The sequence below is a fragment of the uncultured Campylobacter sp. genome (genome assembly GCF_937996225.1).
In the GTDB taxonomy this organism is placed as follows: Bacteria; Campylobacterota; Campylobacteria; order Campylobacterales; family Campylobacteraceae; genus Campylobacter_B.
Window position 1 is genome coordinate 56,594 of record NZ_CALKTC010000083.1, and the last position, 56,064, is coordinate 112,657.

Here is a 56,064-nt window from a genome sequence, read left to right on the forward strand (position 1 = left end):
TTTCGTAGCGTTTGGATACTTCGCGCCAAATTTGAAGGTCTTTGTCATTATCTAGTAGAAGCGTCTGGCTCGAAGCATCGATCTCAAGCTTTGTGGAGTAATATCCGAAAAACAGCGCCAGCGCCGTAAACAGCGCGAGCGTGATTTTCGGAAACGCGACGATTAAACGAAAAATTTTTTTCAAATACCGCTCTTTTAGGCGCGCTGCTATTCGCCGCTATTGATGACGGTGGAATTTAGCCGCTTTATAAGCTCGTCAAAGCCCAAGCTTTGCGTTACGTCGCCAAGCTGCGAGCGGTAGGTCTGAATTAAGCTAACGCCCACGATATCGACGTCGTAGATGCGCCAATCGGCGCCGTTAGGATAAAATTTAAAATCTATGTCGTAGTTTTTCTGCTCGCCGATGACCTGCGTTTTTAGCACGCGGCGCTTATCGCTCGGGCTTTGTTTGCTTAGCACCTTCATATCCTGATCGGTATAAAGCGAAAGTTTTTCGATAAACGAGCGCTTTAGATGCGCTTCAAAGGCTTTATTAAATTCTGCGATCTGCGCCGGGCTAAGGCTTGCGTAATGCTTCGCAAGGGAGAGCTTCGCCATCATCTTATAATCAAAATAGCCGTCGAAAAGCGCAAAAATTTTCGCTGGCTTTGCGTCTTTCGGGGTGCTGCTTCGCATAATATTTACGGCCTCGGCGACCTTTTGGCTCATCACCGGCTCGATATCCGCATCGCTAATAGCGTGCGCCGAAATCAAAAGCGCTCCGCAAAGCGCTAGAACTTTTAAAATTTTCATTTTTATTCCTTTATTAATTTCTTGCGATTTTGCTCGTAAGCATCGCGCAAAAACGGATATAGATCCACCGCATCTTTGGTCATTTTTTCATAAAATTTCGGATCGCGCGAGTAGTCGTTAAATATTCTAAATCCGTTGACGGAGTTTCGAACGGTGCCATCTTTAATATAATTTATCGGGTTTGAAAAATAATCTCCGACAAGTCCCGCTGTATCGCGTAGATTGCTTTGTCCTAAGATCGGCCAGACGATATGCGGACCTGCCGGCACGCCCCAATACCCGAGCGTATGCCCGAAATCCTCGTCGTGGCGCGGAATTCCGTAGTATTTGCCTGCCATATCATTAAGCCCGCCGAAGCCGACGGTCGAATTGATCAAAAATCGCTTCGTCTCGTCCCAAGAATTTTCAAATTTACCCTGCAATAGGTTGTTTACGAGCCTCATCGGATATAAAATATTATAGAAAAAATTTGAAAACGCGCCCTGAATCGGATCGGGCATTACATAGTCGTAACCGCTGGCTACGGGGGTTAGTATATATGAGTAAAATACGTCGTTGAAGCTCGTCATAACGCGGTTATAGCCGCTAAGCGGATCGAAAACTTCGCGCTTGGCAAACTCCTCGTCAAAACCATCCGTATCGCTAGGTGCTACGTCTTGCTTTTGCGAGCAACCGCAAAGTGCCAATGCCGCGGCTAAGAATAGAATTTTTATAAATTTCAAATGAGACCCTTCTTTATAAATCAAAGTGGCGATTTTACAAGTTTAAAGAAATTTTGTCAATAAGGGTAAAATTTCGTATAGAATTTCCCTCTTTATAGCGCAAAATAAAGCCTGCGGCTCTTTAAGAAATATATCAGAGGATATATTATAAAATCACGCGAAAGTAAATAAGAAAGGATAAAAATGGACGCAAAATTTGCTTTGGAATTCCTGCTTGGCAAGGAAACATCGCTTCTAGCCAAGCACATTAAGCTACTTAAGGCCGTAGATGAGACTAAAAGTATTACAAAGGCCGCAGAGATCGTAGGAGTGTCGTATAAAAACGGCTGGGACGCGTTAAATTTAATCAACAACGCGAGCAAAAAGCCGCTCATCGTCCGCACTCAAGGCACAAAGAAAAATAGCGGCTCCGAGCTTACCCCTTACGCTCACAAGCTGATTCGCGCTTATGATGCTATCAGCCACGCGGGTGAGACATTTTTGAGTGAAATTTTAAAGCTTGACGAGATCACTGAAGAGAGTCTTTTAAGCTTAGAGAAGATCGGTATGAAGCTTTCTGCGCGCAATCAGCTAAGTGTTGAGATTACGGATGTTCAAACAGGCGCTGTAAATTCTCAAATCACGGCTAAACTCGCAGGTGGCGAAATTTTATGCGCGACGGTAACCGTAGAGAGCGAAAAAAATTTAGGGCTAAAGGCGGGCAAGGATGTGCTGTTTTTATTTAAGGCTCCAAGCGTCATCATTGCCAAAGGAAGCTCGGAGAAGCTAAAACTTAGCACGACGAATCAAATCAAAGGCACAATTAATGAGGTCAAAATCGGCGCGGTAAACGCAGAGATCTGTCTAGGCACAAGCTCGCATCAAAACATCACCGCGATCATCACGCGAGAATCTGCCACCGCGATGGCTCTAGGAGTAGGAGATGAAGTAACGGCGATCATCGAGCCTAGCGAGATCATTATTGGCGCGTAATATGGTGAAATTGGGTGCGCAAAATTTTAAAATTTAAGGCGTAAATTTAAAATTTTAGATACAATTCAATTCTCGGTGAGAGCCGAAACGAAAGGCATAAAATGAAGTTGAAAGCAGTGCTTTTAGGAATTTTAACCGCAGGCGCGCTAAGCGCAGGAGAGGTCAGCGTCGCAGCCGCTGCGAACACGACGTATGCGTTTGACGAGATCAAGGCGGAATTTGCCAAGCTGCATCCGCAAACTACGCTAAATGTGAGCTTGGGTGCGAGCGGTGCGCTTAGCACGCAGATCAAAAACGGCGCGCCGTTTGATATTTTTATGGCGGCGGATATGAAATTTGCAGACGATCTGCATAAAGAGGGCTTTGCGACGGCGCCTGCCAAAACTTACGCCAAAGGCAAAGTGGCGATGTTTAGCGTGCGCGGCGTAGATCTTAGCAAGGGGCTTGAAATTTTAAAAGACCCTAGCGTTAAAACGATTTCCATAGCAAATCCAAAGACCGCTCCTTACGGCACCGCAAGCGTACAGGCTTTCCAAAAAGCAGGAGTTTACGACGAGATCAAGGGCAAAATCGTAGAGGCAAAATCGATCGGCGAGGCTCTTTCGCAAGCGCTTAAAGCTTCCGACGTCGGCTTTATCGCAGCTAGCGCGATGTATGCGCCTAAGATGGCGAAGGACGGCTGCAACGATAAGCCTTGCAAGCAGGGCGAAAATTTCGTCTTGGTCGGTACCGACCTCTACGAGCCGATAGCTCAAGGCATGGTCGTGCTAAACCGCGCCAAAGATAATGCCGAAGCCAAGGCGTTTTATGATTTTATCCTAAGCGATAAGGGCAAAGAAATCTTTGCTAAATACGGATACGAGTTTTAATGATTAGAGCGAGAATCAACGAAATTTTACAAAAAGATGGCATCCATTCTGTAGGATTTATCGCAGGCGGCATCAAGCTGCGTGGCGTATTTCTGCAGCTAAGTAGCGAGCTTAAGGTGGGCAGCGAAGTTTACGTGGGCTTTAAAAGCACCGACGTGCTTTTATCTCGCGAAGCTCTAAGTGGTGTATCTAGCGAAAATGAAATTCACGGCAAGATTACGAGCCTAAGCTTGGGCGAAATTCTATGCACGCTTAGATTTGAAGGCAAGATAAGCTTTGATGTGCTCATTAGCGCGCATTCTGCGCAGGAGCTTGCTTTACGCGAGGGCGACGAGGTTTTCGCATACATTAGCGCCACTGCGATATATATAGAAAAATATGATAACGATTGATTGTAAGAAAAAAATCAGTGATGATTTCTCGATTGATGCTCGCTTAGAGATTAACAAAGGCTCGTTTGTATGCCTATATGGGCGCAGCGGCAGCGGTAAGACTACACTGCTGCGCATTTTGGCTGGATTTTTGCGCGCAGATAGCGGTAGCATAAAAGACGGCGATCGCGTGCTACAAGAAGGCAATGAATTCTTAAGTGCGGGCAAGCGCAGAATCGGCTTTTTGTTTCAAGACTACGCACTTTTTGAGAATATGAGCGTGACGGGCAATCTACTTTTTGCCAGAAACGATCCGCAAAAAGCTGCGATGCTGCTTGAAATTTTAGAGCTTAGCGAGTTTGCGAAATCCGGCGTAGAGGGTCTTAGCGGCGGACAGAAGCAGCGCGTAGCACTTGCTCGCGCACTGATGCAAGAGCCTGAAATTTTGCTACTTGACGAGCCGCTTTCGGCGCTTGATTTTACGATGCGCGAAAAAATTCAAGAGTATCTGCTAAAGATCCACGAGCAGTTTCATCAGACCGTGATTTTGGTAAGCCACGACGTAAGCGAGATTTATAGACTTTGCAAGCGAGTTTATGAGATGAAGGACGGCAGGATCGTTCGCACCGGTACGCCAGAGGAAATTTTTCTTAAAACTAGCGGCTCGCAGAAGTTTTCTTTCGTGGGCAAGATTGTCGATTTGCAAGCACGCGACGGGGTCAAAGTGGCTGTCGTAGCGATCGGCAGCCAGCTGTGCGAAGTGGTGCTAAGCAATGCAGAAGCCGATGGCTTGCAAGTAGGCGACGAGGTCAAAGCGGGTGCCAAAGCCTTTAATATCACTCTGCGTAAAATTTAAACTTGTAGGCAAGCTTTTTGGGCGTGCCTGGGTGAGAAATTTCAACTAGATTAGGGATTTAAATACAGGCTTTTATGGAATTTAGACGAGGAATTTTGCAAAATTTTAGCTGGATTTGCCCGTAAAATACGGTGAGATTTTAAAATTTTATTCGCATCGCGTTTAGATTTTCATGAAACACAAAATTTAAACGCAGGCTAGAGTAAAACCGCAATGCAAGACTAGATAGCGTGGGGAAATTAAGCTTAAATTTTAGATTTTGCGCAAGCAGCCGCCGTTAAATTCCTTCTTTGAATTTATTAATTGGCGTGGTGGGTTTATTTTTAAATTTGGCGGCTTTTAGCTTACTTTTTTGGCAGGAGTTGCGCGAATTCTATCATGCGATTTTGGTAAAAAATTTAATGTGAAGCTTCGCGCAAATTTAAAATTTTCAGATTTAGAATTTTACCTGGATTTTGTGGCTTTGAAATTTTAAAAGCTCTAACGGCTCGAAGCTTGCGTGTTAAACTCGCTTAATAAGAGCTGCGGCAAAATTTCATTAACCGGGTCTTTTGGGTTTATGCTAAATTTTAAAATTTTGTTTTGTCAGGCTCAATATAATTCCACTAAGTTGTTCAGAGAATGCCGTTTGGCTATATCTTGCGTGAAATTTGCGCTCAGATAAATCCTGCCCGCTCAAGTTTTAAAGCTAAGCTAAGCTTTTTGAAATTTAGCTCAGCAAAATTCGTGACCTTAAAAATTTGCCGGCTTGGGTAGAGCTTAAAAGCTCAGCAGGATTTGCACGCTTGAAGAAATTTATTAGCCAAGCAATTTATAAAATTCCGCCCAGTTTGGCTTGCACGGAATTTTCAAAATTTCTATTTTGCTAAAGCTCTAGCTCTGCGCAGAATTTTTCAAAATTTCATTTTGCAAAGCCTTATGACTATGAGGTTTGCGCAAATTCTATCTAGCTTTGCCTCTAAATTTTAAAGTAGGGCTAGGCTTTTAAGATTTTATAGTTTGGGCCCAGTGGCTCGGCTCGGAGGATAAATGTTTGAAATTCTAAAGGGGCTCGATTACACGCCGTTTCTCGTTTCCTTAAAGCTTGCGAGCTTAACGACGCTCGCGTTGTTTATCGTCTGCGTGCCGCTCGCGTTTTTTATGGCGAGAAAAAATTTCCGCGGCAAAAGCGTGATCGAATCGATCATCTCGCTTCCGCTGGTGCTGCCGCCATCGGTGCTAGGGTTTTACCTGCTCGTTTTTCTCTCGCCGTATTCGGTGCTGGGCGAGTTTTTTGATAAACACTTCGGGCTTAGACTCGTATTTAATTTCAGCGGGCTCGTGATTGCGAGCTGTATCTACTCGCTGCCGTTTATGTTTTCGCCGCTGGTTTCGGGCTTTCGCTCGCTTCCGCGCTCGCTTTTTTGGGCGTGCGATTCGCTCGGCAAGGGCTATTTTTCCAAGCTTTTTCGCGTCGCGTTGCCCGCGATACGCCACTCCCTGCTTAGCGCCTTGGTGATCTGCTTTGCGCATACGATGGGCGAGTTCGGCGTCGTGCTGATGATCGGCGGCAGCGTGAGCGAGCAGACCAAGGTTGCCTCCATTGCGATTTATGAAGCGACTGAGACGCTCGATTTTGCGCAGGCTCACGCATATTCGGCGCTGATGCTACTCTTTAGCTTTGCGGTACTTTTGATTATGCATTTTTTGGGCGCAAAGGGCGCGAAAATACAAGCTTAAATCGGCTTTAAAACGAAATTTGCTAAAATCCCGCAAAATTTGGAATTTGGCATGAAAAACAAAAAAGACTTCGTTACCGAAAGATTTAACGTCGCCTTGATTCTAGGCGCTGCGCTGCTTACGCTTGTAGTAGTTTGCGAGATTAGCTTTTTGCGCACTAGGATCGCTACGCAGCTTGATTTGCGGACGCGCACGGCGATTACTTTACTTAAAAATACCGACGAGTCGCTTTTTAGCGAGCTTGAAATTCTAAAAGAAACTATCCTTTCTTTAGACGCAAGGCACGAAGCTATGCAAAGCAAGCTTTATGCGGATTTGATCCGTAATGTCGTAAAATCTTCTCATAGATTTGACGCTATTTTTTATCTGCGCGCCCGCGGCGCGGAGCAGGAGAGCTTGGCGCATTTTTCATCGGATGCGCGTATTTCGGATCTTGGCGAGATACGGCTTGCGGATATCGCAAGCGAGCTAAAAAAGGATGAATGGGTATCGCGCTATATGATGATGGATGGGGCATGGCGGTATTTTTTAATCAAGCGCGTAAACGCTGATTCATATCTGCTAGGTTTTGCCAACACTGCTAGGCCGATTGCCAGGCTCTCTTCGCTGGGAGATATTTTGGTCTTTAACGCCGAAGGTAAATTTTTTAACGCTCCTGGCAGCGTAACCGATATATTAGGGCAGGATTTTGATTTTTCGCGCCTAGGCGAAGTGGTAAGCTTTGAAGACGAATCGGGGTTAAGTTTTGCTTATCTTGCGAAATTTGGAGATAATTTCGTAATGGCTCGCGAACGAGCCGGCTATTTTTTGGGCGTGGACGATTTTATCGTCGTAGCGCTAGCAGCGGCTATTTTAGCTTATTTAATCCTTCTAATTTCAAATTTTACGTTTTTAAAAAAGCGCGTTTTTATCCCGCTAGCGGCAGTTCAAAACGCTCTGCGCCAAGGGGATTACCACTCCAAAATTCGCGATATAGAAGCGCTAAATCCGCTAAGCTCCGTCTTAGAAATTTCTAAATCCATAGACGAGGTCTTGAAGTCTAATTTACGCCACGGCGATTTTAGCCTCAGCTTTAAAGATGCGCTAAAATACAGCTCTCTTTCGGTGCTTAGCATCGATAACGTCGCAGGCACGATCGAAAGCGCTAGCAACGGTGCGCGCGAGCTTTATGGCGATGACGTCGTAGGACGGAATATCTTCGCGCTGCAAGCAGGCTCGTTTTACGATCACGCCTATCAAACCCAGCGCGCAAACTACGTCAAAGAAAACTATGTCGTAACCCGCCAAGAGACCAAAAATGGCGTCAAAGACCTTTATGTTAAAAAATCTTATATTCGCGACGGAAGTAAAATTTCAACCCTTTTTGTGGTGCTCGATGCGTCAAAATATCGCAAATTTTATGACGAGACGAAGCAAAAATATGAGTATTTAAATCACGCGCCTATCGTTACACTCGTGTTTGACTACACTTCGGGCAAGATCGTAGATGCTAGCAAAAATATAAAAGAGCTTTGGGGCTACGAAGCGGCGCAGTTTTTAAGCGGCGAGATAAGGCTATGGGATTTGCTGGATGAAAAGGATGCGAATGAGGCTAAAAACGAGATCTTAAACCGCTTAGCCGATATGCCTTCAGAAGAGCTAAGTTTTTCTCAAAGCTATAAAATTCGCCACAACGACAATATCCGCTATAGCTACGAAGTGAGCATCTATGTCAAAAAGTCCGCCGCCAGGGCTGCGTTTTATTTTCAAAATATCGATGACGATGTTAAGGCGATCCGCGGCTTGCAGGAGGATTTGGACTTTTACCGCACCGTAATCGAGACTAGGAATTTTTGCACCTGCTTAATCGATCTTGATGCGCAGACGCTGTCGTTTGATAAAAATTACTTTAAAATTTTAAAATATCGCGGCAAAAGGCTAAACACTGCGATGAGCTTTGGGGAGTTTAGTTATGAAATTTACTTCGCGGATTTAGAGAATTTCAACAAAATGATCCGCGAATGCACCGCCGGGCTTAGGAGCGATTTTAGCTGCGAATTCCGTCTGCGAAACGCCGCTAATGCCTATACTTGGATCAGTATGCAAGGTTACGTCACCGAAAAGCAAGGCTCGCGTTCGCGTTTGGTAAAAACTACGCTCGAAGATATCAGCTCGCGAAAGCAAACGGAGCTAGAGCTAAATTTAAATGCCAACGTCTTTTCGCGCTCATTAGAAGCAATCTTAATTACAGACGAGAACGGTCGAGTATTGCGCGCTAATAACGCTTTTTACGAAATCACCGGTTACAATGAGAACCAGACCATCGGCAAAATTCCAAATTTCTTCGCTCCTACCGAGGGCGGGGCTGATGTGATGGGGAAGATCGGAAAAAATTTGATCGGCAAGCAGACTTCTTATAAAGATGAAATTTACGGGCTTAAAAAGGACGGCGGCACCTTCCCTGCGCTATTTACGGCGATTGCGATCAAAGATGATTTCTCGCTCGTTTCAAACTACATCTTGATGTTTACCGAAATTTCGCAGATCAAACAAAAAGAGAGCGAGCTAGCCAAGATCGCCCACCATGACGCACTTACGGGGCTTCCGAACAGAGTGTATTTTATGAAAGCCGCACAGGGCTATACCGCAAACGCGGGCAACAGCGGCAAATTGATGGCTGTGCTTTTCATCGATTTTGACGGCTTTAAGGCGATCAACGACACCTACGGGCACGAGGTCGGCGATATGTTTTTGCAGGCTATCTCAAAGGCAATGAGCGGGCTGCTGCGCAAAGATGATATCTTGGCGCGCCTAGGCGGCGATGAGTTTGGCGCTATCATTGGCGATCTGCAAAGCAAGGATGCCGCGCATGTGCTATTAGATCGCCTGCTTGGAATTTCAAAGATGAAATTTAATCTTAAAGGAAACGAGATCAGCGCAAGCATCAGCGTAGGCGCGGCGTTTTACGACGGCAGCGAAAAGATCGATTTTCCAGGACTTTTATCGCGCGCCGATAGGGCGATGTACCGTGCTAAAACGAGTGGTAAAAACCGCTACTGCATCTTTGAGCGCGCCGAAGCAGACGGACCTAGCGAAGAAGGGATTGCTGCGGCGATCGAAGAGGGGGAGTTTTTCGTGCTCTATCAGCCGATCATTAGCGGTGCGCAGATTTATGGATATGAGCTGCTTTTACGCTGGGATCGCGGAAAGCGCGGAATTCTTGCCCCGCAGGATTTCGCGCAGATATTAAGCGAGCCGCGATTTGAGTTGCCGATCTCAAAATTTGCGTTTTCAAAGATGATGGAATTTAACGCTCAAACGGGCGCAAACTGCTCTATAAACGTAAGTCTAGCCGTGCTTACAAACGACGAATTTTACGATTTCGTAGCTCATAGCTTGCGAGACAGGGCTAATGCAAAAGGCGAGTTGATGTTTGAGATAACCGATTTTAGCGAGCGAAATTTTGAGGAATTCGCCCCTGCGCGTGGGCGTTATGCAGATCTTGGGGTTAAATTTGCTCTTAATAGCGCAAATAAAAGCAATGTCCCGCTCTTGAATGCCCAGCCTTTCGATGTCGTTAAAATCGACCGCGAGCTCTGCCTTGACATAGGCAAGAAAAAAAATGCTATCCGAACGATGGTGGAGATCACGGGCAAGCTAAAGCGGGAGTTTGGATTTGCTCTCGGTGCTCAAGGGGTCGAAAACGCGCTATCGCTGCGGCTTTTAAATAATTTGAAATTTAACTATCTGCAGGGAAATTTTATCGCAAAAGCGCTGGATCGCAAAGAGATAGACGCTTTCATCGCGCGCTTTAAAGATACGCCCAAGCTCGCAGCCATCGACAAAGATGAGTTTATCGGCTTTTTAAACGCGCTTGATTACAAAGAGCTTGCTTTAAGTTTTGTTTCGCGCGCCGATGCGGGCGATCTGAGCCTCGGAGAGTTTGAAGGCTTTAGAGCGAAATTCGGCGAAATTTTAAATAAAACTCAAAGCGCGGGCAGCGAGAAATTTGCGCTAAATACAGAAATACGTAAGCAAATTTTAGATATTCTTTCGCTTGATTACCGCGTTTTGGCAAGCTTCATTCAGAGCTTTAAAACGCAGCTGAATCAGTTCATAAGCGATTTGGAGGCAGCATGATAGATAGCGTTAGCGCCGATTTTGATCACGAGATACCCAACGGCTCGAGGCTGTATTTCGGAAAGAGCGCGCAGCTCAAGCGCGAGCTGGAAAATAAAGCGAGCGAAATCCTCGTTAAAAACGACTTTAGCGAAATTTTAACGCCATATTTTTCATATCATCAGCACCTAAGCGTCGCGCCGCAAAAGCTTCTCAAGCTCTCCGATCCCACAAATCACGAGCTAGCGCTTCGCGCAGACAGCACCGTGGACGTCGTGCGTATCGTGCGCAAGCGGCTGAAAGACGATAAGCTAAGGCGGCTATTTTACGTTCAGCCGACCTTCAAATACCCAAGCGACGAGTTTTATCAGATCGGCGCGGAGCTGATCGGGGAGAAGAATTTGCCTCTTGCGATCAAAATCGCGCAGGAATTTTTTAAAGAATTTGATCTTATGCCCGCGCTTCAGCTAAGCAATATCAAGATTCCCAAAAAAATTTGCGAAATTTTAAATTTGCCGCTTGAAATTTTTGAAAAGGGTAAGATTGAGACGCTGCTTGATCAAAATTTGCCTTGGCTGGACGCTACGGCTCGCGCCGTGTCGCTAAAGGACGTGCAGGCTCTGCGCGCGCAGGTACCTGAAGAGCTCGTGCCTTGCCTAGATGAAATTTTAAGCCTAGGCGTGGATTACGAGCGTATCTGCGTTTCGCTGCTGTATTACTCTAAAATGCGTTATTACGACGCGCTATTTTTTAGATTTTTAGACGCGGGCACGGTGTATTGCAACGGCGGAAATTACGAAATAGACGGGCTAAAATCCAGCGGCTTTGCGCTGCTAGTGGATGCTTTGATAGAAAAAATTATGCAAAAGGATGAAAAATGAGCAAAGTTGACGTAGTCATCGGCGCCCAGTGGGGCGATGAGGGCAAGGGCAAGATTGTAGATATGATAAGCGCGAATTACGATTTCGTATGCCGCAGCAGCGGCGGGCACAACGCAGGCCACACTATCGTCATAAACGGCGAGAAATTTGCGCTGCATCTGGTACCCAGCGGCGTGCTTCATAAAAATATCATCAACATCATCGGAAACGGCGTCGTGATCAACCCCGACGTGCTGATTACCGAGATGGCGCAGTTTGAAAATTTAAAGGGCAGATTTTTCATAAGCGAGAAGGCGTTTTTAAATTTACAGTACCACTCGCTGATCGATCAGACGCGCGAAAAGAGTAAGGGCGAGCTTGCGATCGGCACCACCGGCAAGGGCATAGGACCTGCGTATGCCGATAAGATCGCACGCACGGGGCACCGCGTAGTGGAGCTTTTAGAGCCTGAAAGGCTTGCCGAGGCGCTATCGCGGGATTTCGCTTCGCATGAGAGCGTTTTTGAAAAAGCGGGGGTTAAAATTCCTAGCAAGATTGAAATTTACGAGGAGCTAAAGCGCTATAAAAGCGCGCTCGAGCCATACATCGCCGATACCACGCACATGCTGTGGAAGGCGCTTGATTACGACAAGCGCGTGCTCGTAGAGGGGGCACAAGGAAGCCTGCTTGATATTGATCACGGCACCTATCCTTACGTCACGAGCTCGACGACTATCGCGGGCGGGGCTTGCAGCGGGCTCGGGCTCGCGCCGAAAGATATCGGCACGGTGATGGGAATTTTAAAAGCTTACACCACCCGCGTAGGCAACGGGGCGTTTCCTACCGAGGATAAAGGCTCGCAAGGCGAGGCGATGCGCGAGATCGGCAAAGAGTATGGCACCACGACGGGCAGGGCGCGCCGCTGCGGTTGGTTCGACGGAGTGGCTACGAAATACGCTGTGCGCCTTAGCGGCATCGACAAGCTCGCACTGATGAAGCTTGACGTCCTGGACGGCTTTGAGAGCATTAAAATTTGCCGCGCGTATCGCTACAAGGGTGAGGAGATCGATTATTTCCCGATCGATTTGGAAGCTGCCGAGCCGGTTTATGAGCAGATGCCTGGCTGGGACAGCGTCAAGGGAATTTCAAAATTTGAGGATCTGCCGCAAAACGCGCAAAATTATATCCGCAAAATAGAGGAGCTAAGCGGCGCGAAGGTGGGCTTCATCTCCACCAGTCCGGAAAGAAGCGACACGATAATTTTATGAACCCGGTGAAATTTTAAAATTTCACCCGTTGCGGGCGGCACGACCGCTCGTAGAACTGAATTTAAAGGAACGATCATGCGAATACGACTACCACACGTGCCATATATCGCGCATAAAATAGCGCTGGATCTGCTAAACTCGGGCTGCGTTACGCTTAGTGCGGGCATAGAGCCCGTCGCCAAGGAAGCCGACGAGATCATAAGGACCGATCTGCAAAAAGAAAGAGCGATAGACGAGCGCGCAAACGAGCTGATAGATGAGCGCATAAGCGAGCTAGATGAGATGAGCGTGAATAAAAAAGATATGTTTTGGCTCATCAAGCGCCACATCGCAAACGACGAGAATTTCGAGCTAAATTTTGAGGATCGCTACGGCACCATATCGCATAAAATTTTAGAAACCGTCTGGAAGAAAAATTTGATCGATTACAAAGTCTCGGAAAACAGGCTAAAGACGATAATTTATAACGCGATCGACGAATATCTTAAAAATTATCAAAAGATTGAGGATGCGGTCTATGAAAAGATCGATGGCTACAAGCAAAAATTGATCCCAGGCACCGAAGAATACGAGCTGGTGTTTGAAAAGCTCTACGAAGAGGAGCTAAGAAAACGGGGCATGCTGTAATGAACGCGTATATCTATATAGAAAACGGCATCTACCTGCAAGCTAAGGCGTTCGGCAAGGGCGGTAGCGCATTCGGCGAGCTCGTGTTTAACACCTCCGCCACGGGCTACGAGGAGATCATCTCCGATCCCAGCTACGCGGGGCAATTCATTATCTTTACGATGCCCGAAATCGGCATCGTAGGGATCAACGAAAACGACAAGGAAAGCTCCAAAATCCATGCCAGCGGAATTTTTGTAAGAAATTTTAACAACGAGCCTTCAAATTTCCGCTCGCAGATGAGCTTGGAGGATTATTTTCTGCAAAACGGAAAATTCGGTGTTTACGACATCGACACTAGATTTTTAACCAAGATGCTGCGCGATCAGGGCAGTTTGCGCGCTTTCGTCTCTACCGAGATCAGCGATAAGGCGGCTCTTAAAAAGGCGCTTAGCGAGTCTGCGCGCATAGAGGAGATCAACTACGTAAGCATCGTAAGCACGAAGGCGCCGTACAAGCACACATCGGGTCGCTGGGACGCCGCACGCGGAAGCTACGCTCAGCCCGCAAGCTGCGGCAAAAAGATAGCCGTGATCGATTACGGCGTAAAGCGAAACATCCTAAACGAGCTTTGCGATCTAGGGCTCGGCGTCGAGGTTTTCCCGCACGACGTTAAAGCAGAGAGCTTGATTGCTAAATTTAAAGAGGGGCAGATCGACGGCGTGTTTTTATCAAACGGCCCGGGCGAGCCTCGCATGCTTAAAGAGGAGATCGCGCAGATCAAAAAGATGGTCGAAGCGCGCGTGCCGATTTTTGGAATTTGCTTGGGTCATCAGCTGCTAAGCAACGCGATGGGGTATGAGACCTACAAGCTGAAATTCGGCCAGCACGGCGCAAACCACCCCGTGCAAAATCTGCGCACCAAATCGATCGAGATCACTGCGCAAAACCACAACTACAACGTCCCCGAAACGATCGCGCAGATCTGCGAGATCACGCACCGCAATCTTTTCGACGGCACGATCGAGGGGGTGAGATACAGAGACTATCCCGTATTTTCGGTGCAGCACCACCCCGAAGCCAGCGCGGGGCCTACAGAAAGCAAATATATCTTCAAAGAATTTCTTGAAATTTTATGATTTTTGAAATTTTGCCTGCATTAAATTTTACCGCGACTGCGCGGTAAAATTTTAAATTTACGGCAAGCTTTAAATTTTAACGCAGTCTTTGCGTCGTGAATTTAAGACTCGTCGCAGCCTAGATAATTGCAGGCTGGAGAGGTACGCAAAGCGCACTTTTGCGGACTTAGGATTGCCGCGGCGATTTTGAATTAAGCGGTTTTTGGATGAAGCGATCTGTGCTAGTCGCGATTTTAAATTTAAACTGGCTGCGCGCCGCATGCTTTTCATTTGCGCGATTTTGCTTCCACGTAGCTTTTAAGCGCACGCGCGGCTAAATTTTATGCGTTTTAAATTTAAAAATTGGGCTTGGCGCGCTTAGTCCTTTCAAAAAACAGATCCTGCGGCACATTTCTCATAGCTTCAAGCTCTTTAAATTTGACGAACCATTTTGTTGCCGTTAAAAGTTCCGCTAGCAAGCTGCCCTGTCGCCCGTAAAATTTTATCTAACGCCGTTTACCTGCTAAAACCTTATCAGCGCTGTTTCATTTCCCTCTAAAAGCCATTTGCCTAAAATAAAATTCCACTCCGCCGCGTAGTGAAATTTTACCTGCGTTTGCTTTGAAATTTTACTTTCAGCTCCTTTTAAATCTCTTTCGCACCGATAAGATTTAGCTTGCGTCATTTTAAATTTTTGTCCCATTCCTAGGCTGCGGTTTTTATCCATGCTTCTTTTTTAATCCCGCCCATATTTGCACCTAAAATAAGAGTTGTGTTACTTTATAAAATTAAATTTTTAACTTAACATTATTTTAAGCTCAATAAAAGAGAAAATTTGAAAGAATTTCGTTTGAAATTTCGCCTTGAGGGGTCTGCTATGAGCTGCGCTTTAAAAGAGCTGGACGTCTTGCTAGTCGAGGATGATACTAAATTACTAGCCTCGCTGCATAAGGCGTTTGAGGGTATTTTTAACAACGTTTACAATGCCCAAAATGGGCTTGAAGGTGTAAAAAAATTCAAAAAATTTAGTCCCAATCTCGTCATTACCGATATTTTAATGCCAATCGAGGATGGACTAGCGATGATACGTCAGATTAAGCAGATCTTTCCGCATGCCCCAATCGTGGTGCTTAGTGGCTTCAGCAAGGAGGAGCAGCTAAAAGGCGTTATGGAGATTGGCGTCGAGCGGTATTACTTTAAGCCGGTAGATATCGCCGCATTTGTGTTAGAGATAAGTGCGCTGATGAAGTCTAAGCTGAACTCTGTACGAGTCGTAAATATGGGTGCGGGCTACGTATTTGATGGGCTTCGTCGTATTTTACTGAAGGATGGCGAGCAGATCGTGCTTACTAAAAAGGAGCTTTCTTTTGTTTCGCTGCTAGCCAGTCGCGTGGGCGAGCTGGTGCTTTACGACGAGATCAAGCGTTATGTTTGGACCGAAGGAGCCGTGAGTGATACGGCGCTTCGCACCTTCGTCAAGCGTATCCGCGATAAAGTGGGAGGTGAAATCATAAAAAACGTCCCGAGCCTGGGATACAAGATCGAGCTTGAGCCCGCTTAAATTTGATCGCGTTTTTGCCGCTTTGTAATTTACGGAATCCACTCGTAAAATTTTGCGTCGAAATATGCCGCGATTAATGCGGAGCGAGGTAGAATTCCGCGCCAAAGCGCCATAGATTAAAATTTTACGCTCATCCTAAATTTACTAAATTTGACTTGATAAAATTTAACCTCTCAAGCTTTTCAAAAACTTCTTTGCTTAAAAGCCCAAACTAAAAATTTCTTGCTAAAATATCGCAAAATTCCGCGTTCTGCGAATCGCTCTAAAGGATTTGTTTTGAAAAATTTGCCCTCTAAAAATCTCTTTGTCTACACTAGCTCGCGTGCGCTACGCGCGGCGCTGCAAAACGAGAGCGGCGGCGTGTTGGCGCCCAGGATTACGTTGGCGGAATTCTACGAAAAGGCGCTTTTTGTGCCGGATCTTGTCGCTTGCGGCGAGATAGATCGCGCGCTTTTTATGAAACAAGCGGTAAACGAGAGCAAGCGCGCAGGCGAGAGGCTTAAATTCCCTAACGAGCTTTACGAGTTTATGCGCAACCGCGAGTATCTTTTCGGCTTTTTCAAGGAGCTTGCGACGGAGCGCGTGAGTATCGATGCGCTCGATCTTAGTGACACATACGCGTGGTATGCCGAGCATTTTGAAATTCTGCGAGAGCTAGCGGGGGCGTATGCAAGGATTCTGCGCGAGCATGGATTTTACGACGAGATCACGCTACCCGCGCTTTATGAGCTAAACGAATCCTATCTGCGCGGATTTGAGCGGATAGAAATCAACATCGACGGCAATCCTAGCGCATTTGAGTTCGAGGTTTTTAAGCGCGTGGCGGAGCTGAGCGAGGCCGTACTGAGCTTTAGAGCCACGACTTTAAATTCCAAGCCCGTGCGCGCGTTGGAAGAGCTTTGCGGCATAAGCTTAGAGTTAGGTTTTGCATACCGCGTAAATCTTGGTACGGGTGAAATTCTAAGCCGAGAGCCGCTAAGCATGGGCGGAGCGGTTGTGTGTAGAGGCTTTGAGTTGCGAAGCTTGCAGGCGAGCTATGTTTTTGAAAAAATTTCATCCTTCGTGCGCGTGGGCATCGCGCCGGAGCGCATTGCGGTGATTTTGCCCGACGAGAGCTTTGCCGGCACACTGCGGCTTTACGACGAGCGCATCGCAAGGGCTCGCGGTTCGCACAGGCTGCTAAATTTTGCGATGGGCGAGAAGCTTAAAGATAGCCTATTTTATGTAACGCTAGAGAAAATTTCGCAGTGTTTAAAAGAAGCGCGCACGCCGAAATTTGGCGTAGATTACCGCGCATTCAAAAGCCCAGGCGGAGAATCTTTGGATACGGAGGATTTCGCGGTACAGCAAAATTTAACGCTAGGTAATTTCGCTTCCGAGAATTCTGCATCGCAAAATTTCGCGCAGCAAAATTCCGCGTTTGATTTCGAAATTTTTTCAAATTCTAAAGCGGATTTAAATTTTATATCTGCGCGAGAGCTTGAAAATACGGAAAATTTTGAAATTCTGCACGAAATTTCGGCGGAACGCTCGGATAGCGCGGAGGAGGAAAGCTTTTCGGTAGAGTTTGCAGAGTTTCAAGAGCCCTTGGAGTGTGCGCAGCAGCGCGATTATTCGGTTAGTGCAAAACGGCAGGAGCCTTCAAGGAAGCAGCAAGGGAGCCTACGAGACTCTATGCAGCGGGAGCATATAGAGCTTGAGGAAGAAGATGGGTATTCAAAAAGCCCTGAGCAGCGCGATCGCTTTAGGCGCTCTAAAATACGCGAGGGCGCAGATGAGTATCCGCAGCGCCCAAACCCGCAGGAGCTTGATCTGTTTTTTGCGAGTGTGGGTGTGGATGAGGCGCTTTTTGGCGAGTTCGCGCGCGATTTTGCAAAGCAAGTAAGCTTCGAGCATTTTGCGGCACTAATTACCAAGCTCGCCTGTTTACCCAAAATTAGCGATGCGCTGCTGCAAGAAAAGCTAAAAGAGCCGCTATATCTAATTAAAATTTTGCTTCGAAAATTTAAGGACGAAAACCTAAGCTTGGGCAATCTAATCGATCTTTTTTTGTTAGAAATTTCGCGCATTAAGCTTGATGATGTTCGTGGCGGAAAGGTCACGGTAATGGGGCTTTTAGAGAGCCGCGGACTGCAATTTGACGGCGTGATAATCCCAGATTTTAACGATGATCTGGTGCCAAAGCGCAGTAGCGGAGAGATGTTTTTAAACTCTGCTTTGCGCGCTAGAGCAGGGCTCATCAGCCACGCAGACCGCGAAAATTTACAAAGATTTTACTACGACGGCTTGCTAAGAGGCGCTAAAAAAAGCGCGATTTGCTATTTGCAAAGCGTCGAGAAATTGCCTTCGCGGTTTTTGAAAAGCTTTGAAGTGCAACAAGACGCGGAATTTTCGCAGGAGGATTATTTGCGGCTTTTTGGGCGAGAGGAATTTAAGCCTGTATTATGCGGACAAGAAGATCCCGTGACTCGCCATGATTTTTTTGCCGAGGAGCTGTCGTTTTCGCGGCTGGATACGTTTTTAGAATGCAAGAGGAAGTATTATTACCGCTACGTTTTCGGACTGAGGGAGGGGCTAAAATTCGGTGAGGACAATGCGCTTTTAGGTAAAATTTTACATACGAGTTTTCAGCGTTTATATGAGCGAGCAGGGATGAAATTTAGCATGGAAAAATTTCGCCCTATTTATTCGCAGCTTGCGCGAGAAGCAGGGATTGCGCGCTTTGATGCGGAGCTTGAGCTAAAATCGGTAGAAAAGCTAGCTAAGCTTTTAGAAGAGCATGAGCAAATTTGGAGCTTTAGCGGTAGTGAAGTATCGCTAAAAGGCGAGCTTGACGGAGTGCGGCTGAGCGGGCGGATCGACCGCATCGACGAAGATAAGGCAGGGCGGAAGTTTATCATCGATTACAAACGTGGTTCAGCTAAAAAGCATATGGAAAAATTCCAGCTTACGTTTTATCGCGCGCTTTTGGCTCAGGAGTGCGAATGCGCCTATCTGTCGCTAAAAGATTGCGCGTTTGCGGCTCCTGGCGACAAAACGCCTAGCTTAGAAAATCTGCGCGAGATGCTAAGCTCTATCGGTAAGGAATTTGCAAGCGAGGTCGCTTTTACGCGCACGCAGGCGGTGCAAACCTGCGAATACTGCGATTATAAAATCATTTGCAAGGGGCAGATCGATGGCAAAATTTGAAAATTATCTGGCGCTTGAAGCAAGCGCAGGCAGCGGCAAGACCTTCAATCTCGCGGTCAGGTTCATCGAGCTGGTGCTAAAGGGCGAGCCGATCAATGAAATTTTAGCTCTTACTTTTACCAAAAAAGCCGCTGCTGAGATGAAAATGCGTATCGTGGAGAAATTTCAAAATTTGCTGCTTTTGCAGGATGGCTCGCTAAAGCCTAGCGCCGAGCTGGAGCAAATTTGCGAGGATCTAAATATGAGCGCGGATGAGGTTTTGGCAGCGCAACAGCGCCTACTGCCTAAATTTTTAAGTGAGAGCCTAAACGTCTTTACCTTTGATGCGTTTTTTGCAAAAGCTCTACGCTCCTTTGCGCTAAACAGCGGCATTGATCCAAGCTTTGAAAACGATGAAGGGATTTTGGGTGTGCAGCAGGCGGCGTTTTTAGGCGCGATTTGTAAAAACGAAACGCTACTAAGAGAGGTCGTGGATTATGTAAGTGATTCAGGAATGACAAAGAACGAGTTTTTAAATAGCTTACAAAGCATTTGGAGAGGCGATATAAGCATAAATCCGCCCACGCTTCCCGCAAGCTCCGCGCTAGCAGAGATAAATAAAATTTTATCCTGCTTGCAAAAAGCGGCGAGAGATGCGGGCGTAAGCGCTGGAGCCGTAAATGGGCTAAGCCCTGTTAGTGATCTTTCAAAATTATCCTCTGGTTTCATTCTTTCGGCTCTTGCCAACGGCAGTTTCGATTATTCGCGCTCGCAGCTTAAAAAAATTTCGCATCTTGACGGCAAGTTAGCAAGGCTAAAAGACGCCATAGCTCGCGAAATAGCGTGGATGGATGCGACATATGCGGCTAAGCTGGCAGGACTAATTAAAATTTATGCCGAGGCGCTTAAATCGGTGCAGCGCAAAAGCGGCAAGCTCACGTTCGGTGATGTTACCGCAGCCGTGCACTCGCTGCTAAATCCAAGCACAGAGGCGTTGCAGGGCAACCGCGAGCTTTTGTATTTCAGGCTCGATTCTAAAATCACGCATATTTTAATTGACGAATTCCAAGATACCGACATTTGCCAGTATGAAATTATGCTGCCGCTAATCTCTGAGGCGCTTGCTGGCAAAGGAGCGGAAGAGCGCTGCGGTAGCTTTTTTTACGTAGGCGATAAAAAACAGAGCATCTATAAATTTCGCGGCGCAGAGAGAAAAATTTTTGATATTTTGCGCGAGCAGTTTAGTCAAATCAAAACGCAGAGCCTGCCGCGCAATTATCGCAGCTTAAAACTCATTGTAAAATTTGTAAATGAGATCTTGCGCGATAAATTTGCGTCTTATGAAGATCAAATCGCGGCAAATAAGCTAGATAGCGATCTGCCTGCTTCGGTGCTGCAAAAAATCAAGGACTATCCGCTTTCTCATCCGCGAATGCCGCTATTTGAGGTACAAAGCGACGATTACGGCTATGTAGCAGCGTTTTCATACGACGACGTGCTAAAGGGGGCTGCGGAGCAAGCGCGCAGGCTTGTTGAGGAGTGCGGCGTGAGAGCTGATGATATCGCGATTTTATGCTGGAAAAACGAGCATGTAAGCGCACTAAAAGAGATGCTATCAGAATTCTGCGAGGTTTGCAGCGGCTCAAATAAGGCTCTGCGTTGCAGCGAGCAGGTAAATGCCGTAATTCAATATGCGAAATTTTGCGTAGGTGGCGATGAAATTTATCTGCGAAACGCCGAAGCGATTTTAGGGAGGCGGCTTAAAAAAATAGCGGTCGATTTGCATAAAAATGCGCAAAAAACGGCAGAATTTATAGCTAGCTCGCTGAAATTAAATTTTGTCGATCCAGATCTGCTGCTATTTTTTGAGACGCTGGCAAAATTTAATAGTTTTAGCGAGTATCTGTTTGCAAACGACGAAACGGAGGTGTTTGCCAAGGAACAAAGCGGCATTAAAATTATGACCGTGCATAAGTCCAAGGGGCTTCAGTTCCCGCACGTAATCGTTTGCGACCGCATCGGAGGAAAAGATCGGGGCGAGAGCTCAAAGCTCGCGACGGACTATGATTTTGCCACGCATAAGTGGAGAATTTTTTATAAATTTGCGAGCAGAAAGAGCTTGGATGCGGAATTTGCGGTGCTAATGGATGAAAACGATCGCTCTGCGCATGAAGAGGACATAAACAAGCTCTACGTGGCATTTACCCGCGCCGAACGCTCGCTCATAATCGTAAAACGCTCCGAGGCAAAAATAGATCAATACAATTATAGCTTTTTTTCGCCTTACGCCAAAAAGACCAAGGGCGCGGGCGTCGTGAAGTGGCTGGATATCCCGGATTTTCAATACGGCTACTTAATCCCAAGCTCCGTAAAATCAGAAGAGAAACCGCCGCAAAAAAAGATCGCGCTCGTAGCGGGCGAGCCTCAAGGCGCGCAAGAAAAAGCAGGCGGCGGCGAAACGGAGGCGCTAAGCGCGATATATTTCGGCGAGGCGCTGCACTATGCTCTGGAGATGAGCGAAGGCTTTGGGCCAGATGAAATTTTACGAGGAGTAAGCCTTGCAAGAGGTTGCTACGCTAAATTTTTAAACGATGCGGGTTTTGAAAATATCGCGGCGCGAGCGCTCGGCCTAAGCAAAAACGAGGAATTTTTAGCTCTGATAAAGGGCGCTTGGGCTTATAAAGAGATGCCGATCAAAAGTGCAGAGGGTGAGCTTTTGCGCGTGGATCTAGCGTGCTTTAGGCAGGATGAAATTTTGCTTTTTGATTACAAGAGCTCAGAAAAATACCTTGCGCAAAACAAAGCTCAAGTAGCGCGGTATAAAAGCGTGATCCGCGAGTTTTATCCGAATGCGCGAGTGCGTGCCTTCGTGCTGGTTCTCGAAGCTGCGGGCGCTAAGCTGATCGAAGTGAATGAGGAGGGTAAAATTTTAAAATTTAGATGAAATTTGAACATAGATAGATTAAAGACAGCTTAAATTAAGTTATACGTAAGGATATTTCTATATAATCACAGCTCAAATTTTAATAAGGCGGAAACCATGACAGAAATTACAAAGCCTAGCGAAGTTAAGCGCGACTGGGTCGTTATCGACGCGACCGACAAAAGATTCGGTAGAATGCTTACCGAAGTTGCGGTATTGCTACGCGGCAAACACAAACCAAGCTATACTCCAAATGTAGATTGCGGAGACTACGTCGTTATCATCAACGCTTCAAAAGCCGTATTTACCGGCAATAACAAAGGCGACGACAAACTTTATCACAGCTACTCGGGCTATTTCGGAAGCGTAAAGAGCGTAAAATTTCAAGACCTGCTTAAAAACAATCCCGCAAAGCTCTACAGACTTGCGGTTCGCGGCATGCTTCCTAAGACGAAGCTTGGCAAGGCGATGATCAAAAAGCTATTCGTATATGAAGGCGGTGAGCATCCTCATACTGCGCAAACAACTAAAAAAGGAAAATAATCATGGCGACAATTTATGCAACCGGAAAGAGAAAAACTGCCGTAGCTAAGGTTTGGGTAAAACCTGGAAGCGGCAAGATCGTAGTAAACGGTATGGATCTAAACACCTGGCTAGGCGGTCACGAAGCGATCAAACTAAGGGTCGTTCAGCCGCTTTTAGCGACTAAACAAGAGACCTCGATGGATATCACCGCGCAGACTTTGGGCGGCGGATATTCGGCTCAAGCGGATGCGCTAAAGCACGGAATTTCAAAGGCGCTTGCCGCGATGGATAAAGATTTTAGAGCGGCTCTTAAGCCAAAAGGTCTGTTAACTCGCGATAGCCGCGTTGTTGAGCGAAAGAAATTCGGTCGCCGCAAAGCGCGCAGAAGCCCGCAGTTCTCTAAGAGATAATGTTTTTTACAAATTTGTGGCGAAATTGTCGCAAATTTGTAAATTCTTTAAAAATTTTATGGTAATATCGAATTACAACTTTATTTGAAAGGATGTTTAATGAAGAAAGTTCTACTTGCATTAAGCTTGTGTGCATCCAGCGCATTGTTCGCTAGCGATGCTGATTATCACTGGGAGATCACCCCTACTATTGGTGGAATGACTCATGAGGGCAATATGGATTTGGATTCGAATTTTATGTTCGGTCTACGTCTTGCCAAAAATCTACAAGATTCGTTTATCGATCAAGTAGAGGTTGGTTTTGATTACTCTCGCAATATTGGCGTAGAGGATTTAGCTCACAGAGTAGGCAACGATAAGCCTGACGCTAAATATTATCACATCAATGCTGTAAAAGATTTGGTAAATTTCACCGATAATTTCAAATTATACGGCTTGCTAGGTCTTGGATATATGGATTACACTAAAGACGTTTACAACGATGGCGACCAAGATAGCGGCTTCGGTCAATACGGCTTGGGTCTAAAATACTATATTACCGACAATTTTGCTACAAAACTTGAAGCACGCGATGCTATCAGATTTGACGACGGCAACCACGTATTATTCTATACTCTAGGTTTTGCAGTTGATTTTGGCAAGAGATATGCTGACGCAGCCCCAGCTGCCGCTCCGGCTCCTACAGGCTGCAAAGACGCAGATAACGACGGCGTATGCGATAATGTCGATAGATGCCCAGGCACACCTGCTGGCGTAGTTGTAGATGAATATGGTTGCGAGAAGGTTATTAGATTAAATTTGGGCGTAAATTTCGCTACAGATAGCTCAAAAATTTCTCCTGAGTTTATGAACCAGATCAAAAACGTAAGCGACGTGCTAGTAGCTCACCCTGATTACAAAGTAATTCTAGAGGGTCACACCGATAGCACCGGTTCGAATGCATATAATCAAAAGCTTTCCGAGCGTAGAGCTGCCGCAGTTGGAGGTGCGCTTAAGAGCTTCGGCGTAGATGCTAGCAGAATCACCACTGTAGGATACGGTGAGACTAAGCCTATCGCTACAAACGCTACTAAAGCAGGTCGCGCTCAAAATAGACGCGTTGATGCTAAATTTAGAAAATAATCTTTTCTAGATCCACATAAGCGGAGCTTCGGCTCCGCTTTTTTTATATCCAAACTAAATTTTAAAATGCCAAAATTCCAAGCCACTCTGCTTTTTGATCTCGATGGTACGCTCATAGACTCCACGCCCGCGATACTGGATGGTTTTCATTATGCATTTGCGCATTTGGGCGCTACAGAGCCTAGCGACGAAGCGATTAAAAAGCTTATCGGGCATCCGTTAGAGGTAATGTTTGAGCGTCTAGGTGTGACGCGCGATGTACAGAATTTCGTGCTCGCCTACAAACAGCGATATGCGCAGACTTTTTTGGATCAGACCGTTCTGCTAAGCGGTGCGTTCGAGGCGGTTTGTGCGGCGAGCGAGTTTGCAAATTTAGGCGTCGTGACGACCAAGACGTCGAAATTTTCTAAAATTTTATTGCAGCATCTTGGTATTGCGAAATTTTTTGGCACCATCGTCGGGCGAGAGGATGTGCAAAACCCCAAACCAAGCGCCGAACCGATCTTAAAGGCGCTCGAAAATTTAGGAATTTGCGGCGCGACCGCTAGCAAAAGCCCGCATGCGGCTTGCGGTAAAACTCACGACGCGACTGCCGATGAAAATACAAGCGCTGCTAGCAGGAGCGTGATTTTGAGTGAAATTTTAACGCCTGATTTAAAGAGCCTTCCTGCGCTTGATCCTGATCCTAGCAAAGTTTACGAGCAAAATTTAAGCAGCATCGCGAGTCAAAATTCTGATAGGATTTCGTTTAGAAATTTAAGCAAAGCAAAGAGTGATAGACACGAGGCTGGCGATAATAGCCAAAAGAGCGGTGTCGACATCGAGGGCGAGAGCGATAAAGGTGGCGCGCGCGGCAGTAAAATTTATGATGCGCATGAGATAAATTCCACTCCTTGTTATGACAAAATTTGCAGTGACGAAATCCTACCTTCTGTAAGCCAAAATATCTTTATGATCGGTGATACGTCGCTTGACGCCATCTCGGCAAAGTCGGCAGCGGTGCGAAGCGTGGGCGTAAGCTGCGGCTACGGCAGCGCCTCGGAGCTACGGGCGCACTTCGAGTTCGTATGCGCGGACGCAAGGGAAGCGGTTAGGCTGATACGCGAAATTTCATCAAAATTTTAGGCGCGACGGAGCGAAATTTTTCTAGCTTCGATGCACTATTTTTGCAAATACTTATAAGCGAACCCATGCCCGAAATTTAAAATTTGAAATTCCAATGAATTTTGCGTTTTAAACAGCACGCGATATAAATATCCGCGCTATTTAGTTGGAGGGGTAAAGCGCTTTCTAGGTGTTCAAACGATAGGCGGAGTAATTCCGCATATTTCTGCTCTGGTCTAGCAAATAGCCTGTGCTGAACTAACAATGTACGGGAATATTTCACTTTGTCCATAGTACTTGATCTGATTTGTCAATGTTCGGTATTAACGACATATGGGGAAATTTTGCTACCTCGAGTAATTGTGTTTTATTCATTTTCGGTTTGTATTAACACAATGTACTGGAAAATCTTGCCGTAGCCAAATTTTACGCAATTTCGTAATATCTTTTGAGCCTGCGAACGGCCTTTGCAAGAAATTTTATGCAAGCTTCGCACTCAAATTATATGGCTTTGATTTTAGTTTAGACCCACTTAATCGCGATAAATTCTACGCTCCGCTTGAGGCAAGTATTTGGTAGGACTTTTTTTGTGCGGTCCTATCGCAAGTCTATTTGACGCTTATTTAGGGCGCTACATTCCGGGTTTTGTCGCAATTATGTTCGCTGCGGATTTTCGGTGCGATTTATATCATTTAAGGCCGCGCCCGCGCCCAGCGAGCACTAAACATATATGTTTTGAAGACAGGCTTATATGCTAAAATTTCATCCTGCGACAAATAGCTCGCGAAGGCGTAAATATAGGATAAACTAGCCAAATTTTAAAATTTAGCTCCGCGGCGAGCAGCCATATTCTTTTATCGAAGCCTATGAAAGCAGCGTTAGCTTTTGCGTTTTAATTTTATCGTTTAGGCGCAGCAGGGCTTTAAATTTAATCTAAAATTTTGCAAAATTTTAAAATTCCACCCGCTCTTATGCTTTTTTAAAGCAAAATTCTATAAAATACCGCTTCCGCAATGGGCTATCGTCTAATGGCAGGACAACAAACTCTGGATTTGTGAATATAGGTTCGACCCCTATTAGCCCATCCATCCGAATTTTAATTTCCTTTATCATGCTAGTTTTTGAAATTATTTTACGCGGCGCCTTTGCAGATAGTGGCAGCATTCGCCGGCTAAAGCAAATTGCGTCGAGCCATAAAATAGGCAAAATTTTAGCGAGCTAATAAGTAAGTTTGCCGCTTTGAAGCGGCGGATTATTTGATTTTTTCTCTGCCTTTGTAAGTGGCGATGCTTTGATACGAGCCGTCTTTTTTAAACGCTACCACGTCATAGACCTCGGGCTGAGAGCCTTGCTCCATACCTGGCGCTTCTAGTGGCATGCCAGGTACTGCTATGCCGATAACGTCTTTAGGCTTATTTTTTAGTAACGTGCGGATTTCGCCTACTGGCATATGTCCTTCGATTACATATCCGTCTATGATCGCGGTGTGGCAGCTAGCGAGCTCCAGCGGAAGTTTGAGCTCATTCTTCTTCTGAATAAGCGGCTCGTCAGCCAGCGAAATCATCTCGACTTCAAAGCCATTTTGTTCCATATATTTTGCCCAGTTGTGGCAACAGCCGCAGCTCTCGCCGTGATAGACCTTGATGTGTTCACCCGCCGCCGCATAGCTACATAATGCCGCTAAAAGCGCACCTACAAATAAAATTTTCTTCATATTTTACTCCAGTGATTAAAAGTCCTCGATTATACAATACGAATAGTAAATTTTTAAGAGCAAACCATATAACTCTAAGATTAAATTTGACGAAGCAGACCCGCTCGTAAGCCGAAATTTTAAGAAATTTTAAAATTTCGGTGTCGCGGATAAGTTGGTTATAGACACTGAGACAGTGCTGATTTGATAGCGGATTTTGATACGTATCCTTCCGAGTCGCTGGTAAGTGATACATCGCAGCCTGGCTTATAGTTTTTCCAGGTGTAGATATTGCCATTGTCTTCGGTTGTTTTGATGGAGTCTGGCTGTTTATTCCATGCAGAAATTACTTGATTGATATGAAATGCATCGCTGCGGTCTTTCGGCGCATTAGTCATACCTGTGCTGTCGGGCAAGGTCGTTTCGACCATATCAGTGGTGCCTGCGGTGGAGACCTCTTGGACTTTATCATTTACGCCGCCGATATTTGTTTTGCTGCTTTGGGATTTTGTTTGATTGCGTACTCCGCTTGGTTCGTTGGATATATTCCAGTTGGAACAACCGATAAAAAATACCGCTGCTACGAGCGCAGCTATTAAATTTCTCATAAAATTCTCCTTCAAAAATTTCGTTGCGATAGTAGCACATTTATCTTTAGTTTAAAATAAATCCGAGCCCTTGAAATTTGAAATTTCGCAGGAATTTTACGAGGCGTTTCAGTAGGAATTTATAAAATTTCGGATAATATTCAAAGTTTCATACCAAACGGGCTTTTAAATTTGCACGGCAAATGCCTTTTTGGCTACCAAATTTTAAAGGATTTTTGATGTATGCTATCATCAAACACGGCGGCAAGCAGTATAAGGTCGAAGAGGGCAACTACCTAAATTTAGATCATTTTAATGCTGAGCCGAAAGCAAAGCTCGAACTTAGCGAAGTTTTAGCGCTAAACGACGGCGAGTTAAAGGTAGGAACACCGTTTGTAAAGGGTGCCAAGGTGGTTTTGGAGGTCGTTTGCGAAGGCAAGGATAAAAAAGTCGTTATCTTCAAAAAACGCAGACGCAAAGATTCAAAAGTAAAACGCGGCTTCAGACGCCAATACACCCGCGTCAAAGTCGTTTCGATTAACGCATAAAGGACAGGAAATGGCACACAAAAAAGGTCAGGGCTCAACCCAAAATAATAGAGATAGTATCGGACGCCGCTTGGGCGTCAAAAAATTCGGCGGCGAGTTCGTTCGCGCAGGCAACATCATCATCCGCCAGCGCGGCACTGCGACGCACCCGGGCTGCAACGTAGGCATGGGTAGCGATCACACGATTTTCGCGCTGATCGACGGTGTCGTAAAATTTGAGCGAAAAGATAAAAACCGCAAAAAAGTGTCGGTTTATCCAGCCGCGTAATTACCGCTAAATCTTCGGGGGCGCAAGCCCCTCTTTTAAAATTTCATCCGTTTAAAAATTATCTTCAACTCATTTGGCTATAATTGCCGTTTTAAATTTAAGGATAGCTATGTTCATAGACAGCGTAAAGCTTAGCGTCAAATCAGGTGACGGCGGCGCAGGTTGCGTTAGCTTCCGCCGCGAAAAATTCGTCATCTCAGGCGGTCCCGACGGCGGCGACGGCGGCGACGGCGGCGACGTGTATTTTAGGGTAGATAAAAACTCCCACACCCTCTCATCCTACAAGGGTAAGCGTGAGTTTAAAGCGCAAAACGGCGCGCCCGGCGAGGGTCGCAAAAAGACGGGCAAAAGCGGCGAGGATCTCTATCTCATCGTCCCTCCGGGCACCAGCGTTTACGACGAAGATAGCGGCGAGCTGGTGCTTGATATGCTAAACGACGGCGAGACGAGGCTGTTTTTAAAAGGCGGCAAAGGCGGGCTTGGCAACGTGCACTTTAAAAGCTCGATCAATCAAGCCCCCGAATATGCGCAAAAAGGCCTAGAGGGCGAGACGCGCGAGGTAAGACTAGAGCTAAAACTCATCGCAGACGTTGGGCTCGTGGGCTTTCCAAACGTAGGCAAGAGCACACTAATCTCGACCGTCTCAAACGCCAAACCTCAGATTGCTAACTACGAGTTTACCACGCTTACGCCAAAGCTCGGACTCGTCGAGGTGGACGAATACAGCGGCTTTGTCATGGCCGATATCCCGGGCATTATCGAGGGCGCAAGCGAAGGGCGCGGGCTTGGCGTGCAGTTTTTAAAACACGTCGAGCGCACGAAAATTTTACTTTTTATGCTCGATCTTGCGAACTACCGCAGCCTTGAGGAGCAGTTTGACGCGCTGAGGGCCGAGACGGCGAAATTTTCAGAGGGACTTGCAAAAAGAGACTACGCGATCGCTCTAACTCGCGCGGACGCGGCAGAAAATTTGCAGGAAAAATTTGACGCGTTTTTGTCGCATTTGGGGCTCGCGGGCACGGCGGGCGAGATGAAATTTAAACAAGATATTTATGAGTTTGACGCCGCTAAGCCGTTTTTCGTGATGCCGATATCTTCGGCTACGGGACAAAATATAAACGAGCTAAAATTTAACCTGCTTGAGCTGCTTAAAAAGGAGCTGTAGGCTGCGGTAAAAGTCGCGCCGCAGAGGGCTTTTGCGAACGCAGGCCTTAAGCAGCCCGTATATGCGGATAAATTTTATGTTTATCGCTCGCAAACGTCGCAAAAAGATAAAATTTAAGAAGGCGAAATGAATAAAATTTTTATTCTGGTATTTTTATGCTTCGGCGCATACGGTTGCGATCCCGCCGATCCGGTGCCTTATTTTATGGACTTTAACGACAAGGATCGTGGCGGCGCGCTGAGCTTGCAGGAGTGGACGGCGAGCGAGGTGCCGTCTGGGCTGAGAGTAGAGCTAAATCTGCGCTCAGGCTCGGAATTTAAGAGGTTGGACGCTAATCGTGACGGCAAGATTAGCCTAGATGAGCTGGGAGCGAAACCGTCTGCAAAGATTTATTGGTCCGAAGATCCGTGTGCTTTTTGGCCTTGGCCGGACGGATCCGAGGATAAAAATCAATCCGCCGTCAAATAAGCGCGAAAAACGGCAATGATGCGGCCTTTTGCGCGGGGCTTAGTTTGTGCGACGCGTATAAATTTTACTTCGCGCGAGCGGGTACGAACCGGTTTTACTCCGCGGTCTGCGTAAAATTTATTTCGAGCATGATTAGCGCCTGCATGATCGCTCGCGCCGTGATGTGGCTAAATTTAAAGGAAAAGAATGAATATAGTTTTTATGGGAACGCCCGAGTATGCGGCTAAAATTTTACGCGCTCTTGCGGAGGCGAAATTTGAGATCGCGGCCGTCTTTACGCAGCCTGATAAGCCCGTCGGTAGGAAGCAAATTTTAACTCCTAGCGAGGTCAAAGTTTACGCGCAGCAGTATCTGCCCGCCGTGCCGATCTTTCAGCCTGCGAGCTTAAAAGACGAGACGGTCGCGGCACAGATAAAAGAGCTAAAGCCTGATTTTATCGTGGTTGCTGCATACGGTAAAATTTTGCCGCAAGCCGTCCTTGATATCGCGCCTTGTATAAATTTGCACGCTTCGATCCTGCCTAAATACCGCGGCGCAAGTCCGATCCAAAGCGCGCTACTAGCTGGCGAAAAGCAGACCGGAGTGACGGCGATGCTGATGGACGCGGGGCTTGATACGGGCGATATGCTTGATTTTGCCTACACGCCTTGCGAGGATAAAACGGCGGCGCAGCTGTTTGACGAGCTCGGGGATCTGGCAGGAGAACTGATCGTAAAAACGCTGCGAAATTTTGTAAATTTAAAGCCGCTAAAGCAATACGACGCACAGGCTACGCACTGCAAAAAGATCGCAAAATCAGACGGACTTTTTAGCTTTGAGGAAAGCGCACGGCTAATTTATAATAAATTTCGTGCGCTGACGCCCTGGCCGGGGATTTATCTAGCTAGTGGACTAAAAATTTTGGATTTAGAAATCTTGCGCGAATCTTGCGAGCGCAAATTTGAACGCGAAGGCGAAATTCTGTACGTTGATAAGCCCAGTTTTTGCGTTTCTTGCGGCGAGGGCGCTATCAAAATTTTAAAGGTGCAAGAGCCGGGCAAAAAGCCCGTGGACGCTAGCGCGTATCTAAACGGCAAACGGCTAAAGATCGGTGATCTGCTATGTTAAGCAGGATTTTAAATTCTCGCGTTTTGTGCCGCGCTTTTGATGCTACGCGGGAATTTTATTTGCACCGCATTTTTGGCGTCACAACAGAATTCTGTTCTAGGTATCGCCGCGATCGTGAAGTAAAATTTTACCGCGCGGAATTTCGAAGCGAAGCTCCAAAATCAAGGCTTTATAAAATTTTAAAACCTCGCTTCTATGCTCTAAAATTTTACGCTCACAGGAGCTTAAAATTTCGCCGCCGCGGTTACGGATCTTGCGGCGTCGCACCAAACACGCACCACTTAAAATTCCATAATTGTGCCGCAGAATTTTTGCGAGATAAAGCTTTAAAATTTTATCGCAGTGCCGCTAGGAAAATTCACGTTGCCGAAGAGTTTAGCAAGATCGCAAAATTTCATCGCATAAAATTCCGCTACTTCGTAAAATTTAATCGTGTTAAATTTTATCTTATTGCAAAATTCTATCGCAGCGCGGAATTTAAATGCTTGCGATATCGTAAGGTGAGCACTTCGTCTTATGCAAGGAGCGGGTTTTGCAGATAGAATTTGTAGAGCAAATGCCTTCCACGCAGGAGTTTTTGGTGGGCGCCGTGCGCGAAGGCAGGATAACGCCGCCTTTTGCGATCGCCGCAAATCGCCAAAGCGCCGGTATCGGCTCGCGCGGCAACGACTGGGAGGGCGCGAGCGGCGATCTTGCTTTTTCGTTTTGTGTAGCCCAAACGGATCTGCCCGCGGACGTGCCGCTGCAGTCGGCGAGCATATATTTTGCGATGATCATGCAGGAATTTCTCGCATCGCTCGGTTCGCAGCTTTGGCTGAAATGGCCCAACGATTTTTATCTGGGCGAGCGTAAAATCGGCGGAGCGATGACGAATAAGATTAAAGATAACTTAATTTGTGGCATCGGAATCAATCTAGTCAGTGCGCCCGAATATGCGGGAATTTTAGATATAAAAATCAGCGTAGAAGACGCTATAGAGGGCTTTTTTGCGCTATATGAAAATAAAATCTCGTGGAAGCAAATTTTTAGAAATTTTTCGTTACAATTCCAAAAATCGCAAAAATTTAGCGTTCATCTAGGCGACGAAAAAATTTCGCTCGAGCAGGCTAAACTTTGCGAAGACGGATCGATCATAATAAATGAAGAAAGGGTTTATGCTTTAAGATGAGTGAAGTAATTACGATTGCCAATCAAAAAGGCGGCGTCGGAAAGACGACCACAGCGGTTAATCTCGCTGCGTCGCTAGCGATAAAGAAAAAGCGGGTTCTACTGATTGACGTAGATCCTCAGGCGAACGCTACGACCGGGCTTGGCTTTAACCGCAGTGACTTTGAATTTAATATTTATCACGTCTTAACGGGGCGTAAGAGCATGTCCGAAGTGATCCAAAAGACCGAACTTGAGTTTATGGATCTGGTGCCGTCAAACATCGGACTTGTAGGTATCGAGCGCGAAGTAAGCGAAGAGAAAGACTTCAAACTAATGCTAAAAAATAAAATTTCCGAGGTTAAGGACAGATATGATTTCATCATCATCGATTCGCCGCCGACGCTCGGTAGCATTACTGTAAATGCCTTAGTCGCAAGCGATAGCGTCATCATCCCGATTCAGTGTGAATTCTATGCACTCGAAGGCGTCGCGTTGATCCTAAATACCGTAAAAGTCGTCAAGCAAACGCTCAATAAAAATTTAAAAATTCGCGGATTTTTGCCTACGATGTATAGTTTGCAAAACAATCTAGCCAAAGAAACGGTCGCGAATTTACGCGAGTATTTCGATGATAAGCTCTTTCGTATCGGCAAGAGTGATGATCTAGTCATCATCCCGCGCAATATTAAGCTAGCTGAAAGCCCAAGTTTTGGCAAGCCGGTGGTTTTATACGATATAAAATCTGCTGGCTCCATCGCTTATCAAGACCTCGCTAAATCCATAATGGAGCAAAAATGGGCAAGGTAAAAAGAGCACTCGGTCGCGGGCTCGGTGCGATTTTAGACGACGTAGAAAGCTCCTATAACAGGGAGCTAGAAAGTGGAAATGCCGATAGCTTAGTTATCGAAATCGATGTCGATAAAATCGAGCCAAATCCATATCAACCGCGGCAGAGCTTCGATGAGGAGGCACTTAGGCAGCTGAGCGAAAGCATCGCCCGCCACGGGCTTATCCAGCCTATCATTGTTATTCAAAAAGATGATTCTTACGTCCTTATCGCCGGCGAACGACGCCTAAGAGCGACGAAGCTTTTGGGCGAGAGTAAAATCAAAGCCGTAGTCGCGGACATAAAATCTCAAAATTTAAGAGAGCTTGCCCTCATCGAAAATATCCAGCGCGAGGATCTAAATCCTATCGAGCTTGCTAAGTCCTATAAGGAGCTCATCGGCGAATACAGGATCACGCAAGAGGAGTTAGCCGACATCATCAAAAAGTCCCGCACGCAGATTACAAACACGTTAAGGCTTTTAAATTTATGCTCCGAAGTGCAAGACGCCATAAGCGCAGATAAAATTTCGCAAGGGCACGCCAAGATAATGGTTGGACTTGAAAAAGAGGATCAAATTTTAGCTCTAAATACGATTTTAGGACAGCGCCTAAGCGTAAGAGATACCGAAAATTTAGTAAAAAAGCTCAAAGATAAAACCGTTCCAAAAGAGAAAAAGCCTGGTGTGGAATTTCAAAGCTTCAAGCCCGAGCTTTTAAAGCTAAAGGCCAAGCTTGATCAATTTGGTAAAATAAGTATCAAAGAGCGTAAAATTTCGATCGAATTTAGCGAAATTTTACAAATTTCCGAGTTTTTAAAGAAAATCGGATAGCCTTTTATAGTGTATTTTAATTTTTCATATTGTAAAATACGCATTTTGTTTAAAACCAACCTGGAGGAGGTGCGATGCTAGACGTAAGTTTGACCGCCATGATAACGACCATCGTCGTATTTTTAGCCTTGATTTACTTCTTAAATATCAAGCTTTATAGACCGTTACTTTTGCATATGGAAAAGCGAGAGGCTATTATTAAAGAAGATGAGGCAAATGCGATGAAAAACGCACAGGATGCAGATGCCGATAAAGCAGAGATCGTAAGGATCATGGATGCTGCGAAGTTGCAAGCTGTTAAAATAAAGCAAGAGGCGATGGATAGTGCGAAGCAGGCTGCCGCTAGAGAAATAGCCGAGAAAAAAGCCGCGATGGAGGAGGATTTTGATCAATTCTTAGGCGGTTTGGATGAGCAAAAGCGCAACCTAAAAAATGATTTGCAAGCCAAAATTCCGGAATTTAAAAATGCTCTAAGCAGCGCTGTGGCTAAAGTATGAGGTTTTTAGTATGAAAAAATATCTATTTTTATTTATCATTCCGGCGTTTGTTTTAGCAAACGGTGGGCACGATGGAGTCAAAGACTACGACGTGCTGTGGCGAAGCATAAATTTCATTTTGTTTTTCGGAATTTTGTTTTATCTTCTAAAAGGTCCCGCAAAAGCAGCATATCAAGGTAGAATCAACGGCATCGCATCTAGACTTGAGGCTAATCAAAAAATTTTAAAAGAGTCTGCAGCTCGCAAGGAACAAGCTAAAAAAGATTTGCAAGATGCTAAGGTTCAAGGCGCAGCTTTAATTGAAACCGCTAAAAAAGAGATCGTGTTCGCCGCCGAAAAGATAAAAAATGCGACCGAGCAAGAGATTGCGAATTTGCAAAAATCTTTCGATGAGCAGAAGAGCTTTGAGGCGCGCAAGATCAAAAAAGAGGTCGTAAGCGAGATACTGGATGACGTTTTTGCATCGGATGACATCAAATTTGGTCAAGATAAACTGGTTAAAATCGTAGAGAAAAAGGTCGGATGATGATAAATAACACCTCAAAAAGATATGTAAACGCCCTGATACTGAGCTATAAAAAAGATGAACTAGGCTCTGTTTTGCAGACGCTCGAGAGCGTCGCGAGCGCATTTAGAATTCCAAAATTCCAAGATATTGTAAAATCTCCGACGCTAAAAGAGGAATCCAAAGTGGAACTTATTGCGTCGTTTATAAAAAATCCAAGCGAAAAAATCGTAAATTTTATTAAACTTTTAGCTAAGAATAGGCGTATTACACTAATCCCGCAGATAGTTGAGGAACTGCGCAAGAATATTGCGGCGCTGGATAATAAATACTTAGGTAAAATTTATTCCGCTACTGAAATAGACGCCGCGAAAATAAAAGAGCTAGAGGCTAAAATTTCAAAGAAATTTAATGCAGATATTACTCTGCAACCCGTTAAAAGCGAGCTTGAAGGCATTAAGATCGAAGTCGAGGATCTTGGATTTGAGATTAGTTTTTCAGTTGATAGATTGAAACAAAAAATGAGCGAATATATTTTAAAAGCAATTTAAAGGAGTAAAGCGTGGGTGCGAAAATTAAGGCAGACGAAATCAGCAGTATAATCAAAGAGCGAATCGAAAATTTCGATCTTAGCGTTGATATCGAAGAAACCGGCAAGGTCGTTTCGGTCGCAGACGGCGTTGCTAATGTTTACGGCTTAAAAAACGTAATGGCTAACGAGATGGTCGAATTCGAAAACGGAGCTCGTGGTATCGCGTTAAATTTAGAGGAGAGCAGTGTTGGTATCGTTATTTTAGGCGATACTAGCGGTATTAACGAAGGTAGTAGCGTTAAAAGACTGGGTAAGCTTTTGCGCGTTCCGGTAGGCGATGCTCTAATTGGTCGCGTGGTAAACGCTCTAGGCGAGCCGATCGACGGCAAAGGCGCGATAGAGACTAGCGATACTAGATTTGTCGAAGAAAAGGCCAAAGGCATTATGGCTCGTAAATCTGTTCACGAGCCGCTTCAGACCGGCCTTAAGGCGATTGACGCGCTAGTGCCGATCGGCCGCGGACAGCGCGAGCTCATCATCGGCGACCGCCAAACGGGAAAAACTACCGTTGCTGTTGATACCATCATCAATCAAAAGGGCCAAGACGTCGTTTGTATCTATGTAGCAATCGGTCAGAAACAATCCACCGTCGCGCAAGTCGTTAAAAAGCTTGAAGAATACGGTGCGATGGACTATACGATCGTAGTTGCGGCGGGTGCTAGCGAGGCGGCTGCGCTTCAGTATTTGGCACCGTATTCGGGCTGCACCATGGGTGAGTATTTCAGAGATAACTCCCGCCACGCGCTTATCATCTATGATGATTTGAGCAAGCATGCGGTTGCGTATCGCGAAATGTCGCTTATCTTGCGCCGTCCGCCAGGACGCGAGGCGTATCCTGGCGACGTATTTTATCTACATTCCCGTTTGCTTGAGCGCGCTAGCAAACTAAGCGATGCGCTCGGTGCAGGCAGCCTAACGGCGCTTCCTATCATCGAGACGCAGGCGGGCGACGTTTCGGCGTATATCCCTACAAACGTTATCTCTATCACTGACGGTCAAATTTTCCTAGAATCCGGTCTATTTAACTCTGGAATTCGTCCTGCGATCAACGTAGGTCTTTCGGTTAGCCGCGTCGGCGGTTCCGCGCAGATTAAAGCGATCAAAAAGGTCTCGGGAACCTTACGCCTAGATCTCGCTCAATACCGTGAGCTTCAGGCATTTGCGCAGTTTGCGAGTGATTTGGACGAGAGTAGCCGTAAGCAGCTGGATCGCGGACAAAGAATGGTCGAAATTTTAAAGCAACCTCCTTATTCACCGCTTCCGGTCGAAAATCAAGTAGTGATCATCTTTGCAGGAAGCCGCGGATTTTTAGACGACGTACCTACGAGCTCAATTAGCAAATTCGAAGCTGAGCTCTATCCGTATATCGAGGCGAAATATCCTGAAATTTTTGAAGAGATCAGAAGCAAAAAGACCATCGAGAAGGATTTGGAAGAAAATTTAATCAAGGCTCTAAATGACTTTAAAGCGACCTTTGCCGCTTAAAAAGGCTAAATTATGGCAAATTTAAAGGATATAAAGCTTCAAATCAAAAGCGTCAGAAATACAGAGAAGACTACCAAAGCTATGAAGCTGGTCTCCAACGTCAAGCTTAAAAACACAAAAGAAGCGGCGATGCGCTCGCGAGCTTATGCGGTGAAGATTAACGAGGTCTTGGGTGAAATTTCTGCGCGCGTTAAAAATTACGTAGGCAATAATTCGGGCAACGACGAAAAACTTAGAATTTTTGATACCACGCGGGAAGTAAAGGTGGTTGATCTGCTGTTTATCACCGCAGATAAAGGACTTTGCGGCGGTTTTAATATCAACACCATCAAAAAGATCAAAGCTTTGATCGAGGAGCTTAAGGCTAAAAAGATCAAGGTTCGCCTTCGCGCCGTCGGCAAAAAGGGGATAGAGTATTTTGATTTTCAGGGCATTGAGCTTTTGGAGCGATATATTGGCGTGAGCTCATCTCCATCGTCCGAGAAAGCTAACGAAATCGTCCAAGCCGCAGTTAAGGATTTTAACGAAGGCAAAACCGACGAGGTCATACTCGTCCACAACGGCTATTTGAATATGATTACCCAAGAGATGCGGGTAAATACGCTGGTGCCGATCGGTGAACCTGCGATTAATGAGGACGCTTTAAAAACATCTACATTGGAAGTAGAGGTTGAAAGCCCTGAGGACGAAGAAACATTGATGTTAAATTTAATCCAGAGCTATCTTAGCTACAGTATGTATTACGCGCTGATCGACTCTTTGGCCGCGGAGCACTGCTCGAGAATGAATGCGATGGAGAATGCGACAAATAACGCCAAGGAGCGGGTATCGCAGTTAAATTTAGCATACAACAAAGCCAGACAAGGCTCTATCACGACTGAGCTTATCGAGATCATAAGTGGCGTCGAATCAATGAAATGAAAGGAAAACGGATGAAAGGAATAATTTCTCAGGTAATGGGTCCCGTGGTTGATGTCGATTTCAAGGACTATTTACCAAAGATTAATGAAGCTATCGAGGTTAAATTTGACGTCGAGGGCGCTCATCGCAGGTTGATCCTAGAGGTAGCCGCACACCTTGGAGACAATCGCGTCCGCACGATCGCTATGGATATGAGCGATGGACTTAGGCGAGGGCTTGAGGCTACGGCTCTGGGTGCGCCTATTACGGTGCCAGTAGGCGAGAAGGTTTTGGGTAGAATTTTTAACGTCACGGGCGATCTGATCGACGAAGGCGAGGATGAAAAATTTGAAACTCGCTGGTCGATCCACAGAGATCCGCCTAGCTTTGAAAATCAAAGCACGAAGAGTGAAATTTTTGAAACCGGCATTAAGGTAGTCGATCTGCTCGCCCCTTACGCAAAGGGCGGCAAGGTAGGATTATTCGGCGGTGCTGGCGTCGGTAAGACCGTCATCATTATGGAGCTGATCCACAACGTCGCTTTCAAACACAGCGGCTACTCCGTATTTGCAGGCGTCGGCGAGCGAACGAGAGAGGGAAACGACCTTTATAACGAGATGAAAGAATCGGGCGTTTTGGATAAAGTCGCCTTGACCTACGGTCAGATGAACGAACCGCCGGGAGCGAGAAACCGTATCGCGCTAACCGGTCTTACGATGGCTGAGTATTTCCGCGACGAGCTTGGGCTTGACGTTTTAATGTTTATTGACAATATCTTCCGCTTCTCGCAGTCGGGTTCGGAGATGTCCGCGCTTTTGGGACGAATTCCGTCCGCGGTCGGCTATCAGCCTACGCTTGCTAGCGAAATGGGTAAACTGCAAGAGCGAATTACTTCTACTAAAAAGGGCTCTATCACCTCCGTTCAGGCCGTTTACGTGCCTGCGGACGACCTTACCGACCCAGCTCCTGCGACCGTTTTCGCGCACCTTGATGCGACGACCGTTTTAAACAGAGCGATTGCCGAAAAAGGAATTTATCCTGCCGTCGATCCGCTTGATTCGACCTCAAGAATGCTCGATCCGCAAATCATCGGCGAGGAGCATTACAAGGTCGCTCGCGGCGTTCAAGCAGTACTTCAAAAATATAAAGATTTGCAAGACATTATCGCGATTTTAGGTATGGATGAACTTAGCGAAGAGGATAAACTCGTAGTCGAGCGCGCTAGAAAGATTGAGCGCTACCTATCTCAGCCGTTTTTCGTGGCCGAGGTATTTACCGGAAGCCCGGGCAAATATATCTCGCTAGAGGAGACTATCACGGGATTTAAGGGAATTTTAGAGGGCAAATACGACGATCTGCCGGAAAATGCCTTTTATATGGTGGGAAATATCGACGAGGTAGTAGCAAAAGCCGAAAAGATGAAAGCATAGGAATTTTAAGATGAAAGAATTTTTGCTTTTAGATATCGTTACGCCCGAAGGGATGGTCTTTTCGGGCGAAGTCAAATCCGTCCAACTCCCTGGCATCACTGGCGAAATGGGTATTTTGCCAGGGCATGCGAGCTTGCTAACGGGACTTAAAGACAAAAGCGAAGGCGGAGTCGTTGAGATCGTAGATAAAGACGGCAAAAAGCAGCTTGTTTTGGTAAACGACGGATTTTTGGAAGTTACAGAAGAAAAAACTACTATTCTAGCCACTCAAGCCGTAGCTATCGGAGGTGATAGCGAAAGCGCCGTAGCGAAATCTTTGCAGCGCGCCAAAGATATGCTTGCGTCCATTAGCTCCGATGCAGCAAATTCCGCAGCGATTATGGCTAGAGTCGACGAATTCGCAAGGCAAAGTTAAATATGCTAGATCTAATTTTAAGTTATTTTACGAGAAGTACGTTTATTACGATATTCGTGCTTTCTTGGCTATCCGTCTATTTTGTCGTTACTTTTACGATTTTGATCTCCAGATTTGTAGGGCTTAGTGCGTGGCAACACCGCGAAGCAAAGGCACTCGAATCCTTGCTTATGGGTGGTAGGATTTCGCTTTCGGGCTCTATTTTTCAAAAAGTAAATACCGATAAGATTTCAAAAGAGGCCTTGGAAATTTATAAAGGCAAAGCCGAACGCGACTCCACTAGCGGACTTACCTGGCTATCTATCGTCGCATCCACTTCGCCATTTATCGGGCTATTTGGTACGGTCGTTAGTATACTTCACACATTTTCCAAGCTCGGCGGCGGAAATTCCGGCATCGATACTATCGCTCCTGCGATCAGTGAGGCGCTAGTTGCCACAGGATGTGGAATTTTTGTAGCGATACCCGCATACACCTTTAGCTTACTTATAAAACGCAAAGCATACGAAGTTATGAGTATTATAAATCGTACAGCGGATATTTTGCTATTTAAAGCAAACACTGGAAAAGCTATTTAATGTATAATTTCGACGAAAATCCAGAGTTAAATATCACTCCGCTCGTCGATATTATGCTTGTTTTGCTAGCGATTTTAATGGTCGCGCAAACGGCGATTATCTACGATGAGAAGATCGAACTGCCTAGTGGCTCAAAAGCACAGGTTTCGGAAAATACCGCGGAATTCTTGCTTGTGCGTATCGGCGAAGATCGCAAGGTTTATATCGACAAAAGCTCGATGAGCCTAGCTGAATTCCCGGATAATCTCGTGCTGCTTAAAGGCACCGGCAAGTATAGCTTGGAAAAACCCGTCTATATCCAAGCCGATAAGAGACTCGTTTATGACGATGTAATGTTTGTCTTAAAGAGCTTAAAGCAAGCGGGTTTTACTAAAGTCGCGCTTCAAACAAATGGCTAATTATTCAAATTTTACGGGGGTTAAATACGATAATTTTAAATCGTTTTTAATCGCCCTTTTTGCCTATCTGCTGGTGATTTTCGTTCTTTTATATCAAATTTCAAAGCCGCAGGAAAAATTTAAAAAATATACCGACAATCCCAACGATTATATGGATGTTACTTTTGATTTCGAAATAGATGATAAACTTCCGTCCGCGCCTGAAATCGCTAAAGAAACGAAGCAGGGCGAGTTTGAAAATAAGAATATTAAGGACGTGCCGGAGGATAAAATTAAGACTACGGCGCAAGTAGTTCCGCCGCCTCCGGTGCAGGCAAAGCCGAAAGAGCCCGAAAAGCCGAAGGAAGAGTCGAAGCCGGAACCTAAAAAGGACGAGCCTAAAGCTGAGCCCAAAAAAGAGGAGCCCAAGCCTGAGCCTAAGTTGGAAGATAAACCTTCCGAAAAAGTAGTAGAGAAAGAGGAAACTAAGCCGGAGCCAAAAAAAGAGGAAAAACCGAGCTTGAGCGATCTTTTTTCGGATACGACTAAGGACAATAAGAAGCTTGAGGAGAGCGCTAAAGCTAGCGACGCCGTTCAGAGTAACAAAAAGTCCGATAAAGAAACCGCCACCTCTAGTGCTAAGGATAAAGCGGCATCTAAAAATGCTGTGGTCAAATCCGATAAGCTTGGCGGCAGGACGCAAAGGACGGGCGAGTATAACGCTTATTACGGCGCTATCGAAAAGAAGCTTCAAGTTCTATGGAGCAGATATGTGGCGACCGCAAAGGACGACGCAAGGATTAAAATAGTCTTTAGCGCAGATGGGCGAGTGGCGGATTATACTATTATAGAGTTGGGGCGAGAGACGGAATTTAATCAGAAGTTGCGGGATTTTTTGGATAATCTATCGACTCAGACTTTCCCGAAGTCTCCCGACGGAGCGTCGCATGAGATTGATACTAGGATGTCCGACGTGATGAAGACAAATTAGAATTTTGTAAGGAAAAAAGTGAAGAGACTTTTTTGTATTTTTGCGTTTTGCTGTATGCTTTTTGCAGAAGATGCGGATTCTACTAAAAATTCTACCTCTTCAAATTTAAACATTGAAATTCAAAATTCCTATAAGATTGAGATTTATTATAATGATGTTAAAAAACAGCTGGGTTATTTGTGGCGGGCGCAAAAAATAACCCCTGCTGAAGGCAGTGTGCTACTCAACGTAAGTTTAAGTGCTGGTGGGGAAGTTATTGATTATAGCACAGATTATTTGGAGGGGGATGAGATATTTCGCAAAAAACTTAAAGACTTTTTGGTGAGGCTTTCGAAACAACGCTTTGCAAAAGCGCCAGACAACAAGCCTCGTAAATTTGCGATTTTTTTAAAATATAATGTTAAATCAGATCAAATTAAGGAGAAAAGATGAAGAAACTACTTTTGATTCTTGCATTTTGTAGTAGCATTTTCGCGGCAGATGCGACTATGTCTATCGTAAACGAAGGGGTAAATCTACCTAAAATCGTCGTTCAAGATGCATCGAACCTTGCAAATTCAGAATTTGGTAACAAATTCTTTAAACTTATGGTGGGCGATCTAAAGGTCGGCGCGACTTTTGAAGTCAGCGACGAGTATCTACAAAGCAGCTATGATGCGGGTGCTTCCGATAATCTAGGCTCTAGCGGTGCCGCTCTGATCGTGCGCTACGCGGTAAGTGATAAAAGCTCGCCGATGAGTCTAAAAGCCAAAGTACTTGAAGCGAACAGCGGCAGGGTGATGTACGAGAAGAGCTTTACGCTTTCAAATGCCGAAAAGTATCCGTTTTTGGCACACATGGCGGTATCTGAGATCGTCAAGCAGCTAGGGTACTCAAACGTCGATTGGATGAAGGAGATGATTTTGCTCTCTCGCTACACTTCGACGCGTGAGAGCGAGATCATGGTGGCTGACTATACGCTTACTTACCAGCAGGTTGTGCTTCGCGGCGGATTAAATATCTTCCCTAAATGGGCAAGCGCAGCGCAGAACGAATTTTATTATACCTACTATGTCAATAAAAATACGCCCGCTATCTATAAATTTAATCTATCCAACGGTAGCAAGAGTAAAATTTTTACCGGTCATGGCATGACGATAGCTTCAGATGTAAGCGCCGACGGCAGAAAGCTTCTAATCACTAATGCGCCTAAAGATCAACCCGATATTTATTTATATGATATAGCCTCGGGCAGCGCTAAGCAAATTACTGATTATGCAGGCATTGATGTAAATGGAAATTTTATCGACGGCGATTCGCGCGTGGCTTTTGTGAGCGATCGTTTAGGTTATCCAAACGTATTTGCCACTAGCATAAACGGTGGCAACGTTCAGCAGCTCGTCTATCACGGCAAAAATAACAATTCCATTAGCACAAATGGCAATTATGTTACTTACTCTAGTCGCGACGGCGGGGGCGGATTTAATATATATTTAATCTCTACCCAAACCGATATGATTCGCCAGTTAACGGCTAGTGGCAAAAATATGTTTCCTAGATTTTCTAGCGATGGCGGCAGCATTATGTTTATCAAGCAAGACGGCGGCGGAAGCTCGGTAGGTATTATCAGAGTTAACGAGAATAAAAGTTTCCAATTTCCGTTAAGAGTGGGTAAAATTCAATCGGTTGATTGGTAAAATATTAAAAAATCTCGTGATATAATGACTTCAATTTTTTTTGAAAGGATAGAAAATGAAACATTTAGTTTTATCTTCGATAGCAGTTGCTGCTCTATTATTGAGCGGTTGTTCTAAAAAGACCCCAGAGGCCGATACTACAAGCACAAGTAATGCAGATAGACTAGCTGCTTTGGCATCTCAGATCCAAAGTGAAGTTGGTACTGTTTATTTCGACTTTGATAAATTTAATATTAGAGCCGATCAACAAGGCACAATCAATAATAACGCAGCTTTATTCAACCAAGCAGGCGCAGAGTCTCTAACCGTTAAAGTTGAGGGTAACTGCGATGAGTGGGGTTCTGATGAGTACAACTATGCTCTTGGTCTAAAGAGAGCTACTGCAGCTAAAGACGCATTGGTTGCTCAAGGCGTAAATGAGAGCAGAATTTCCGTAGTAAGCTACGGCGAGAGCAATATGGCTTGCACAGAGCATTCTAAAGAGTGCGACGCTCAAAACAGACGCGACGAATTCAAAGTTGGATTCTAATTTGAAATTTAAAAATTTCGCGGTGGCGGCTCTTTTGGGAGCTGCCACTTTTTTAAATGCAGAAACTTCTGCATTTGATGCTGGCAATATTGATTCAGGTAGCTCTTACGGGTTAACTGAAAATGAACAAGTATTACGCGATAACCGCAAGCGTATAAGCGAGATGCAGTCGAGCGTTGATAGTACTCGCGAGAGCGTAGAAGGCTTGCGAAGTGTCCTTGAAGGAACAAATTCTAAAATTTCTAATCTGGAAAACAGGGTGGCGGATCTAGAAATTCGTACTATGGGCAAAAGCCAAGGCAACAGCGAGCTAGATCAGATGAAGCGAGATATCGCAACTATAAAAGCCCAAATTGCTGAAATCAATAAAAAATTAGGTAGTGGCAGCGGCGTAAAAAAAAACGCTGAATTAGACGCAAATACTGCTTCAGTCTCTGCTAGTACAAAATCAGACTCCGATTTTAAATCAAAAGATCAAGCTTCAGTATTGAAAGAGGCCGACGCTTTATATGCCAAAAAAGACTATTCGGGCGCAAAAGAGCGCTACAATTATTTAGTATCTAAGAACTACAAGCCCGCTAAGGCAAATTACATGCTGGGCGAAATTTCATATTTCTCTGGCTCATACGCAGAAGCGATAAACTATTACAAAAAGAGCATCTCGCACAACGAGAGCCAAGACTACACCCCAAAACTTCTTTATCACACCGCGATCAGCTTCGATAAGATCGGCGATAAAGACAGCGCAGATAAATTCTACAAAGCGCTAAAAGCTTCATATCCAGACTCCAAAGAAGCTAAAGTCGCGCCTGCTAGATAACCTAAATTTAAATATAAAATTAAAAATAAAATTTTAAACAGGAGAAAACTATGGCTAACAACCGAGTTATAAAGATGTATTATGAGCTAAAAGATGCCAAATCGGGCGAAATTTTGGAGTCAAATTTCAACTCCGACCCGATCGCCTTTCTTAGCGGCAAAGATCAAATCATCCAGAAGCTAGAAGATGAAATTTTAAATCTACAAGCGGGCGAGAGCAAAACTGTTCGCATAAGCCCGAGCGACGGGGTCGGCGAGTATAAGCAGGATGCCGTGCAGATTTTGCCTAAAGAGCAGTTTGCGGGTATCGATCTGGCGGTGGGCATGGAGCTTTTCGGTCAGGCGGAGGACGGCGCGACTACCCGCGTGAGCGTCAAAGCTATCGGCGAGCAGGACGTTACCATCGACTTTAACCATCCATTCGCGGGCAAGGAGCTGGAATTTAACGTAAAAATTGTCGAGAATCGCGAAGCGACGGCGGACGAAATTCTTACCGGCCAGCCGGAGGGTGCTCACAGCTGCGGCTGCGGACACAACCATTACGAGGGGCACGAGTGCTGCGGCGGACACGGACACGATCACGCAGAGGATCACGAGTGTTGCGGAGGCCATGGGCATGCAGATGGTCATGAATGCTGCGGTGGACACCACCACGAACATTAGGCTTTTTTTATGAAATTTGCTTTTATCTTCCCCGGACAGGGTTGCCAAAGCGTAGGCATGGGCAGAGAGTTTTACGAGAGCTCCGATCCTGCGCGCGCGCTTTTGGATGAGGCTTCAAGTTTTACCGGCATCGATTTTAAAAATTTAATGTTTGAGCCTAACGACAAGCTCGACGTTTCGGAATTTACGCAGCCCGCTATCGCGCTAAATTCCATGATGGCGCTTGCGGCGCTGCAAGAAAGAGCGGATCAAGAAAAGCTTAGTATCGCTCCGCAGTTTTTGCTCGGACATTCGCTGGGCGAATTCAGCGCGCTAAGCGCCGCTGGAGGCATGGAGCCGAAGCAGATGTTAAAGCTAGTAAATATTCGCGGTAGGCTAATGCAGAGCGCCTGCGAGGGCAAGGGCGCCGGAATGATGGTGATCTTGGCTCTTGCCGACGAGGCGGTCGAGAAAATTTGCGCGGATGCGACGAGCGCAGGCAAGCAGGTTTGGGCGGCGAATTATAACTGCGACGGGCAGATCGTAGTCGCGGGCAAAAAAGATGATCTCGCAGCGCTCGAGGGCGAGTTTAAAGCCGCGGGCGCAAAGCGCGCGATGTTACTGAATATGAGCGTCGCGAGCCACTGTCCGATGCTAGGGAGTGCCAGCGACGAGCTTTTGGAATTTTTACGCCCCGCGCTAAAAGAGAGTTTCGCTCCGGTCGTCGCTAACGCCACGGCACGAGCATACACGACGAAATCCGAAGCGCTGGAGCTACTTAGAGCCCAGCTTATCGGCCCCGTGCTTTACAAGCAAAGCATCAAAAATTACGAGAGCGAAGCGGACTGCTTCGTCGAGTTCGGCGCGGCGGTTTTAAAAGGGATAAACAAAAAGATCACGCAAAAGCCGACCTTCAGCATCATGGATCTTGCGAGCTTAGACGAGTTTTTGAAATTTGCAAAGGAGAATGGATGAAAGTAGCGATCTTAGGGGCTATGCCCGAAGAGATCGAGCCGCTGCTATCTGCGCTGCGCGAAAGGGGCGTAAGCGTGGAGGCCGTGGAGCACGCGAATAATAAATTTTATTTCGCGCACCTTTTTGGCCACGATCTAGTGATCGCATATTCGAAGATCGGCAAGGTAAATTCCGCCCTAACGGCTACGGTTATGATCGAGAAATTCGGCGCGCGCGCGCTCATTTTTACGGGCGTCGCGGGAGCTTTGAAGCACGGCATCAAGATCGGCGAAATTTTATACGCCACCGCGCTCGTGCAGCACGATCTGGACATCACGGCGTTTGGGCATCCGCACGGATTCGTGCCGGGAAGTAAAATTTTGGTCCAAACCGACGCGAAGCTAAACTCTATCGCGCAAAGCGTCGCCGAGCAGCTAGGCATCACGCTAAAATCGGGCATCATCGCTAGCGGCGATCAGTTCGTGGGCGATGAGGAGCGCAAGAGCTGGATTGAGCGGACGTTTGATGCGAGCGCGGTCGAGATGGAGGGAGCGAGCGTGGCACAGGTGTGCGACGCGCTGGGCGTGCCGTTTTGCGTACTGCGCGCGATAAGCGACGAGGCGGGGCACAAAGCCGAGTTCGATTTTGATGAATTTATGGTAAAAAGCGCGCAGACGAGCGCAAATTTTGTCCTAAAAATGATCGAAAGGTTATGATAAACCTCTCCAAAAAGCTACTTCGCCGCGTCGGACAAACCAACGCCAAATACAAGATGTTCGAGCGCGGCGATAAAATTTTACTAGCTCTTAGCGGCGGTAAAGACAGCATGAGCCTGGCGCACGTGCTGAAGCACTTCCAAAGCGTAAGCCCGCTAGATTGGGAGTTTCGAGCTGTCACCGTCACCTACGGCATCGGCGAGGATCTGCGCGAGATAAGCGCGCATTTTAAAGAGCACGAGATCCCCTACGAGATAATCGATACTAAAATTTTTGAATTCGGCAAGGAAAAGATCCGCGCAAACACCACGTTTTGCAGCTTTTGCTCGCGTATGAGGCGCGGATACATCTACTCCTACGCGCTTGAACATGGCTTTAATAAGATCGCCATCGCCCACCACCTCGACGACGCCGCGGAGAGCTTTTTTATGAATTTCACCTTCAACGGCGCGCTTCGCACCCTCGCTCCGCGCTACGTCGCCGAAAACGGGCTTGTGATCATCCGTCCGTTTATTCTCACGCGCGAGCGCCAAATCGCCGCCTGCGCCAGAGATAACGAACTTCCGATAATGCGCGAGGAGGAGGTTTGCCCCGCGAAGCAATACGGTGGCAAGAAGCCCACCGCGCGCGCCGCTACGAAGGAGCTTTTGGCGCAGTACGAAAAGGTCCATCCGAGGTTTTTTATCAGCCTGCAAACCGCCTTTGCCAACATTCACGAAGAGACCTTTTTCGAGCCTAAATTTTAAAATTTTAAGCGGTTTGCACTCCTCCGCTAAAACGAATTCAAAGTGCGCAGTTCTTGCGATAACATGAGTTTCGCGCGCCTAGTTCGATTTTTTGGCTTGAATGAGCCTGACACACGCAAGAGCAGTTGTCCTCCCTGTGCTCGAACGGGTCGCGAGCCGCAGCGCGAGCGGTTGGATCACTGCGTTTAAGTTGCGGTGCGAGCGATTGCTCTCCTGCATCTGAGTTGTGCGCTAGAGTGGTAGGCTTCTGCATCTGAGTTGTGCGCGAGCTGCGCGAACAGTTGCCCCTGCGTCTAAACTACGCGCACGAGCTTGGGCTGCACGCCAGAGCGGTTACGCCCTCTGTACCCGAGAAGCTACGAGTGACGGGTTACGCCGCCTGCATCTACTTTTGCAAAACAGCTTCGGCCGCTTTCGGCGCCGCACTTCCGTCTCGCTCGGATATCGCCCGTGTCCAAGCGAGCTTTACGGGCGAGCTTTAAGGGGCTTGCAAAGTTTGCGCGAAAGATAGTTGTAGAAATTCCATCTCAAAAAATGCTTTAGAAATTTAATCCCGTAAAATTTCAAAATTTTAACGAAGCCGAATTTAAAATTCCGGCGGAGCCAAATTTTAAAATTTCAACGCAACCGAATTTTAAAATTTAGCAAAGCCGAATTCTGAAATTTTATCGTAGCCAAATTTTCGCTCTCATTCCATAAACGTTACCTTTTGAAATTTCGCCGCTCGCGCCGGGTTAAATTTCGCGCCGCTTCAAAGCCGCTCAAAACCTCCGCTGTCGCGCACGCAGATTAAATTTTAAAATTTCGCGGGCGCCGCATTGCTTCTCAAATTTACACACCGCGAAATTTTAACCGATTTTCGCTCCGAAATTTATGCCGCATTAACCGCCGCGGATATATAATAGCGAATGTCATATTTCACAAAGGAGTAAGCATGGCTACAATCCAACCAAGCTATAAGCTTTTCATCGACGGCGAGTTTGTGGGTGCCGAAGGCGGCGCGAGCCTAGACGTTTTTAATCCCGCTACCGGCGAGAAAATTTCAAAGATCGCAGATGCTAGCAAGGCGGACGTCGATAGAGCGGTTGCCGCGGCTCGCAAGGCGTTTGAGAGCTTTCGCCGAACTAGCGTTTATGAGCGCAGCGCGCTGCTAAACAAGATCGCCGACTTCCTAGAGCAAAACGCCGAGTTCATCGCCACCGTAGAGACTATCGACAACGGCAAGCCGATCCGCGAGACGCGCGCGGTCGACGTAGCGTGGTCGATCGAGCATTTCCGCTATTTTGCGGGCGTGATCTTGGGCGAGGAGGGCAGCGCCAATATGCTAAAAGAGCGCTATCTATCCGTCGTTTTGCGCGAGCCGATCGGCGTAGTAGGACAGATCGTGCCGTGGAATTTCCCGTTTTTAATGGGCGCGTGGAAGCTCGCTCCGTTACTTGCCGCGGGCGATACGTGCGTGTTTAAGCCAAGCTCTGAGACCAGCCTTAGCATTTTGGAGTTCATCCGCCTGATCGCGCCGCTACTTCCAAAGGGCGTCATCAACGTCGTAACCGGCAAAGGAAGCAAAGCAGGCGAGTTCGTCCGCACTCACAAAGGGCTCGATAAGCTCGCATTTACGGGCTCGACCGAGGTCGGCAGAGGTATCGCGCTAGCCGCAGCGCAAAAGATTATCCCCGCTACGCTTGAGCTTGGCGGCAAGAGCGCAAATATCATCTTTGACGATTGCGACTTCGACGTTGCGATCGACGGCGTGCAGCTGGGAATTCTTTTCAACCAAGGCCAGGTCTGCTGCGCGGGAAGTAGGATCTTCGTGCAGGAGGGCATCTACGATAAATTCGTACCGGCGCTCGTGGAGAAATTTAAGCGCATTAAGGTGGGCGATCCGCTCGATCCAAACACCCAGATGGGATGCCAGATCAACAAAAAGCAAGCCGATAAAATTTTAGAGTACGTAAAAATCGGCGTAGAGGAGGGCGCTAAGATCGCCGTGGGCGGCAAGCGACATAGCGCGGGAGAGGCTTTCGTCGAGCCTACGCTACTCGTGGACGTGCGCAACGACATGCGCGTCGCGCAAGAGGAGATCTTCGGTCCTGTGGGCGTCGTGATTAAATTTAAAGATCAAGACGAGCTCGTCCGCATGGCAAACGACAGCCTCTACGGACTAGGCGGCGCCGTATTTACGCGCGACATCGCAAAAGCGCTCACGGTCGCACGCCTGCTTGAGACGGGTCGCGTGTGGGTCAATACCTACAACCAGATCCACGCCGGCGCGCCGTTTGGCGGCTATAAAGAATCGGGCATCGGTCGCGAAACGCACAAGATGATCCTGGAGCACTACACCCAGACCAAAAACATCTACATCGACACGATCTCTAAACCGAGCGGCTTTTACGAGCAGTAAGGGCTTAGGGGTATCTCGGGCGGTTTACGCCGCCCGAAATTTTATTCTGATTGACTTGATTGAGTATTTAATTTTAAGACTGCTTCTGTTTAGATAAAATCCCTGTATTCAATATTTTTATCACTCATTAAAATTTTTAATTTTTCAAAATCCTCTTTTGTTATATAATCCATCGGTATAACTATCGAGCAAATATTTAGTACCAAATTTTTAAAGCTAAATTTGAGTTTAATAAAAAATTTATTGTGCCCTAAAAAATATGTAAATACCCAAAAATACTTGATTTCATCAAATGGAATATCTCTTTCCCAGAAAAAATATTTCACTACTATACGATCATCGTAGCACGCAATAAATTTAAAGCAATTTGGAATAATCTCTGCGTAAAAAAGCCCTATCAGCATCACCCAGCCTGCGATAGGCGCATAAGGTTTATCAAGCATAATAAAAACAATGGCGATATAAAATTGTAAAATTTTAACTACCGCATAAAAAGGCCCGTAAAAACGCCTCGCCCTTTTTATGATTAGTAGCGGCTCGCTCGGTTTCGTATTGCTCATTTTTGCTCCTCAGATAAAATTTATTCATATTTGAAATTTTTAAAATTGAAATATCTTACATTGCGTTCTTTCAGTAGAATTTCCAGCTTTTCAAAATCATCGCTGGCTATGTAATCCATCGGTATAGAGATCGAGCCTAGATAAATCAATATATCATAAATTTTAGGCTTAAGTCTTATGGCTAAAATTTGTTTAAATGATATAGGGATTTTATATTCGGTGAATTCCTTTATATCTGTAAGCATAATAACTTTTTCCCAGAAAAAATATTTCACGACCATACGATCATCGTAGCATGCAATAAATTTAAAGCAATTCGGGATAATCTCTGCGTAAAAAAGCCCGATCAGCATCACCTAGCCTACGATAGGCGCATAAGGCTTGTCAAGCATTATAAAAACAATGGCGAGATAAAATTGCAAAATTTTAACTACCGCATAAAAAGGTCCGTAAAAACGCCTCGCCCTTTTTATGATTAGTAGCGGCTCGCTCGGTTTCGTATCGTTCATTTTATCTCCTTGCTTGAATGTCGCATTACGGCTTTAAATTTAGCGCTAAATTCTATCTTTGCTACGCTTACGCAGCGTTTAAATTTAATCTTGCCAGCGGCTACGGCTAAATTTTAAAATTTCAAATCACCGTTTAAAGAGCCGTCATCTGCGCGAGTGCGCGCAGATGGGTGCATGCAAGAGATAGTCTCGGGCGCTGTTTCATCGCAGGCCTCGTTCGCACCGAGCCGCACCAAAGTCTCAAAACTCACGCGATTTCTAATTTTGCTATCGAGCCATACGTAAGCCCGCGCCCAAACTCGCGCGGCTTACGAACGTCGCTCGGTAGAATTTTAAAATTTCATCCAGGCTCGATCCGCTCTACGCAGGCTCCGCCGCCGCGGAATTTAAACTTTGTTTTGCTATAATCGGGCAAAAATTTCGGAGGCCATCTATGAAAATTTTACCTTACGTCGCGCTCGGCTTGTTTCTTGCCGCTTGCACGCAGGTCTCGCCGCACGCCGAAAACACCCCTGCCGCAAACGGCGCCGTCGTAAAGGATGCCGCCAATTCTACCGGTGCAGACAATGCCGTCAAAAATCCCGCCGCGTCCGAGATTTCCGCCTCGAAAAACACAGCCTCTGCGAATGTCTCCGCTAAAAATTCCACCGCGTCTTCTATGCGCGAAATTTGGGGATTGCTAGAAAATGCCGATCGGGCGCTGCTTGCCAAAGAGATCTCGCGCGCCGAAGAGCTTGCCGTGCGGGCGCAGGAGCTTAGCGAGCTAAAGCGCATCGAAGTAGGGCGGATTTTTAGCAGATTTGTCCGCGCGCGGATCGCCCTGCAGCGCGGCGATACCGACGCCGCCGTCTCGCTGGCGACGGACGCGAGCTCCATGCAAAGCGTGGTGGCGGAGATATATGCCGATGCCGTAAATTACGAGAGCGCTTATACATTCGGGCGCATCTACGAGGCTCGCGGCGATCGTAAGGGCGCTGCGAGCGAATATCAGCGAGCGCTGTTTATTTGGACTATGTTTTTACAGAGCGATCCCGTGCGTGCGGAGGAGATTTTTGCCCGATTGCAAGCGCTCGTGTCCAATCCTTACGAGGCCGAAGGCAGAGCTAGCGGCGCGTGCGAGTATCTGCGCGCTAAGGCTGGCTCCGCTTTTGATGAGCCCGCACCCGAGCCCAAGCGTCGTGCACTGCGAGATTTGGCCGAATGGGAGGCGCACTGCTTGCATCTGCGCCCGTTTATAGAGGACGGATCGGACGAGCGCGCGCGTAGGGCTTCGCTCGCGCGGGATTACGCGCAGCTGTATGCGGGGCTGGGCGAGTGTGCCGCCGCGCTAGAGCATCTGCTTGCCGCAGCGGAGCTTTCGGATGCGACGGAGCCCGATACGGGCGGGCTTTATCTACAGATCGCGCGACAATTTTTGGCTATTTACAAAGAGGCGGACGCGAGTAAAATTTCTGCGAGCTATGCGCAGAAAAATCTAGCCGCGGCGCAGGATTACGCGAACAGATCGGTAAAGCTCTACGAGGGCATGCGCGGCACCGCCTACGAGCACTCGGGCTACGACGGGCACGAGATTTTAGGCGAGATCGCGATGATACGCGGCGATCCGTCTGCGGCGCTGAGACATTTCGCGGCGATGAGAGACGATGCGGCGGCGCTTTTTGCATATCAGCAGCTGCCGGCTTACAAGCAGGCTCTGGCTCACGCGCTAGAGCTGCTCGCGCAGTGCTACGATGCGCTAAAAGATCGCAAGAACAAAGCGGCGGTTCTGCGTGAGCTTAGGAAGCTAAAGAAGGGCTAGCGGGTTGCTAGGCGACGGCGGAGTTTCGTGAAATTTTGCCGCTGTGCTGCGATGAAATTCGGCTTGGGGCGTTGCGCGGTTTGAGCGCTTAGGGCGTGGCAAAATTTTATGTCGTTTGAGGGCGGTGCGGGCCTGCGGCAGATTAAGACCGCATGACGGAGCTCGCGCTTTTGAAGCCCTATTTTGAAAGCGAAATTTATACCCGCGCCGTAGATTCGAAGCGGTATCCGTGCCTGCGCGGCGATTTGTCTTCGCATCGCATCGTCTTTGTATCGCGGCCACTAAAAGTCGCAATTTCGCCAGTATATGAAGCTTTGCGAGCGCTTTTGAGTGCGCTATGAACGCGGTTCGGTGTCGCGCGCGAGTTATAGCTGGCTTTGGGGACTACTTGTGCGTCAGTCGGGCGCCGTTTTATCGCAGACTTCCGTCCGCATCAAGTAGTCATACCGAGCCGCACCAAAGCCTCAAAACTCACGCGATTGCTAATTTTGCTATTGAGCCGTACGCAAGTCCACAGCCAAACTCGCGCGGCGAAAATCTAAATTTACGCTATAATCTTGCAAAGCGGAGCGTAGAACTCCTGCTGCGCGTATGCGATGAAATTTAAACAAAGGCCCGCAAATTCGGGTTTCTTAGCTTTCGCGCGGCTGTGGTAACGCTAAATTTAACGGAGGGCGCATGGATAAGGAGCAGTATATTTTTGATAAATTTAGATCGAAACTTAACGGCGATGATTGCGCCGTGATCGGCGAACGAGCGTATTGCAAGGACCTTTTCGTCGAGGGCGTGCACTTTCGCCGCGGCTGGCTGAGCCTGCGTGAGATCGGCGCAAAGGCGATGCTCGTAAATATCTCGGACATGATCGCGACGAATGCGCGCGCCAAATACGCTCTGCTAGGGCTTGCGCTGCCGCGCGAGATCAGCACGCGCGAGATCGACGAGCTGTGCGCAGGCGTGAGCGAAACGGCGCGGGAATGGGGCATACGAATCATTGGCGGCGACACGATCGGCTCGGATCGCATCGCGCTTAGCGTGAGCCTGATCGGCAAGTGCAAGCGCCCCGTGTTTCGCAGCGGCGCGCGCGTAGGCGATCTCATCGCGCATACTGGCGAGCTGGGTAGCGTCGGGCGCGATCTGGCGGTGCTTTTAAGAGATGAAATTTTTCCCGCTAGCTCGCAGACGCAAAACCGAAACGATAAAATTTCATCGCTGCAAAGCTCAAGCACCGCGCCGCAAGGTCTCAACGCCGAGGCTTCGACGGCACAAAATCCTGGCGATGAGGTGCGAAACTCGGGCGATAAAATTTCGCCCGCGCATGCTAAGCTACAGAATCTGGATGCTGAAACTTCGGCAATGCAAATTTTGGACCTTGAGCCGCAAAGTCTGGACGATAAAATTTCACCTGCGTACGTCGAGCCGCTAAACCTGGATGCCGAAATTTCGGCGCAAAATTTCGCGGTGCAGAGCGGAGAGGATCACAAGAACTCTGCGGCGCAAAGTCCAGCATGCGAAAATTCCGTGTCTCAAAGCCAGGCATATGAAGGCTCCGTGTTTGATCTGCGCGAGGATCTGCGCGCGCAAATTTCAAAAAATTCGCGCTTCGTCAGGCCCGTCTTGCGCGATAAGTTTTTTTACAAGGCGGCGAAGTTCATCAGCGCGGCGATGGACATTAGCGATGGGCTCGCGCAGGATTTGCCCCGCCTGTTGGAGGCTAGCGGCGTGGGTGCGCGCTGGATCGCCCGCCCTAGCGAGGCTGCGTTGCAAAGCGGCGAGGAGTACGAGATTTTGTTCAGCTTCGCGCCGAAGTTTTTGCCTAAAATCTACGCGATTGCCGCTAAGTCGGGCGTTTCGATCAATATCATCGCCGAGGTTTGCCCGCGCACGCCGCAAAGCTCGATGGAATTTCGCGGCAGCTCGCACCACTTCGCGCCTTGAAATTTACCGCGACCGCTTTAAATTTTAAGGCGCGTAGCATGGAATTTGAAATTTCGCAGAGCCACGAAATTTTGTGGAGGCGTAGAATTTTATGAAGCCGAGGAATTTGGAATTTGAAATTTCGCCTCTTCACGTAGCCTACACGCAAGCTCGCTATCATACCGCTACAAAATTTACAAAGGAGCCGTATGAGGGAGATCGTAAAAAAATTTGTCGCAGGCGACGCGGATATTATATTCGCCAGACTTTCCGTTATCATCGTGCTTGCCGTGATGGGCAACTACAAGTGGTTTGAGTTCGAGGTGGAGGCTTTAAAGCCGCTCTTTTCGCAGACGTGGCTTTCGTTTTTGCCCTCAGCGCTCGGGGACGCCGGCGCGAGCTACTTTTTGGGCGTGGTGGAGACCGTGGGCTATCTCTCGCTCATCGCGGGCTTTTTCAAGCCGAAGGCGGGCATCGTGGGCGATCTCATCGTGATCGTCATGGCGTTTACTACGCTCAGCCTACTGCCGCAGCTGGGCAAGATCGACGGCTTTATCTTTAAAGACCTTTTCTTGCTAGGCCTTGGCTTGGTGCTGCTAAAATACGACCTGACGCGCCTTTGTCGCGGAGAAAAAAGCTGCGATTGAGCCGTCAAAACATACTGGCGTCGGTTCCGACGCAACACTAAATGATTGCGCACGGCGAGCTTGAGGCTTTTGATTTGAGGCCTGCTTTGCCGGCGGGTGCGTGCTTGAGCTTGCTTGCGCGGCGCCGTTTAAAATACAGCCTCGCGTTAAAATTTTATGACGTGCGGTTGAAATTTATCGAGCTGCGGTAATTAAATTTTGCCAACGCTCAAATCCAAATTTATAAAATTTAAATCGACCTATCAGATTGTGCCACAAATTGAGTCGCGTTAAATTTGACAGCGAAAGCTTAATCCTAAGCTCAAAGCATTAGATTTAGATCCAGCCAAATTCGCATTTGATTAAGCGAAACGAAAAGCGCAAAGTTATATCATTTCTTAGAAATTCTCCAATTTTTTCGAAAGGATGAGATATGAAGCACTTTTCACTCTCAAAGGCCGTTTTTATGGCGGCGAGTCTGGCCCTGCTCGGGCTAACGGCTGCGAATGCGCAGGAGAAATTTAGCCCGGTTATCGTCATTCACGGCGGCACCAGTGGGCTTGATCTAACCAAGGAGGAATTTAAAATCCGCGAAGAGCCGATGAAAAAAGCGCTTTTAGCGGGTCAAGCCGTGCTTGAACGGGGCGGCAGCGCGATGGATGCCGTAACGGCGGCGATAATGGTGCTTGAGGACGAT

General features: G+C 46.8%; 60 protein-coding genes, 1 tRNA gene and 1 pseudogene (2 of these 62 only partly in view). 50 read left to right on the forward strand and 12 right to left on the reverse strand.

The window, feature by feature from the left end; genetic code table 11:
* The 3 genes in view from Q0174_RS09970 to Q0174_RS09980 are tightly spaced (at most 23 nt apart) and all read right to left on the reverse strand, a layout consistent with a single transcriptional unit that may run on beyond the window.
* A protein-coding gene (locus Q0174_RS09970; protein WP_298043695.1) for an MMPL family transporter crosses the window boundary here: on the reverse strand, nt 1-184 show its 5' portion. The gene continues 2,600 nt to the left of window position 1, outside the view; only the first 184 of its 2,784 coding nucleotides appear in the window; it begins with the start codon at nt 182-184; the stop codon falls past the left edge of the window.
* A gap of 23 nt (nt 185-207) precedes the next feature.
* Nucleotides 208-792, reverse strand: a complete 585-nt coding sequence (locus tag Q0174_RS09975) for an ABC transporter substrate-binding protein (RefSeq protein ID WP_298043697.1) — start codon at nt 790-792, stop codon at nt 208-210.
* Nucleotides 793-794: 2 nt separating this feature from the next.
* On the reverse strand, nt 795-1,514 hold the full coding sequence (locus tag Q0174_RS09980) for a VacJ family lipoprotein (protein ID WP_298043698.1): 720 nt from the start codon (nt 1,512-1,514) through the stop codon (nt 795-797).
* 183 nt (nt 1,515-1,697) lie between these two features.
* Here Q0174_RS09980 and Q0174_RS09985 point away from each other — a divergent pair, with 183 nt between their 5' ends.
* From Q0174_RS09985 to carA, 10 genes are all read left to right on the forward strand, one after another.
* Complete coding sequence (locus Q0174_RS09985; RefSeq protein ID WP_298043701.1) at nt 1,698-2,486, forward strand: TOBE domain-containing protein; 789 nt, start codon at nt 1,698-1,700, stop codon at nt 2,484-2,486.
* A gap of 101 nt (nt 2,487-2,587) precedes the next feature.
* The gene (gene modA, locus Q0174_RS09990; protein ID WP_298043704.1) at nt 2,588-3,355 is read left to right on the forward strand and encodes a molybdate ABC transporter substrate-binding protein; all 768 of its coding nucleotides are present in this window, start codon (nt 2,588-2,590) and stop codon (nt 3,353-3,355) included.
* On the forward strand, nt 3,355-3,747 hold the full coding sequence (locus tag Q0174_RS09995) for a hypothetical protein (RefSeq protein WP_297941692.1): 393 nt from the start codon (nt 3,355-3,357) through the stop codon (nt 3,745-3,747). The genes modA and Q0174_RS09995 overlap by 1 nt, the downstream gene beginning before the upstream one ends.
* Nucleotides 3,734-4,582, forward strand: coding sequence for an ATP-binding cassette domain-containing protein (locus Q0174_RS10000; protein WP_005869696.1), 849 nt, complete (start codon nt 3,734-3,736; stop codon nt 4,580-4,582). The genes Q0174_RS09995 and Q0174_RS10000 overlap by 14 nt, the downstream gene beginning before the upstream one ends.
* A gap of 1,029 nt (nt 4,583-5,611) precedes the next feature.
* Nucleotides 5,612-6,301 carry a molybdate ABC transporter permease subunit gene (modB, locus tag Q0174_RS10005; protein WP_298043705.1) on the forward strand — a complete coding sequence of 230 codons (690 nt, stop codon included), beginning with the start codon at nt 5,612-5,614 and terminating at the stop codon, nt 6,299-6,301.
* Between the two features lie 51 nt (nt 6,302-6,352).
* On the forward strand, nt 6,353-10,420 hold the full coding sequence (locus Q0174_RS10010) for a diguanylate cyclase (protein ID WP_298043706.1): 4,068 nt from the start codon (nt 6,353-6,355) through the stop codon (nt 10,418-10,420).
* Nucleotides 10,417-11,280: an ATP phosphoribosyltransferase regulatory subunit gene (locus tag Q0174_RS10015; RefSeq protein ID WP_298043707.1), complete on the forward strand. Its 864-nt coding sequence runs from the start codon at nt 10,417-10,419 to the stop codon at nt 11,278-11,280. The genes Q0174_RS10010 and Q0174_RS10015 overlap by 4 nt, the downstream gene beginning before the upstream one ends.
* The gene (locus tag Q0174_RS10020; RefSeq protein ID WP_298043710.1) at nt 11,277-12,527 is read left to right on the forward strand and encodes an adenylosuccinate synthase; all 1,251 of its coding nucleotides are present in this window, start codon (nt 11,277-11,279) and stop codon (nt 12,525-12,527) included. The genes Q0174_RS10015 and Q0174_RS10020 overlap by 4 nt, the downstream gene beginning before the upstream one ends.
* Before the next feature lie 75 nt (nt 12,528-12,602).
* Nucleotides 12,603-13,154: a DUF507 family protein gene (locus Q0174_RS10025; RefSeq protein ID WP_298043711.1), complete on the forward strand. Its 552-nt coding sequence runs from the start codon at nt 12,603-12,605 to the stop codon at nt 13,152-13,154.
* Nucleotides 13,154-14,272: a glutamine-hydrolyzing carbamoyl-phosphate synthase small subunit gene (carA, locus tag Q0174_RS10030; RefSeq protein WP_298043712.1), complete on the forward strand. Its 1,119-nt coding sequence runs from the start codon at nt 13,154-13,156 to the stop codon at nt 14,270-14,272. Before Q0174_RS10025 ends, carA begins: the two co-directional genes overlap by 1 nt.
* 502 nt (nt 14,273-14,774) lie before the next feature.
* Here the strand turns inward: carA and Q0174_RS10035 are convergent.
* Entirely contained in the window at nt 14,775-14,978 is a 204-nt protein-coding gene (locus tag Q0174_RS10035) for a hypothetical protein (RefSeq protein ID WP_298043715.1), read from the reverse strand.
* Between the two features lie 150 nt (nt 14,979-15,128).
* Here Q0174_RS10035 and Q0174_RS10040 point away from each other — a divergent pair, with 150 nt between their 5' ends.
* The 8 genes from Q0174_RS10040 to Q0174_RS10075 all read left to right on the forward strand — a co-directional run bounded on the left by Q0174_RS10040 (nt 15,129) and on the right by Q0174_RS10075 (nt 26,152).
* Nucleotides 15,129-15,812 carry a response regulator transcription factor gene (locus Q0174_RS10040; protein ID WP_298043718.1) on the forward strand — a complete coding sequence of 228 codons (684 nt, stop codon included), beginning with the start codon at nt 15,129-15,131 and terminating at the stop codon, nt 15,810-15,812.
* Between the two features lie 276 nt (nt 15,813-16,088).
* The gene (locus Q0174_RS10045) at nt 16,089-19,001 is read left to right on the forward strand and encodes a PD-(D/E)XK nuclease family protein (RefSeq protein ID WP_298043719.1); all 2,913 of its coding nucleotides are present in this window, start codon (nt 16,089-16,091) and stop codon (nt 18,999-19,001) included.
* Nucleotides 18,988-21,924, forward strand: a complete 2,937-nt coding sequence (locus tag Q0174_RS10050) for a RecB-like helicase (protein ID WP_298043721.1) — start codon at nt 18,988-18,990, stop codon at nt 21,922-21,924. The genes Q0174_RS10045 and Q0174_RS10050 overlap by 14 nt, the downstream gene beginning before the upstream one ends.
* Nucleotides 21,925-22,020: 96 nt before the next feature.
* Nucleotides 22,021-22,446, forward strand: a complete 426-nt coding sequence (gene rplM / locus Q0174_RS10055; protein WP_005869672.1) for a 50S ribosomal protein L13 — start codon at nt 22,021-22,023, stop codon at nt 22,444-22,446.
* Nucleotides 22,447-22,448: 2 nt separating this feature from the next.
* Nucleotides 22,449-22,838, forward strand: a complete 390-nt coding sequence (gene rpsI, locus Q0174_RS10060) for a 30S ribosomal protein S9 (protein ID WP_005869670.1) — start codon at nt 22,449-22,451, stop codon at nt 22,836-22,838.
* A gap of 99 nt (nt 22,839-22,937) precedes the next feature.
* A complete protein-coding gene (locus tag Q0174_RS10065) occupies nt 22,938-23,960 on the forward strand; it encodes an OmpA family protein (protein ID WP_297883041.1) in 1,023 nt (340 codons plus the stop codon).
* Nucleotides 23,961-24,026: 66 nt separating this feature from the next.
* Complete coding sequence (locus tag Q0174_RS10070; RefSeq protein WP_298043722.1) at nt 24,027-25,085, forward strand: HAD family hydrolase; 1,059 nt, start codon at nt 24,027-24,029, stop codon at nt 25,083-25,085.
* Between the two features lie 993 nt (nt 25,086-26,078).
* Nucleotides 26,079-26,152: transfer RNA gene (locus Q0174_RS10075), tRNA-Gln, on the forward strand.
* A 164-nt stretch (nt 26,153-26,316) separates the two neighbouring features.
* Here the strand turns inward: Q0174_RS10075 and Q0174_RS10080 are convergent.
* Together Q0174_RS10080 and Q0174_RS10085 are read right to left on the reverse strand one after the other, a co-directional pair.
* Nucleotides 26,317-26,778, reverse strand: a complete 462-nt coding sequence (locus tag Q0174_RS10080; protein ID WP_298043724.1) for a DUF411 domain-containing protein — start codon at nt 26,776-26,778, stop codon at nt 26,317-26,319.
* 158 nt (nt 26,779-26,936) lie between these two features.
* Nucleotides 26,937-27,365, reverse strand: coding sequence for a hypothetical protein (locus tag Q0174_RS10085; RefSeq protein WP_040303372.1), 429 nt, complete (start codon nt 27,363-27,365; stop codon nt 26,937-26,939).
* 218 nt (nt 27,366-27,583) lie between these two features.
* On the opposite strand from Q0174_RS10085, the gene rplU reads away from it, so the two are divergent.
* The 5 genes from rplU to fmt all read left to right on the forward strand — a co-directional run bounded on the left by rplU (nt 27,584) and on the right by fmt (nt 30,900).
* Complete coding sequence (gene rplU, locus Q0174_RS10090) at nt 27,584-27,892, forward strand: 50S ribosomal protein L21 (RefSeq protein ID WP_298043726.1); 309 nt, start codon at nt 27,584-27,586, stop codon at nt 27,890-27,892.
* A gap of 10 nt (nt 27,893-27,902) precedes the next feature.
* The gene (rpmA, locus tag Q0174_RS10095; protein WP_291938329.1) at nt 27,903-28,160 is read left to right on the forward strand and encodes a 50S ribosomal protein L27; all 258 of its coding nucleotides are present in this window, start codon (nt 27,903-27,905) and stop codon (nt 28,158-28,160) included.
* A gap of 109 nt (nt 28,161-28,269) precedes the next feature.
* A complete protein-coding gene (obgE, locus tag Q0174_RS10100) occupies nt 28,270-29,325 on the forward strand; it encodes a GTPase ObgE (RefSeq protein WP_298043727.1) in 1,056 nt (351 codons plus the stop codon).
* 126 nt (nt 29,326-29,451) lie between these two features.
* Complete coding sequence (locus tag Q0174_RS10105; RefSeq protein ID WP_298043731.1) at nt 29,452-29,793, forward strand: hypothetical protein; 342 nt, start codon at nt 29,452-29,454, stop codon at nt 29,791-29,793.
* 186 nt (nt 29,794-29,979) lie between these two features.
* On the forward strand, nt 29,980-30,900 hold the full coding sequence (fmt, locus tag Q0174_RS10110; RefSeq protein WP_298043733.1) for a methionyl-tRNA formyltransferase: 921 nt from the start codon (nt 29,980-29,982) through the stop codon (nt 30,898-30,900).
* A gap of 96 nt (nt 30,901-30,996) precedes the next feature.
* Here fmt and Q0174_RS10115 read toward each other — a convergent pair whose 3' ends face one another.
* A complete protein-coding gene (locus tag Q0174_RS10115; RefSeq protein ID WP_298043734.1) occupies nt 30,997-31,170 on the reverse strand; it encodes a hypothetical protein in 174 nt (57 codons plus the stop codon).
* Nucleotides 31,171-31,432: 262 nt separating this feature from the next.
* On the opposite strand from Q0174_RS10115, the gene Q0174_RS10120 reads away from it, so the two are divergent.
* The 23 genes from Q0174_RS10120 (at nt 31,433) to Q0174_RS10230 (ending at nt 49,960) form a co-directional block, all read left to right on the forward strand.
* Nucleotides 31,433-32,068: a biotin--[acetyl-CoA-carboxylase] ligase gene (locus Q0174_RS10120; RefSeq protein WP_298043737.1), complete on the forward strand. Its 636-nt coding sequence runs from the start codon at nt 31,433-31,435 to the stop codon at nt 32,066-32,068.
* Nucleotides 32,065-32,856, forward strand: coding sequence for an AAA family ATPase (locus Q0174_RS10125; protein ID WP_177389424.1), 792 nt, complete (start codon nt 32,065-32,067; stop codon nt 32,854-32,856). The genes Q0174_RS10120 and Q0174_RS10125 overlap by 4 nt, the downstream gene beginning before the upstream one ends.
* A complete protein-coding gene (locus tag Q0174_RS10130; protein ID WP_297943736.1) occupies nt 32,844-33,707 on the forward strand; it encodes a ParB/RepB/Spo0J family partition protein in 864 nt (287 codons plus the stop codon). Before Q0174_RS10125 ends, Q0174_RS10130 begins: the two co-directional genes overlap by 13 nt.
* Before the next feature lie 74 nt (nt 33,708-33,781).
* Complete coding sequence (locus Q0174_RS10135) at nt 33,782-34,204, forward strand: F0F1 ATP synthase subunit B' (RefSeq protein ID WP_297894462.1); 423 nt, start codon at nt 33,782-33,784, stop codon at nt 34,202-34,204.
* A gap of 10 nt (nt 34,205-34,214) precedes the next feature.
* Nucleotides 34,215-34,730: a F0F1 ATP synthase subunit B gene (locus tag Q0174_RS10140; protein WP_297915141.1), complete on the forward strand. Its 516-nt coding sequence runs from the start codon at nt 34,215-34,217 to the stop codon at nt 34,728-34,730.
* Nucleotides 34,730-35,260, forward strand: a complete 531-nt coding sequence (locus Q0174_RS10145; protein ID WP_298043739.1) for a F0F1 ATP synthase subunit delta — start codon at nt 34,730-34,732, stop codon at nt 35,258-35,260. The genes Q0174_RS10140 and Q0174_RS10145 overlap by 1 nt, the downstream gene beginning before the upstream one ends.
* Before the next feature lie 11 nt (nt 35,261-35,271).
* On the forward strand, nt 35,272-36,786 hold the full coding sequence (gene atpA, locus Q0174_RS10150) for a F0F1 ATP synthase subunit alpha (protein ID WP_298043742.1): 1,515 nt from the start codon (nt 35,272-35,274) through the stop codon (nt 36,784-36,786).
* A gap of 12 nt (nt 36,787-36,798) precedes the next feature.
* Complete coding sequence (gene atpG, locus Q0174_RS10155; protein WP_298043744.1) at nt 36,799-37,707, forward strand: ATP synthase F1 subunit gamma; 909 nt, start codon at nt 36,799-36,801, stop codon at nt 37,705-37,707.
* A gap of 11 nt (nt 37,708-37,718) precedes the next feature.
* Complete coding sequence (atpD, locus tag Q0174_RS10160) at nt 37,719-39,116, forward strand: F0F1 ATP synthase subunit beta (RefSeq protein WP_298043747.1); 1,398 nt, start codon at nt 37,719-37,721, stop codon at nt 39,114-39,116.
* A 10-nt stretch (nt 39,117-39,126) separates the two neighbouring features.
* Complete coding sequence (gene atpC, locus Q0174_RS10165) at nt 39,127-39,531, forward strand: ATP synthase F1 subunit epsilon (RefSeq protein WP_291938303.1); 405 nt, start codon at nt 39,127-39,129, stop codon at nt 39,529-39,531.
* A 2-nt stretch (nt 39,532-39,533) separates the two neighbouring features.
* On the forward strand, nt 39,534-40,109 hold the full coding sequence (locus Q0174_RS10170; protein ID WP_005869630.1) for a MotA/TolQ/ExbB proton channel family protein: 576 nt from the start codon (nt 39,534-39,536) through the stop codon (nt 40,107-40,109).
* On the forward strand, nt 40,109-40,507 hold the full coding sequence (locus tag Q0174_RS10175) for a biopolymer transporter ExbD (protein WP_005869629.1): 399 nt from the start codon (nt 40,109-40,111) through the stop codon (nt 40,505-40,507). Before Q0174_RS10170 ends, Q0174_RS10175 begins: the two co-directional genes overlap by 1 nt.
* Nucleotides 40,500-41,477 carry a TonB C-terminal domain-containing protein gene (locus Q0174_RS10180; protein ID WP_298043749.1) on the forward strand — a complete coding sequence of 326 codons (978 nt, stop codon included), beginning with the start codon at nt 40,500-40,502 and terminating at the stop codon, nt 41,475-41,477. The genes Q0174_RS10175 and Q0174_RS10180 overlap by 8 nt, the downstream gene beginning before the upstream one ends.
* Before the next feature lie 18 nt (nt 41,478-41,495).
* The gene (locus Q0174_RS10185; RefSeq protein ID WP_298043751.1) at nt 41,496-41,909 is read left to right on the forward strand and encodes a hypothetical protein; all 414 of its coding nucleotides are present in this window, start codon (nt 41,496-41,498) and stop codon (nt 41,907-41,909) included.
* Nucleotides 41,906-43,153 carry a Tol-Pal system protein TolB gene (gene tolB / locus Q0174_RS10190; RefSeq protein ID WP_291938295.1) on the forward strand — a complete coding sequence of 416 codons (1,248 nt, stop codon included), beginning with the start codon at nt 41,906-41,908 and terminating at the stop codon, nt 43,151-43,153. Before Q0174_RS10185 ends, tolB begins: the two co-directional genes overlap by 4 nt.
* Nucleotides 43,154-43,208: 55 nt before the next feature.
* The gene (locus Q0174_RS10195) at nt 43,209-43,682 is read left to right on the forward strand and encodes an OmpA family protein (protein WP_291938293.1); all 474 of its coding nucleotides are present in this window, start codon (nt 43,209-43,211) and stop codon (nt 43,680-43,682) included.
* A 163-nt stretch (nt 43,683-43,845) separates the two neighbouring features.
* Complete coding sequence (locus Q0174_RS10200; RefSeq protein ID WP_298043752.1) at nt 43,846-44,502, forward strand: tetratricopeptide repeat protein; 657 nt, start codon at nt 43,846-43,848, stop codon at nt 44,500-44,502.
* A 50-nt stretch (nt 44,503-44,552) separates the two neighbouring features.
* Nucleotides 44,553-45,164, forward strand: coding sequence for a peptidylprolyl isomerase (locus Q0174_RS10205; RefSeq protein WP_298043754.1), 612 nt, complete (start codon nt 44,553-44,555; stop codon nt 45,162-45,164).
* 9 nt (nt 45,165-45,173) lie between these two features.
* The gene (gene fabD / locus Q0174_RS10210) at nt 45,174-46,118 is read left to right on the forward strand and encodes an ACP S-malonyltransferase (protein ID WP_298043757.1); all 945 of its coding nucleotides are present in this window, start codon (nt 45,174-45,176) and stop codon (nt 46,116-46,118) included.
* Nucleotides 46,115-46,813 carry a 5'-methylthioadenosine/adenosylhomocysteine nucleosidase gene (locus Q0174_RS10215; RefSeq protein WP_298043759.1) on the forward strand — a complete coding sequence of 233 codons (699 nt, stop codon included), beginning with the start codon at nt 46,115-46,117 and terminating at the stop codon, nt 46,811-46,813. The genes fabD and Q0174_RS10215 overlap by 4 nt, the downstream gene beginning before the upstream one ends.
* Nucleotides 46,810-47,559: an ATP-binding protein gene (locus Q0174_RS10220; protein WP_298043760.1), complete on the forward strand. Its 750-nt coding sequence runs from the start codon at nt 46,810-46,812 to the stop codon at nt 47,557-47,559. The genes Q0174_RS10215 and Q0174_RS10220 overlap by 4 nt, the downstream gene beginning before the upstream one ends.
* A 260-nt stretch (nt 47,560-47,819) precedes the next feature.
* Complete coding sequence (locus Q0174_RS10225) at nt 47,820-48,041, forward strand: hypothetical protein (RefSeq protein WP_298043761.1); 222 nt, start codon at nt 47,820-47,822, stop codon at nt 48,039-48,041.
* 452 nt (nt 48,042-48,493) lie between these two features.
* Nucleotides 48,494-49,960 carry an aldehyde dehydrogenase family protein gene (locus Q0174_RS10230; protein WP_298043764.1) on the forward strand — a complete coding sequence of 489 codons (1,467 nt, stop codon included), beginning with the start codon at nt 48,494-48,496 and terminating at the stop codon, nt 49,958-49,960.
* A gap of 89 nt (nt 49,961-50,049) precedes the next feature.
* On the opposite strand, the gene Q0174_RS10235 is transcribed toward Q0174_RS10230, so the two are convergent.
* From Q0174_RS10235 to Q0174_RS10250, 4 genes are all read right to left on the reverse strand, one after another.
* Nucleotides 50,050-50,520, reverse strand: a complete 471-nt coding sequence (locus Q0174_RS10235; RefSeq protein WP_298043766.1) for a hypothetical protein — start codon at nt 50,518-50,520, stop codon at nt 50,050-50,052.
* 20 nt (nt 50,521-50,540) lie between these two features.
* Nucleotides 50,541-50,873, reverse strand: a complete 333-nt coding sequence (locus Q0174_RS10240) for a hypothetical protein (protein ID WP_298043767.1) — start codon at nt 50,871-50,873, stop codon at nt 50,541-50,543.
* A 3-nt stretch (nt 50,874-50,876) separates the two neighbouring features.
* Entirely contained in the window at nt 50,877-51,029 is a 153-nt protein-coding gene (locus tag Q0174_RS10245; protein ID WP_298043768.1) for a hypothetical protein, read from the reverse strand.
* 113 nt (nt 51,030-51,142) lie between these two features.
* Complete coding sequence (locus Q0174_RS10250) at nt 51,143-51,280, reverse strand: hypothetical protein (protein ID WP_298043769.1); 138 nt, start codon at nt 51,278-51,280, stop codon at nt 51,143-51,145.
* A 182-nt stretch (nt 51,281-51,462) separates the two neighbouring features.
* Between Q0174_RS10250 and Q0174_RS10255 the strand changes: the two genes are divergently transcribed.
* Nucleotides 51,463-52,827: a hypothetical protein gene (locus Q0174_RS10255; protein ID WP_298043771.1), complete on the forward strand. Its 1,365-nt coding sequence runs from the start codon at nt 51,463-51,465 to the stop codon at nt 52,825-52,827.
* Here the strand turns inward: Q0174_RS10255 and Q0174_RS10260 are convergent.
* Nucleotides 52,824-53,084 (reverse strand): hypothetical protein, encoded by a 261-nt coding sequence (locus Q0174_RS10260; RefSeq protein WP_298043773.1) that lies wholly within the window; start codon nt 53,082-53,084, stop codon nt 52,824-52,826. The two genes, Q0174_RS10255 and Q0174_RS10260, sit on opposite strands and share 4 nt — an antisense overlap.
* Before the next feature lie 421 nt (nt 53,085-53,505).
* On the opposite strand from Q0174_RS10260, the gene Q0174_RS10265 reads away from it, so the two are divergent.
* The 3 genes and pseudogenes from Q0174_RS10265 to Q0174_RS10275 all read left to right on the forward strand — a co-directional run.
* Nucleotides 53,506-54,762, forward strand: coding sequence for a thiamine-phosphate kinase (locus Q0174_RS10265; protein WP_298043775.1), 1,257 nt, complete (start codon nt 53,506-53,508; stop codon nt 54,760-54,762).
* Nucleotides 54,763-54,950: 188 nt separating this feature from the next.
* On the forward strand, nt 54,951-55,388 hold the full coding sequence (locus tag Q0174_RS10270) for a DUF417 family protein (protein ID WP_298043777.1): 438 nt from the start codon (nt 54,951-54,953) through the stop codon (nt 55,386-55,388).
* Between the two features lie 445 nt (nt 55,389-55,833).
* Nucleotides 55,834-56,064, forward strand: a pseudogene (locus Q0174_RS10275) (isoaspartyl peptidase/L-asparaginase); its annotated part runs 81 nt beyond the window's last position; the annotation flags it as partial.

Bases quoted from the DNA above. Each gene is read 5' to 3' on its own strand.
- Q0174_RS09975 (WP_298043697.1), bottom strand. From the start codon at position 792: ATGAAAATTTTAAAAGTTCTAGCGCTTTGCGGAGCGCTTTTGATTTCG.
- Q0174_RS09985 (WP_298043701.1), top strand. From the start codon at position 1,698: ATGGACGCAAAATTTGCTTTGGAATTCCTGCTTGGCAAGGAAACATCG.
- modA (WP_298043704.1), top strand. From the start codon at position 2,588: ATGAAGTTGAAAGCAGTGCTTTTAGGAATTTTAACCGCAGGCGCGCTA.
- Q0174_RS09995 (WP_297941692.1), top strand. From the start codon at position 3,355: ATGATTAGAGCGAGAATCAACGAAATTTTACAAAAAGATGGCATCCAT.
- Q0174_RS10000 (WP_005869696.1), top strand. From the start codon at position 3,734: ATGATAACGATTGATTGTAAGAAAAAAATCAGTGATGATTTCTCGATT.
- modB (WP_298043705.1), top strand. From the start codon at position 5,612: ATGTTTGAAATTCTAAAGGGGCTCGATTACACGCCGTTTCTCGTTTCC.
- Q0174_RS10010 (WP_298043706.1), top strand. From the start codon at position 6,353: ATGAAAAACAAAAAAGACTTCGTTACCGAAAGATTTAACGTCGCCTTG.
- Q0174_RS10015 (WP_298043707.1), top strand. From the start codon at position 10,417: ATGATAGATAGCGTTAGCGCCGATTTTGATCACGAGATACCCAACGGC.
- Q0174_RS10020 (WP_298043710.1), top strand. From the start codon at position 11,277: ATGAGCAAAGTTGACGTAGTCATCGGCGCCCAGTGGGGCGATGAGGGC.
- Q0174_RS10025 (WP_298043711.1), top strand. From the start codon at position 12,603: ATGCGAATACGACTACCACACGTGCCATATATCGCGCATAAAATAGCG.
- carA (WP_298043712.1), top strand. From the start codon at position 13,154: ATGAACGCGTATATCTATATAGAAAACGGCATCTACCTGCAAGCTAAG.
- Q0174_RS10035 (WP_298043715.1), bottom strand. From the start codon at position 14,978: ATGGATAAAAACCGCAGCCTAGGAATGGGACAAAAATTTAAAATGACG.
- Q0174_RS10040 (WP_298043718.1), top strand. From the start codon at position 15,129: ATGAGCTGCGCTTTAAAAGAGCTGGACGTCTTGCTAGTCGAGGATGAT.
- Q0174_RS10050 (WP_298043721.1), top strand. From the start codon at position 18,988: ATGGCAAAATTTGAAAATTATCTGGCGCTTGAAGCAAGCGCAGGCAGC.
- rplM (WP_005869672.1), top strand. From the start codon at position 22,021: ATGACAGAAATTACAAAGCCTAGCGAAGTTAAGCGCGACTGGGTCGTT.
- rpsI (WP_005869670.1), top strand. From the start codon at position 22,449: ATGGCGACAATTTATGCAACCGGAAAGAGAAAAACTGCCGTAGCTAAG.
- Q0174_RS10065 (WP_297883041.1), top strand. From the start codon at position 22,938: ATGAAGAAAGTTCTACTTGCATTAAGCTTGTGTGCATCCAGCGCATTG.
- Q0174_RS10070 (WP_298043722.1), top strand. From the start codon at position 24,027: ATGCCAAAATTCCAAGCCACTCTGCTTTTTGATCTCGATGGTACGCTC.
- Q0174_RS10080 (WP_298043724.1), bottom strand. From the start codon at position 26,778: ATGAAGAAAATTTTATTTGTAGGTGCGCTTTTAGCGGCATTATGTAGC.
- Q0174_RS10085 (WP_040303372.1), bottom strand. From the start codon at position 27,365: ATGAGAAATTTAATAGCTGCGCTCGTAGCAGCGGTATTTTTTATCGGT.
- rplU (WP_298043726.1), top strand. From the start codon at position 27,584: ATGTATGCTATCATCAAACACGGCGGCAAGCAGTATAAGGTCGAAGAG.
- rpmA (WP_291938329.1), top strand. From the start codon at position 27,903: ATGGCACACAAAAAAGGTCAGGGCTCAACCCAAAATAATAGAGATAGT.
- obgE (WP_298043727.1), top strand. From the start codon at position 28,270: ATGTTCATAGACAGCGTAAAGCTTAGCGTCAAATCAGGTGACGGCGGC.
- Q0174_RS10105 (WP_298043731.1), top strand. From the start codon at position 29,452: ATGAATAAAATTTTTATTCTGGTATTTTTATGCTTCGGCGCATACGGT.
- fmt (WP_298043733.1), top strand. From the start codon at position 29,980: ATGAATATAGTTTTTATGGGAACGCCCGAGTATGCGGCTAAAATTTTA.
- Q0174_RS10125 (WP_177389424.1), top strand. From the start codon at position 32,065: ATGAGTGAAGTAATTACGATTGCCAATCAAAAAGGCGGCGTCGGAAAG.
- Q0174_RS10130 (WP_297943736.1), top strand. From the start codon at position 32,844: ATGGGCAAGGTAAAAAGAGCACTCGGTCGCGGGCTCGGTGCGATTTTA.
- Q0174_RS10135 (WP_297894462.1), top strand. From the start codon at position 33,782: ATGCTAGACGTAAGTTTGACCGCCATGATAACGACCATCGTCGTATTT.
- Q0174_RS10140 (WP_297915141.1), top strand. From the start codon at position 34,215: ATGAAAAAATATCTATTTTTATTTATCATTCCGGCGTTTGTTTTAGCA.
- Q0174_RS10145 (WP_298043739.1), top strand. From the start codon at position 34,730: ATGATAAATAACACCTCAAAAAGATATGTAAACGCCCTGATACTGAGC.
- atpG (WP_298043744.1), top strand. From the start codon at position 36,799: ATGGCAAATTTAAAGGATATAAAGCTTCAAATCAAAAGCGTCAGAAAT.
- atpD (WP_298043747.1), top strand. From the start codon at position 37,719: ATGAAAGGAATAATTTCTCAGGTAATGGGTCCCGTGGTTGATGTCGAT.
- atpC (WP_291938303.1), top strand. From the start codon at position 39,127: ATGAAAGAATTTTTGCTTTTAGATATCGTTACGCCCGAAGGGATGGTC.
- Q0174_RS10170 (WP_005869630.1), top strand. From the start codon at position 39,534: ATGCTAGATCTAATTTTAAGTTATTTTACGAGAAGTACGTTTATTACG.
- Q0174_RS10175 (WP_005869629.1), top strand. From the start codon at position 40,109: ATGTATAATTTCGACGAAAATCCAGAGTTAAATATCACTCCGCTCGTC.
- Q0174_RS10180 (WP_298043749.1), top strand. From the start codon at position 40,500: ATGGCTAATTATTCAAATTTTACGGGGGTTAAATACGATAATTTTAAA.
- tolB (WP_291938295.1), top strand. From the start codon at position 41,906: ATGAAGAAACTACTTTTGATTCTTGCATTTTGTAGTAGCATTTTCGCG.
- Q0174_RS10195 (WP_291938293.1), top strand. From the start codon at position 43,209: ATGAAACATTTAGTTTTATCTTCGATAGCAGTTGCTGCTCTATTATTG.
- Q0174_RS10200 (WP_298043752.1), top strand. From the start codon at position 43,846: ATGCAGTCGAGCGTTGATAGTACTCGCGAGAGCGTAGAAGGCTTGCGA.
- Q0174_RS10205 (WP_298043754.1), top strand. From the start codon at position 44,553: ATGGCTAACAACCGAGTTATAAAGATGTATTATGAGCTAAAAGATGCC.
- fabD (WP_298043757.1), top strand. From the start codon at position 45,174: ATGAAATTTGCTTTTATCTTCCCCGGACAGGGTTGCCAAAGCGTAGGC.
- Q0174_RS10215 (WP_298043759.1), top strand. From the start codon at position 46,115: ATGAAAGTAGCGATCTTAGGGGCTATGCCCGAAGAGATCGAGCCGCTG.
- Q0174_RS10220 (WP_298043760.1), top strand. From the start codon at position 46,810: ATGATAAACCTCTCCAAAAAGCTACTTCGCCGCGTCGGACAAACCAAC.
- Q0174_RS10230 (WP_298043764.1), top strand. From the start codon at position 48,494: ATGGCTACAATCCAACCAAGCTATAAGCTTTTCATCGACGGCGAGTTT.
- Q0174_RS10235 (WP_298043766.1), bottom strand. From the start codon at position 50,520: ATGAGCAATACGAAACCGAGCGAGCCGCTACTAATCATAAAAAGGGCG.
- Q0174_RS10240 (WP_298043767.1), bottom strand. From the start codon at position 50,873: ATGCTGATCGGGCTTTTTTACGCAGAGATTATCCCGAATTGCTTTAAA.
- Q0174_RS10245 (WP_298043768.1), bottom strand. From the start codon at position 51,029: ATGAACGATACGAAACCGAGCGAGCCGCTACTAATCATAAAAAGGGCG.
- Q0174_RS10255 (WP_298043771.1), top strand. From the start codon at position 51,463: ATGAAAATTTTACCTTACGTCGCGCTCGGCTTGTTTCTTGCCGCTTGC.
- Q0174_RS10260 (WP_298043773.1), bottom strand. From the start codon at position 53,084: ATGCGAAGACAAATCGCCGCGCAGGCACGGATACCGCTTCGAATCTAC.
- Q0174_RS10265 (WP_298043775.1), top strand. From the start codon at position 53,506: ATGGATAAGGAGCAGTATATTTTTGATAAATTTAGATCGAAACTTAAC.
- Q0174_RS10270 (WP_298043777.1), top strand. From the start codon at position 54,951: ATGAGGGAGATCGTAAAAAAATTTGTCGCAGGCGACGCGGATATTATA.